56 protein-coding genes (1 of these 56 running past the window's edge) are annotated in these 57671 nt (G+C 36.8%); 21 read left to right on the top strand and 35 right to left on the bottom strand.

What is annotated here, in order from left to right; translation table 11 throughout:
* A protein-coding gene (locus ACTF48_RS00280) for an Ig-like domain-containing protein (protein WP_438961131.1) crosses the window boundary here: on the top strand, positions 1–809 show its end. 877 nt of this gene lie to the left of the window's left edge; only the last 809 of its 1686 coding nucleotides appear in the window; its start codon lies beyond the left edge, outside the window; its stop codon occupies positions 807–809.
* On the opposite strand, the gene ACTF48_RS00275 is transcribed toward ACTF48_RS00280, so the two are convergent.
* The 10 genes from ACTF48_RS00275 to ACTF48_RS00230 form a co-directional block, all read right to left on the bottom strand.
* Positions 793–1575 carry a nitrilase family protein gene (locus tag ACTF48_RS00275; protein WP_438961130.1) on the bottom strand — a complete coding sequence of 261 codons (783 nt, stop codon included), beginning with the start codon at positions 1573–1575 and terminating at the stop codon, positions 793–795. The two genes, ACTF48_RS00280 and ACTF48_RS00275, sit on opposite strands and share 17 nt — an antisense overlap.
* A 216-nt stretch (positions 1576–1791) precedes the next feature.
* A complete protein-coding gene (locus tag ACTF48_RS00270; protein WP_438961129.1) occupies positions 1792–2532 on the bottom strand; it encodes a succinate dehydrogenase/fumarate reductase iron-sulfur subunit in 741 nt (246 codons plus the stop codon).
* 76 nt (positions 2533–2608) lie between these two features.
* Positions 2609–2833 carry a four helix bundle protein gene (locus ACTF48_RS00265; protein ID WP_438961237.1) on the bottom strand — a complete coding sequence of 75 codons (225 nt, stop codon included), beginning with the start codon at positions 2831–2833 and terminating at the stop codon, positions 2609–2611.
* Positions 2834–2865: 32 nt separating this feature from the next.
* Positions 2866–4869, bottom strand: a complete 2004-nt coding sequence (locus tag ACTF48_RS00260; protein WP_438961128.1) for a fumarate reductase/succinate dehydrogenase flavoprotein subunit — start codon at positions 4867–4869, stop codon at positions 2866–2868.
* A 13-nt stretch (positions 4870–4882) separates the two neighbouring features.
* Positions 4883–5545 carry a succinate dehydrogenase cytochrome b subunit gene (locus tag ACTF48_RS00255; RefSeq protein WP_438961127.1) on the bottom strand — a complete coding sequence of 221 codons (663 nt, stop codon included), beginning with the start codon at positions 5543–5545 and terminating at the stop codon, positions 4883–4885.
* Between the two features lie 266 nt (positions 5546–5811).
* Positions 5812–6792, bottom strand: coding sequence for a PKD domain-containing protein (locus ACTF48_RS00250; protein ID WP_438961126.1), 981 nt, complete (start codon positions 6790–6792; stop codon positions 5812–5814).
* A 1-nt stretch (position 6793) separates the two neighbouring features.
* Entirely contained in the window at positions 6794–8350 is a 1557-nt protein-coding gene (locus ACTF48_RS00245) for a hypothetical protein (RefSeq protein ID WP_438961125.1), read from the bottom strand.
* Between the two features lie 12 nt (positions 8351–8362).
* Positions 8363–9820, bottom strand: coding sequence for a RagB/SusD family nutrient uptake outer membrane protein (locus tag ACTF48_RS00240; protein WP_438961124.1), 1458 nt, complete (start codon positions 9818–9820; stop codon positions 8363–8365).
* A 12-nt stretch (positions 9821–9832) separates the two neighbouring features.
* Positions 9833–12865 (bottom strand): SusC/RagA family TonB-linked outer membrane protein, encoded by a 3033-nt coding sequence (locus ACTF48_RS00235; protein ID WP_438961123.1) that lies wholly within the window; start codon positions 12863–12865, stop codon positions 9833–9835.
* Between the two features lie 644 nt (positions 12866–13509).
* Complete coding sequence (locus tag ACTF48_RS00230; protein ID WP_438961122.1) at positions 13510–16386, bottom strand: WD40/YVTN/BNR-like repeat-containing protein; 2877 nt, start codon at positions 16384–16386, stop codon at positions 13510–13512.
* A 353-nt stretch (positions 16387–16739) separates the two neighbouring features.
* Between ACTF48_RS00230 and ACTF48_RS00225 the strand changes: the two genes are divergently transcribed.
* Entirely contained in the window at positions 16740–18032 is a 1293-nt protein-coding gene (locus ACTF48_RS00225) for an aminopeptidase P family protein (protein WP_438961121.1), read from the top strand.
* Positions 18033–18103: 71 nt separating this feature from the next.
* Positions 18104–18460 carry a hypothetical protein gene (locus ACTF48_RS00220; RefSeq protein ID WP_438961120.1) on the top strand — a complete coding sequence of 119 codons (357 nt, stop codon included), beginning with the start codon at positions 18104–18106 and terminating at the stop codon, positions 18458–18460.
* 60 nt (positions 18461–18520) lie between these two features.
* Here ACTF48_RS00220 and ACTF48_RS00215 read toward each other — a convergent pair whose 3' ends face one another.
* The 4 genes from ACTF48_RS00215 to ACTF48_RS00200 are packed head-to-tail and all read right to left on the bottom strand — an operon-like array spanning position 18521 to position 21817.
* Positions 18521–19606 carry a CNNM domain-containing protein gene (locus ACTF48_RS00215; RefSeq protein ID WP_438961119.1) on the bottom strand — a complete coding sequence of 362 codons (1086 nt, stop codon included), beginning with the start codon at positions 19604–19606 and terminating at the stop codon, positions 18521–18523.
* A gap of 32 nt (positions 19607–19638) precedes the next feature.
* A complete protein-coding gene (hemB, locus tag ACTF48_RS00210; protein WP_438961118.1) occupies positions 19639–20613 on the bottom strand; it encodes a porphobilinogen synthase in 975 nt (324 codons plus the stop codon).
* Positions 20614–20617: 4 nt separating this feature from the next.
* The gene (locus ACTF48_RS00205; protein WP_438961117.1) at positions 20618–21004 is read right to left on the bottom strand and encodes a hypothetical protein; all 387 of its coding nucleotides are present in this window, start codon (positions 21002–21004) and stop codon (positions 20618–20620) included.
* A 60-nt stretch (positions 21005–21064) separates the two neighbouring features.
* On the bottom strand, positions 21065–21817 hold the full coding sequence (locus ACTF48_RS00200; RefSeq protein WP_438961116.1) for an SDR family NAD(P)-dependent oxidoreductase: 753 nt from the start codon (positions 21815–21817) through the stop codon (positions 21065–21067).
* Between the two features lie 308 nt (positions 21818–22125).
* On the opposite strand from ACTF48_RS00200, the gene ACTF48_RS00195 reads away from it, so the two are divergent.
* The 9 genes from ACTF48_RS00195 to ACTF48_RS00155 all read left to right on the top strand — a co-directional run bounded on the left by ACTF48_RS00195 (position 22126) and on the right by ACTF48_RS00155 (position 32088).
* A complete protein-coding gene (locus tag ACTF48_RS00195) occupies positions 22126–23130 on the top strand; it encodes an AAA family ATPase (protein ID WP_438961115.1) in 1005 nt (334 codons plus the stop codon).
* A gap of 49 nt (positions 23131–23179) precedes the next feature.
* Positions 23180–23761, top strand: coding sequence for an outer membrane protein (locus ACTF48_RS00190; RefSeq protein WP_438961114.1), 582 nt, complete (start codon positions 23180–23182; stop codon positions 23759–23761).
* Positions 23762–23879: 118 nt separating this feature from the next.
* On the top strand, positions 23880–24743 hold the full coding sequence (locus tag ACTF48_RS00185; RefSeq protein WP_438961113.1) for a DUF58 domain-containing protein: 864 nt from the start codon (positions 23880–23882) through the stop codon (positions 24741–24743).
* Entirely contained in the window at positions 24740–26374 is a 1635-nt protein-coding gene (locus tag ACTF48_RS00180) for a hypothetical protein (RefSeq protein WP_438961112.1), read from the top strand. The genes ACTF48_RS00185 and ACTF48_RS00180 overlap by 4 nt, the downstream gene beginning before the upstream one ends.
* On the top strand, positions 26371–27384 hold the full coding sequence (locus ACTF48_RS00175; protein ID WP_438961111.1) for a vWA domain-containing protein: 1014 nt from the start codon (positions 26371–26373) through the stop codon (positions 27382–27384). Before ACTF48_RS00180 ends, ACTF48_RS00175 begins: the two co-directional genes overlap by 4 nt.
* A gap of 305 nt (positions 27385–27689) precedes the next feature.
* Positions 27690–28721, top strand: a complete 1032-nt coding sequence (locus ACTF48_RS00170) for a VWA domain-containing protein (protein WP_438961110.1) — start codon at positions 27690–27692, stop codon at positions 28719–28721.
* Positions 28714–29556, top strand: coding sequence for a tetratricopeptide repeat protein (locus ACTF48_RS00165; protein ID WP_438961109.1), 843 nt, complete (start codon positions 28714–28716; stop codon positions 29554–29556). The genes ACTF48_RS00170 and ACTF48_RS00165 overlap by 8 nt, the downstream gene beginning before the upstream one ends.
* Position 29557: 1 nt before the next feature.
* Positions 29558–31327, top strand: coding sequence for a BatD family protein (locus tag ACTF48_RS00160; protein WP_438961108.1), 1770 nt, complete (start codon positions 29558–29560; stop codon positions 31325–31327).
* Between the two features lie 2 nt (positions 31328–31329).
* On the top strand, positions 31330–32088 hold the full coding sequence (locus ACTF48_RS00155; RefSeq protein ID WP_438961107.1) for a tetratricopeptide repeat protein: 759 nt from the start codon (positions 31330–31332) through the stop codon (positions 32086–32088).
* A gap of 72 nt (positions 32089–32160) precedes the next feature.
* Here the strand turns inward: ACTF48_RS00155 and ACTF48_RS00150 are convergent, their stop codons facing one another.
* The 3 genes from ACTF48_RS00150 to ACTF48_RS00140 all read right to left on the bottom strand — a co-directional run bounded on the left by ACTF48_RS00150 (position 32161) and on the right by ACTF48_RS00140 (position 34754).
* A complete protein-coding gene (locus ACTF48_RS00150; RefSeq protein ID WP_438961236.1) occupies positions 32161–32673 on the bottom strand; it encodes an acyl-CoA thioesterase in 513 nt (170 codons plus the stop codon).
* A 128-nt stretch (positions 32674–32801) separates the two neighbouring features.
* On the bottom strand, positions 32802–33359 hold the full coding sequence (locus tag ACTF48_RS00145) for a GNAT family N-acetyltransferase (protein WP_438961106.1): 558 nt from the start codon (positions 33357–33359) through the stop codon (positions 32802–32804).
* 414 nt (positions 33360–33773) lie between these two features.
* Positions 33774–34754, bottom strand: a complete 981-nt coding sequence (locus ACTF48_RS00140; RefSeq protein ID WP_438961105.1) for an SPOR domain-containing protein — start codon at positions 34752–34754, stop codon at positions 33774–33776.
* Positions 34755–34970: 216 nt separating this feature from the next.
* On the opposite strand from ACTF48_RS00140, the gene pheS reads away from it, so the two are divergent.
* From pheS to ACTF48_RS00125, 3 genes are read left to right on the top strand one after another with little or no spacing between them, the layout of a single operon-like run.
* Complete coding sequence (pheS, locus tag ACTF48_RS00135) at positions 34971–35990, top strand: phenylalanine--tRNA ligase subunit alpha (protein WP_438961104.1); 1020 nt, start codon at positions 34971–34973, stop codon at positions 35988–35990.
* Entirely contained in the window at positions 35991–36410 is a 420-nt protein-coding gene (locus ACTF48_RS00130; RefSeq protein ID WP_438961103.1) for a GTPase, read from the top strand.
* Positions 36407–36805 (top strand): hypothetical protein, encoded by a 399-nt coding sequence (locus tag ACTF48_RS00125; protein ID WP_438961102.1) that lies wholly within the window; start codon positions 36407–36409, stop codon positions 36803–36805. The genes ACTF48_RS00130 and ACTF48_RS00125 overlap by 4 nt, the downstream gene beginning before the upstream one ends.
* Positions 36806–37152: 347 nt before the next feature.
* Here ACTF48_RS00125 and ACTF48_RS00120 read toward each other — a convergent pair whose 3' ends face one another.
* Positions 37153–37686: a 3-hydroxyanthranilate 3,4-dioxygenase gene (locus ACTF48_RS00120; protein ID WP_438961101.1), complete on the bottom strand. Its 534-nt coding sequence runs from the start codon at positions 37684–37686 to the stop codon at positions 37153–37155.
* Between the two features lie 114 nt (positions 37687–37800).
* Between ACTF48_RS00120 and ACTF48_RS00115 the strand changes: the two genes are divergently transcribed.
* On the top strand, positions 37801–38562 hold the full coding sequence (locus ACTF48_RS00115; protein WP_438961100.1) for an exodeoxyribonuclease III: 762 nt from the start codon (positions 37801–37803) through the stop codon (positions 38560–38562).
* Positions 38563–38623: 61 nt separating this feature from the next.
* Here the strand turns inward: ACTF48_RS00115 and ACTF48_RS00110 are convergent, their stop codons facing one another.
* The 6 genes from ACTF48_RS00110 to panC are packed head-to-tail and all read right to left on the bottom strand — an operon-like array spanning position 38624 to position 43981.
* The gene (locus tag ACTF48_RS00110) at positions 38624–39166 is read right to left on the bottom strand and encodes a TlpA family protein disulfide reductase (protein ID WP_438961099.1); all 543 of its coding nucleotides are present in this window, start codon (positions 39164–39166) and stop codon (positions 38624–38626) included.
* Positions 39167–39182: 16 nt separating this feature from the next.
* Positions 39183–40550: a DNA repair protein RadA gene (gene radA, locus ACTF48_RS00105; RefSeq protein ID WP_438961098.1), complete on the bottom strand. Its 1368-nt coding sequence runs from the start codon at positions 40548–40550 to the stop codon at positions 39183–39185.
* Positions 40551–41717 (bottom strand): alpha/beta hydrolase, encoded by a 1167-nt coding sequence (locus tag ACTF48_RS00100; RefSeq protein WP_438961097.1) that lies wholly within the window; start codon positions 41715–41717, stop codon positions 40551–40553.
* Positions 41718–41755: 38 nt separating this feature from the next.
* On the bottom strand, positions 41756–42730 hold the full coding sequence (locus ACTF48_RS00095) for a lysylphosphatidylglycerol synthase transmembrane domain-containing protein (RefSeq protein WP_438961096.1): 975 nt from the start codon (positions 42728–42730) through the stop codon (positions 41756–41758).
* A 6-nt stretch (positions 42731–42736) separates the two neighbouring features.
* Positions 42737–43087, bottom strand: a complete 351-nt coding sequence (gene panD, locus ACTF48_RS00090; RefSeq protein ID WP_438961095.1) for an aspartate 1-decarboxylase — start codon at positions 43085–43087, stop codon at positions 42737–42739.
* A 39-nt stretch (positions 43088–43126) separates the two neighbouring features.
* Entirely contained in the window at positions 43127–43981 is an 855-nt protein-coding gene (gene panC / locus ACTF48_RS00085; protein ID WP_438961235.1) for a pantoate--beta-alanine ligase, read from the bottom strand.
* 104 nt (positions 43982–44085) lie between these two features.
* Here panC and ACTF48_RS00080 point away from each other — a divergent pair, with 104 nt between their 5' ends.
* The 5 genes from ACTF48_RS00080 to ACTF48_RS00060 all read left to right on the top strand — a co-directional run bounded on the left by ACTF48_RS00080 (position 44086) and on the right by ACTF48_RS00060 (position 50498).
* A complete protein-coding gene (locus ACTF48_RS00080; protein WP_438961094.1) occupies positions 44086–44913 on the top strand; it encodes a glycogen/starch synthase in 828 nt (275 codons plus the stop codon).
* A complete protein-coding gene (locus ACTF48_RS00075; protein WP_438961093.1) occupies positions 44891–46507 on the top strand; it encodes a DUF4270 domain-containing protein in 1617 nt (538 codons plus the stop codon). Before ACTF48_RS00080 ends, ACTF48_RS00075 begins: the two co-directional genes overlap by 23 nt.
* A gap of 11 nt (positions 46508–46518) precedes the next feature.
* A complete protein-coding gene (glmS, locus tag ACTF48_RS00070; protein ID WP_438961092.1) occupies positions 46519–48366 on the top strand; it encodes a glutamine--fructose-6-phosphate transaminase (isomerizing) in 1848 nt (615 codons plus the stop codon).
* A gap of 283 nt (positions 48367–48649) precedes the next feature.
* Positions 48650–50158: a F0F1 ATP synthase subunit beta gene (gene atpD / locus ACTF48_RS00065; RefSeq protein ID WP_438961091.1), complete on the top strand. Its 1509-nt coding sequence runs from the start codon at positions 48650–48652 to the stop codon at positions 50156–50158.
* Between the two features lie 61 nt (positions 50159–50219).
* Positions 50220–50498, top strand: a complete 279-nt coding sequence (locus ACTF48_RS00060; RefSeq protein WP_438961090.1) for a F0F1 ATP synthase subunit epsilon — start codon at positions 50220–50222, stop codon at positions 50496–50498.
* Between the two features lie 55 nt (positions 50499–50553).
* Here the strand turns inward: ACTF48_RS00060 and ACTF48_RS00055 are convergent, their stop codons facing one another.
* From ACTF48_RS00055 to ACTF48_RS00005, 11 genes are all read right to left on the bottom strand, one after another.
* A complete protein-coding gene (locus ACTF48_RS00055; protein WP_438961089.1) occupies positions 50554–52092 on the bottom strand; it encodes a polyamine aminopropyltransferase in 1539 nt (512 codons plus the stop codon).
* A 13-nt stretch (positions 52093–52105) separates the two neighbouring features.
* Positions 52106–52873, bottom strand: coding sequence for a hypothetical protein (locus ACTF48_RS00050; RefSeq protein WP_438961088.1), 768 nt, complete (start codon positions 52871–52873; stop codon positions 52106–52108).
* 9 nt (positions 52874–52882) lie between these two features.
* A complete protein-coding gene (locus ACTF48_RS00045; protein WP_438961087.1) occupies positions 52883–53356 on the bottom strand; it encodes a DUF4178 domain-containing protein in 474 nt (157 codons plus the stop codon).
* A gap of 3 nt (positions 53357–53359) precedes the next feature.
* Positions 53360–54148, bottom strand: a complete 789-nt coding sequence (locus ACTF48_RS00040) for an ion transporter (protein ID WP_438961086.1) — start codon at positions 54146–54148, stop codon at positions 53360–53362.
* Positions 54145–54528 (bottom strand): adenosylmethionine decarboxylase, encoded by a 384-nt coding sequence (speD, locus tag ACTF48_RS00035; RefSeq protein ID WP_438961085.1) that lies wholly within the window; start codon positions 54526–54528, stop codon positions 54145–54147. Before speD ends, ACTF48_RS00040 begins: the two co-directional genes overlap by 4 nt.
* 170 nt (positions 54529–54698) lie before the next feature.
* Positions 54699–55127 carry an ankyrin repeat domain-containing protein gene (locus ACTF48_RS00030; RefSeq protein ID WP_438961084.1) on the bottom strand — a complete coding sequence of 143 codons (429 nt, stop codon included), beginning with the start codon at positions 55125–55127 and terminating at the stop codon, positions 54699–54701.
* A 55-nt stretch (positions 55128–55182) separates the two neighbouring features.
* Positions 55183–55389, bottom strand: coding sequence for a helix-turn-helix domain-containing protein (locus tag ACTF48_RS00025; protein ID WP_438961083.1), 207 nt, complete (start codon positions 55387–55389; stop codon positions 55183–55185).
* 2 nt (positions 55390–55391) lie between these two features.
* Positions 55392–55937 (bottom strand): DUF2975 domain-containing protein, encoded by a 546-nt coding sequence (locus tag ACTF48_RS00020; protein ID WP_438961082.1) that lies wholly within the window; start codon positions 55935–55937, stop codon positions 55392–55394.
* Between the two features lie 3 nt (positions 55938–55940).
* A complete protein-coding gene (locus ACTF48_RS00015) occupies positions 55941–56408 on the bottom strand; it encodes a DUF2975 domain-containing protein (RefSeq protein WP_438961081.1) in 468 nt (155 codons plus the stop codon).
* A gap of 3 nt (positions 56409–56411) precedes the next feature.
* Positions 56412–56933 (bottom strand): DUF2975 domain-containing protein, encoded by a 522-nt coding sequence (locus ACTF48_RS00010; RefSeq protein ID WP_438961080.1) that lies wholly within the window; start codon positions 56931–56933, stop codon positions 56412–56414.
* A 2-nt stretch (positions 56934–56935) separates the two neighbouring features.
* On the bottom strand, positions 56936–57391 hold the full coding sequence (locus tag ACTF48_RS00005; RefSeq protein WP_438961079.1) for a DUF2975 domain-containing protein: 456 nt from the start codon (positions 57389–57391) through the stop codon (positions 56936–56938).
* Between the last annotated feature and the right edge of the window lie 280 nt (positions 57392–57671).

Below are 57671 nucleotides of genomic sequence, written 5' to 3'. Positions count from 1 at the left end.
TTTATGTGGGGTATACGGGTAATTTAGACTCGCTTAATATCACTCCAGTAGAAAATAATCTTTTTACTAAAACCAGAATTACTAAGCTTGAAAAAAAGGACACCTTGCAGTTTTGGTTTCAGCCAGACTTAGATCGGGATTCTATTTTCTTAAAATTAGAATATAAAGATTTTGAAGAAGAGAAAAAGGTACCACTTAAAGAACGTTACCAGGATAGTTTACTGGTTAAACAGCTAGGCGATTTATCACTAGCGACACCATTAGTGTTAACAGCTAGCACACCAATAGAGAGTTATGATGTTTCTAAAATGCAACTGATAGATAAAGATTCACTATCGATAGATTTTAAAGCCAGTTTAGATCAATTTAGAAATGAGCTCACCATAGATTTCCCGAGAGAAGAAAGTCAGCGATATGTGCTGGAGACTTTTCCTGGAGCCATAAGTGACTTTTATGGAAACACTGTTGATTCCTTATCATTTAATGGCTCCACTAGAACTGCTGGAGATTATGGTAATATGGAAATCACATTGAGTGGCGGTAATAAATGGCCTGCTATAATTCAAATTACTAAAGAAGATCTTACCGTAGTAGCTGAGCAAACAGCAACTTCAAATACTTCTTACAACTTTAATTTTTTAAACCCAGGAGACTACCTGATAAGAGTTATTTATGACCGCAATAGAAATGGTCGCTATGATCCTGGTAATTTCTTAAAGTTTATACAACCTGAAGAGGTGGTTTATTTACCTAGAGTAATTGATCTACAGGCTAATTGGGATGTGGTTGAGACTATAAAGTTAAATTAAAGTCATCTCGATCTTCTAGAAAGCGTAGCTTTTTGCGTAAGTCTTGAATGTGTTTTTTCTCCAGAGTTACTGTTTTAATACCTTGATTTTCCCATGGATGGCCTATTAATTCTTCACCAAGAAGATTATAGACCTGAGAGTGTCCATTATACTCCATGTCCTTACCATCCTTACCAGTGCGATTAACTCCTATACTGTAACACATGTTTTCAATAGCACGAGCTTTGAGCAATGCGTCCCATGCATTTATGCGTGGAACAGGCCAGTTTGCTACATATAAAAGGACGTCATAATCTTGTGTATTGCGCGTGAAAACTGGGAACCTTAAATCATAACAAATCTGTAAATTTAGATTCCATCCTTTATAATTTACAATCACTTGTTTTTTACCTTTTTTATAAACTTTTTCTTCTCCTGCTAGAGTAAAGGTGTGTCGTTTATCATAATATTCAAAAGTAAGGTTAGGTTTAATAAAAAAGCCTCTATTTACATAAGAGCCATTATCATTAAACATAGTACTACCATAAATAGCAAAGTTGCCCTTAGTTGCATGATTCATTAAATATTCAATCACGTCTTTATTTGAAGCAAATTTAGCGGCGTTCATAGAGAATCCAGTAGTAAACATTTCTGGAAGTATAACTAGATCTGTATGGTTATAAAGTTGTTCTAGCTTGCGCGAAAACTGCTCCATATTTGCTGTAGGATTCTCCCACATCAGGTCGGATTGTATTAAGCTTACGTTAAGCTGACTGGGATGTTCCATTGTTATTGTGTCATTTTGTGTTTGTTATTTCACTTCCATAAATTGAAAAATAAGTAAAAAATAATTCAATTTATTTTAACGACATTATAAACACAAATTGGTATTTTAAATTCTAATCTTTACGAGTACCTATAGATTGTTGATCAATAGGAGTTTTAATAAAAAATCCCTTTACAGAGTTCTGTAAAGGGATTTAATTTTTTTAAAAGAACACTATTAAATATTAGCCTTTAAATACTCGCTATTCATACGAGCAATGTTTTCAAGTTTAATTCCCTTAGGACACTCTATCATACAAGCTCCAGTGTTTGTACAGTTACCAAAACCTTCTATATCCATTTGTCTAACCATGTTCTGAACACGATCAGATGCCTCTACCTCACCTTGTGGTAATAAAGCATATTGAGAAACTTTTGCGCTGGTAAATAGCATCGCACTAGCGTTTTTACACGCAGCAACACAAGCACCACAACCTATACAGGTCGCTGAGTGAAACGCCTCATCTGCTTTTGCTTTTTCAATAGGAATAGAGTTAGCATCTTGTGTGTTTCCAGAAGTGTTAACAGATACATAAGCACCAGCTTGCTGGATTCTATCAAAAGCGGTACGATCCACAATTAAATCCTTGATCACAGGAAAAGCAGCTGCTCTCCATGGCTCAATGGTAATGGTGTCACCATCATTAAACTTTCTCATGTGTAACTGACATGTTGTAGTCAGTTTTTGTGGACCATGTGGTTGCCCGTTAATCATCATGTTACAAGATCCACAGATACCTTCACGACAGTCATGGTCAAATTCTACAGGCTCTTCACCTTTATTAACCAGTTCCTCGTTTAAAATATCCATCATTTCTAGGAAAGACATGTCACCATCTACACCATCTAGTGGATAAGTAACCATTTTTCCTTTAGCTTCAGGACCAGCCTGTCTCCATATTTTAAGTGTCAACTTCATAACTTCTTAGTTATTTGTTTAGCGGTTGTCAGTTGTCGGTTATCAGTACTCAGATAATCGGAACTTATTCCCTTTACTATTTATTAAACTTGTTCAAGTAATTGATATATCCATTAAGGACTCTCATTACTTCGTTTATTTCGTTATTGTATCGTTGAGCGTCTACTTCTATTATATAATTTTTATCTAGACAAACATCGATTTGATCAATCAGTTCACTTAAGGAACCTCTTGCAATTCTACAAAACTGAATGTTTTCTTGGTTATGATACCTTCCAAAACAATCATCTTCACAGTACAGTCAACTGATAACTGACAACCGTGAACCGATTACTACTTATAACTACGTGTTACCAGCTTCACATTTTCAAACACAAGGTCTTCCTTATGCAACTTAGCATCACGTGGGTTCTCATTATATTCCCATGCGCTTACAAAAGCAAAGTTTTCATCATCACGCATCGCCTCACCTTCTGGAGTTTGATATTCTTCACGGAAGTGACCACCACAACTCTCATTTCTAGTTAAAGCATCTTTTGCAAACAGCTCTCCTAGTTCAAGGAAGTCTGCTACGCGACCTGCTTTTTCTAGCTCTTGATTCTTAGTATCTGCACTTCCAGGAACTTTTACGTTTTTCCAGAAATCTTCACGTAGTTCTTTAATCTCATCCATCGCCGTCTTAAGGTCTGCTTCATTACGAGACATACCACATTTGTTCCACATGATGAGTCCTAACTTCTTGTGATAGTAATCTACAGAGTGTGTTCCTGCACCATTCATCAATTTCTCTATGCGTGCACGAGTATCTTTTTCAGCTTGCTCAAATTCTGGAGTTTCTGTAGAAATAGGGCCAGTTCTAATCTCGTCTGCTAGGTAATCACCTATGGTGTATGGTAATACAAAATAACCATCGGCTAGACCTTGCATTAAAGCACTTGCTCCTAGACGGTTTGCACCGTGATCAGAGAAGTTTGCTTCACCAGCAGCAAAACATCCTGGAACCGTAGTCTGTAGGTTATAATCTACCCATAAACCACCCATAGTATAATGTACCGCTGGGAAAATTTTCATAGGCACTTCATAAGGATTCTCATCGGTTATGTTACGGTACATGTCAAACAAGTTACCGTATTTTTTCTCGATGACTTTTTTACCGAGTGCGATCATTTCTGCCTCGCTAGCATTTTTATGACCGCTAGTTAAAGCTTCTATTTTTCCATATCTTAAGAACGAAGCTGCAAAATCTAGATAAACGGCGTTACCTGTCTTGTTTACTCCATAACCAGCATCACAACGTTCCTTAGCAGCACGAGATGCTACGTCACGTGGCACTAGGTTACCGAAGGCTGGATACCTTCTTTCAAGATAATAATCTCTATCTTCTTCTTTAAGGTCTACACCTCTTAGTTTTCCTTCACGTATGGCTTGAGCATCTTCTAGCTTCTTAGGAACCCAGATACGTCCATCATTACGCAATGATTCTGACATCAATGTCAGTTTAGACTGGTGTTCACCACTTACTGGAATACAAGTAGGGTGAATTTGTGTATAACATGGATTTGCAAAGTGCGCTCCACGACGGTGTGTTCTCCATGCTGCCATCACGTTACTTCCCATTGCATTTGTAGAAAGGAAAAATACATTTCCATAACCACCAGAAGCGATGACTACGGCATGTGCACCATGACGTTCTATTTCACCAGTAACTAAGTTACGAGCGATGATACCGCGAGCTTTACCATCTACGACCACAAGATCTAACATCTCATGACGGTTAAATGGTTGTACTTTACCACGGTTGATTTGTCTATTTAAAGCAGAGTATGCTCCTAGTAATAACTGCTGTCCTGTCTGTCCAGCAGCATAAAATGTTCTTGAAACCAGTACTCCACCAAAAGAACGGTTATCTAATAGTCCACCATATTCACGTGCAAAAGGAACTCCTTGTGCCACACACTGGTCGATAATGTTTGAAGAAACCTCTGCGAGTCTGTGTACGTTTGCTTCACGAGACCTGTAATCTCCACCTTTAATCGTATCATAGAATAAACGGAAGTTTGAATCTCCATCTCCTTGATAGTTTTTGGCAGCGTTAATTCCTCCTTGTGCAGCAATACTGTGCGCACGACGTGGAGAATCATTATAACAGAATGTTTTAACGTTATAGCCTAGTTCAGCTAGAGTAGCAGCAGCACTACCACCAGCAAGTCCAGTTCCTACTACGATAACATCTATGTTACGCTTGTTTGCTGGGTTAACTAGGTTAATGTGATTTTTATGATTAGTCCACTTTTCTGCAAGTGGTCCTTGAGGTACTTTAGAATCTAATACTGACATAATTTATGTGTTATTAGTGAGTAAAATGGTGATACAATGCGATGAAAATAAATCCAGCAGGTATCAATACAGACCATGCATAAGTTGCTTTTCTCAGTCCGTCACCTTTATTGATGGCTTTTGCACCTACAGACTGGAACGAACTATTGAAGCCGTGCCATAAGTGCATAGCAAGTAAAATGAATGAAACAACATAAAAACCTACTCTGATCGGGTCTACAAACTTTTCTCTTAATTCTGGTAGATATCTAGTTGGGTCTTCTGGTGCAACATCTATGTATTTTACCGTCATTTCATGAACCCAAAAGTCATACATGTGCAATCCCAAAAAAGCAAGTACTACCAGACCAGAAAGAATCATGTTTCTAGAAACCCATTGAGAATTTGAGTTCCCAGAGAATTGAGCATATTTTACAGGACGCGCTTTTCTATTTTGAAAATCTAGCACTATACCCATTACAAAGTGAATGATCAGTCCTGCGATAAGAATAGGTTGCGCTACAAATTGCACTAATGGATTGTATCCCATAAAGTGCGACCACTCGTTAAAGGTGTCTGGTGCGATAACTGAGGTAATGTTTATGACAAAATGCTGTGTCAGGAATATAACCAGAAACAGACCCGAAAGTGCCATTATCCACTTTCTAGCAATAGAAGATTTTACTAATGCGCTCATGTATAATTTTTTAGTTTGTCGCAAAGATAACTTTCAAGCGTTGGATTTTCAACGGTCTCTATTTAATATCCTTCTCAATATCCTTATTTGGATTGAATCTTAATAGCTTGTGTCATTGACTTTACATCGTTATAGTAGTGATGGTGTAACTTTCCTTACTGAGGTTTTGTTAAGCTTGTGTTGGTATTTTGTTGCTTTCGCGAAAGCGAGCATAAAAAAAGCCACTCTTTTTAAAGTGGCTTAGTGTATGTAATTTTTGGTTGGAATTAGTTACAATTAGGATTAGGATTCACTGGTGAATCTGTGGTAAGTACGTGATACCAAGCAAGTGCTGGATCGTTGCCTTGAATCGTGCGCAGTACCATGCGATTTGCAGTAATTTCCATAATTTCATACTCACTACTTCCCACATACCAGCTTATGAAACTATCGTTAGCTAGGAGCATAGTTGTTTTTCTAGATTCGGTCTCTGGCACATCAGTATCTAATGTAGGAGTGAAAGTTACTGGACCTGGTGCTGGTGCGGTAAACGGTAGGCACTCATCTGCATTAGTAGTATTTAAGGCAGATGGACCACCAAATTGAGTCAAATAAGTATTGTGAAAATAGGTGCCTCCAAAATTCCTGAGTTCATAAATAACGTCATTACCATCTTTAGTAAACACCATTTCATCTTCATAAAAACATTCTGTGAGTTCATTACAGTATCTTCCAAATGCAGGAACTGGGAAAAACGCTGGTGTGTAATATGCCTCTGGTGATTGTCCAGGAATAAGATTAGTAGGTCCTACGCCCCAATGTGCATTTTCTGCAACAGACCAGTACCAAGTTTTAGAACTACCACCAGTTAGGAAATCTTTTGCTTCGGCATCGTCAAATGTGCTCAATACGTCTATTATAACAGTTTTAGTCGTTGCAGCGCCACCTGTTCCAGTTGCTGTTACTGTAACAGGATAACTTATCACTCCTAATTCTACAAAACGATGTTCAATGGTACCATCAAATGTTGAACCTGTACGACCATCTCCAAAATCGTAAGTATAATTAATAGCATTTTCAGAAGTTGCGTTGAACACAACTATTCCTGTTCCATCACCATTAGGTTCTGTCATACTCTGACCTTGAATATCAAAGGACAATTCTAGATTACTCGGAGCAATTACATCTCCAAATGTAGTGTCATCATCTTGGCAAGAGTTTAATGAAACTGCTAGCATTAAGATTACTACTATTCTGAAATATTTCATTTTAATTTGTTTTAATTAAGTCATCTATATAGATAGTTTCTGATACCGTTGTGGACTGTAATGGGTCAAAAAATATTACTACATTTCTTAAATCATCAGTGGTATTTCCAGAAAAGTTTGTAAATGTCAGTTCTTCCCACCCGTTTGCTACAGTTGTAGTAACACTTGTTACTTCTTGAAATAGTCCACCGTTACCTATGCGTTCTACCTTGAGCCAGACAGGTAGACCTGCGCGTGGAGAATAAACCTTTAAAGTGAAGGAAGTTGTTGCTGTGAAAGCTACTGGCTGATCAAGAACAATAGCTACTAATGAATAGTTGTTAGCTCCCGTAGGTGGTCTGTCAAATTGTAGTACCGTGCTTGAATTATTTACCAGATCTGGTACTGGATTAGTAATAATTGAAAAAGCTCCATTGTTAGTACCGATATTGTAAATTCTGTCGGGATCTTCAAAGTTTAATGGTAGCAATATTGGTGGTCCGTCAGCTAATTCAATGTCGTCAAAATAGTTGATATCTCCAGTAGGTGCGTTTCCTAAATCAAAGAAAACTACAAAACGGCTGAATGGTTGCGTAGTGTCTAATCCAGTGGTATTAAAGAATAATGTTTCCCACTCACCTGTTTTGGTGGTAAAGGCTTCATAATCTGCAGAGGCAATGGAACCATCGGCGTTTTCTAATTTCATGGTTACTTTTGTTCCTACAGGCATAGGGGACCAAGTTTTCATTCTAAAGTTTTGCGAAACTGAAAAATCAATCGGGCCACTTAATGGAACAACAACACCACCATAAGTTTGTGTCCCTACTTTTTCTATACTTACCACTTTTGTACTACTGTTATAGACACTTACATCAGGATTATTAATAATTGAAACTGCAGTTTCAAAATTAATAAGGTTATAGTTTAAGGTAGCTGATTCAAAATCTAAAGGTAATTCTACTGGGTCTTCAATAACCACAGTTTCTGTAGCGGTTGCCGTAGCGAAACCACCGCTTAAAGCAGTTACTGTAATGGTATAAGTTCCTGTACTACTGTAATCATAATTTACTGTATCACCTTCCATAAAAGCAACTGGTGCAAGCGCTGGGTCTTCTCCAAAGGTAACTTCAAATGAAGTTTCAAAATCTGCAGTGGCCATTACGGAAACTCCAAAATTAGAAGAGGCACTTTCTGTAACCGTTATTGCAAGGTTTTCAGGAGCTCTAAAAGAAACATCAAGCGTTTTTACAAATTCTGTAGTTTCACCGCTTAAACTAGTAGCAACCAGTGTAACCGGAAAGGAACCTTCTGGGTAATTACGTTGAGCGTTTTCACCTAAAGATAGTATTACAGACTCGGCAGTTCCATCACCATAGAAAACCTCAAAACTTGATACGTTTTCACCCGTCGGAGAAATAGTTACTAATCCAGTGTTGTCTTGTGTAATCTTAAAGGTGAGGTCAAGATTTAACGGAGCTCCAATGGTATTGCTTAGGTCTTTTTCATCGTCACTTTCACAACTCCATATAGCAGTGCTTAGTGCTAATAAAACAACAAATAAAAATTTAATATTTTTCATTATGATTTTATTTTAATAATTAGGGTTTTGTTCCCAGCGATTTCCTGCAAGTAATATTTCTTCTAGAGGTATAGGAAAAACTTCATGTTTTCCAGCTACAAAGTTATCAATTTCTGAAGCTGCTCTACCTGTTCTTACCAGATCAAAGAAGTGGTGACCTTCTCCTACTAACTCTAATCTACGGTCTAGGAAAATAGCATCTCCCAGTGCCGTTCCAGAAAGTGTTACGTCTGGTAAGCCTACTCGAGTGCGCACTCGATTTAAGTATGTTCTTGCTTGTCCATCTCCTAGATTGCCGCTATTGTATGCCTCGGCAGCCATTAAAAGAACATCGGCAAATCTTATAGCTCTGTAATTGTTAGGGTTTGTTAGGTTAGCATCACCTGTATTTAAATCTCCTTGCCTAGCGATGTATTTTCTATTAAAGTAACCTGTATGTTCAAAACCAGTGCTAAAAGTAGCTCCATTAGCCGATGCAAAAGCGTCAATATCTAGTATTGCTGTATCTAATCTAGGATCTGCCGGATCAAATAAATCTACTACTTCTTGGGTCGGAACATTGAAACTAAAACCAGATTCAAAAAGTGGTCCGTTGTAATTTCTAATTCCGTTAAATCCAACGGCTACATTTCCTTCACTACACTGTAAACAACCAAATCCAGCTCCTTCTAAATCAGAATATTGAATTTCGAATACAGACTCTGAATTATTCTCATTATCGTTTTCAAAAATCGTAGAATAATCGGCAACTAAACTATATTGATTTGAAAGAATTAAATCATCTAAAACGTTTGCAGCCAGGTCATATTTCCCTTGATACAAGTAAACTTTACCCAATAGAGCTTGTGCACTTCCTTTTGAAGCTCTACCTATATCAGGAGTGGTATACTGTAGGTTGTCAATAGCATATATTAAATCCAACTCTATTTGGGTATAAACTTCTGCTTTAGGAGTACGGTCTACATCAAATTGATCACCAAAAAGGAATCTTTGGTCTACTACTAATGGAACATCTCCAAAGAATTTTACCAGTTCAAAATAATAGTAAGCTCTCAAAAAACGTGTCTCACCAAGAACCCTAGGTTTGTCTGGAAAATCTGTTTTATCTTGAAATTCCATGATGTAATTTGCTCTATTAACACCAGCATACATCCATCTCCATAAATCAGATAATTGTTGATTTACAGGAGTGTGAATCATATCATCAATTTGTTGAATTCCTATAACGTCTGATGCACTTTCTCCACCTGCAAGCGTATTATCTGATGCAATTTCACCTAGCATGACATTAATATAGCTCGATTGCAACATATCATAGGCACCGATTAAAGCACTTTCATAATCTTCCTGTGAATTAAAGAAGTTTTCTGAATTAGGATCTTCACTTTCTACATCTAAATAATCCTCGCTACACGAGTTAATACCTAAAGCAACAAAGAATAGTAATATATATATTTTATAAAGTTTCATCTTGAGTATTTTTTAGAATTTAGCATTTATTCCGATTAAAAATGTTCTAGCCACTGGGTAGAAACCGTTATCTATACCACTAGCAAGAGGATCTCCAGAACTTGCACTTGGGTCAAACCCTTGATATCTGGTTAGTGTAAAAGCATTTCTAACAGCACCATATATTCTCAACTTACTTAGTTTAACGTTTTTTAAAGCACTATCATTTAAAGTATAACCTAATTGAATATTTTGTGCTCTAAGGAATGAAGCGTCTTCAACATAGAAGTCTGAAAACACTTGGTTTGCTGTAGCTCCAGTGGTAACTCTAGGGAAGGAGTTTGTTGATCCTTCACCAGTCCATCTATTTAAAATATTTGTAGTTGTGTTAGTTAGTGGTTGATTACGTTCATAGTTCCTAACCATTTCATTACCTAAAGATGCAAAAAAGTAACTTTGGAAGTCCCAGTTTTTATAGTTGAAACTCAAATTCATTCCCATAGTAACATCTGGTAACGGGTCACCTAACTCTGTTCTATCTTCAAGATTAATTACTCCATCGTTATTTAAATCTCTATATCTAAAATCTCCTGGTTGAGCGTTTGCACCCAAGGCTATTTGAGATGGATGAGCAGCTACCTCGGCAGCATTTTGAAAGATCCCGTCGGTTTGATAACCATAAAAATAACCTATCGTAAAACCTTCTTCGAATCTAGTTATAGGTGGCTGACCAACGCCAAAACCTCCTGCTTCTATAAAACCGTTGTCATTATTTACAGCAAGGACTTCGTTATCTAGCGTCGCTATATTATAACTCACATTAAAGCTAAGATCATCAGTTATTTGATCTCCATACCCTATGGAAAGTTCAAGACCTCTATTTCTTATATCTCCTCCGTTTATAAATGGAGCACTTGAACCAGGAGCACCTGATCCTAATATACCAGAAACGTTTGGTGCTATTAATAAATCTTGAGTTTCTCTATTAAAATAGTCTACGGTTACATTTAATTTGTTAGATAAAAATTGCATGTCAACACCTACGTTTGTGGTAAACTGCTCTTCCCACTTAATTTCTGGATTACTTAAAGCTCCACCTGCTGTACCATTAAAAATCTGATCATTAAAGACATACTGACCTTCACCTGTTAATAAGGAAACATAACCGAAAGCTGGTATCCTATCATTACCTATAATTCCTGCTGATGCACGTACTTTAAGGAAGTCGATAACTTTGCTGTCCTTTAAAAAACTCTCGTCTGAGGCTACCCAACCTAAACTTGCTGATGGGAAAATACCAAATCTATTTTCTGGACCAAAAATAGTACTACCATCTCTACGTATAACCCCAGAAAATAAATACTTCCCTTGGTAATCATACTGTACTCTTAAAAAATGAGAAAGTAATCGTTGATCAAAACGTCTTGCGCTACCTACAATTTCATCTCCAGAGGTTCGTCGATCTGCTCCAGCGAGGCTTACCTCATTATAATCATTACTTCCATTTCCAAAACCAGTGAAATCGTTAAAATCGCCTCTAGTTCTAAAGGCACTCATCCCTAACATTGCTTCAATATTATGGCTGTCATTAAAAGAATTATTGTATTTAATAAAAGCATCATAGGTATAATCACTAAAAAAGTTCTCATATTCGCTGTATACATTTTCATCTAGGTTAAATACCTTACCAGCTCCATAAAATGCTCGTGGATTAAAGTTGTTTCCATAGGCTTCAGAATAATTTGCTTGAATACGAGCAGTAGCCTCAAAATGATCCAAGAAAGAATAAGTTAACCCAAAGTTCCCACTTATTTTACCTACCTTATTTTTATTAAAAGTATTTGCAAGTTGCGCTTCGGGATTGATAACTTCATTTCCCAAACCTTCTGCGAGTGAAAATTCACCAGCGGCATCTCTTACTGGTATGGTTGGAGCCATATTCACTGCATTGAATAATACAGATCCTAAACCACCATCATTTATACTTCTATTGCTGGTGTAAGAATAGATGAAGCCTGTCTTCATTTCTAGATTCTTAGTCCATTTATGGTCAAAGTTTCCACTCATGGTAAAGCGGTCAAAGTCTGATTTTTTCCCTCCTACAATACCATCTTGATTAAAAACAGAAACTCCTAATTTGTACAAAGACTTCTCTGTACCACCGCGCATCGATATATCGTTATTAAGAACTAAAGCATTTTGAAATACTTTATCTTGATAATTGGTATTAGTTAAATTTGAGATATTAGTAAAAGGAAGCGCTTCACCATTGTTAGCAAATGCTTCGTTTTTAATTAGCGCATATTGCTGAGAATTTAAGGTAGGTAACCTTCTAGAGGTCTCTTGAGCACCACCCCAGGAATTGTATTCTACAACAAGAGGCAGGTTTCTACGTCCGCTTTTTGTGGTCACGATAATCACACCATTTGCAGCTCTTACACCATAAATACCAGCCGTAGCATCTTTTAAGACGGAGATACTTTCTATATCGCCAGGATTAATAACGCTTAAATCTTCTATAATGTTACCATCTACAAGAATTAATGGTCTATTGTCTCCGTTAGTAGAAACACCTCTTATTCTAATGTTCAAACCAGCACCTGGAGAACCAGAAGAAGAAGTAACGTTAACACCAGGTACTTGTCCTTGTAAGGCCTCTTCAACACGTGCAGGTTTTAGGTTTTCAATAGCCTCGCTATTTACTATGGACACTGCACCGGTCACTTCTCTTACGGCTTGGGTTCCATAACCTACCACCACTATCTCTTCAAGGGTAGCGACGTCTTCTTCTAACATTACAGTGATTGAAGTTTCATCACCTAAGGCAAACTCCTTTGTAACTGTACCTATATATGAAAACCTGAGAACATCTCCTTTTGTAGCGGCAATGGTAAATAAACCATCAATATCGGTGGTAGTGGCTGTTTGGCTAGTGATGTTTTGAACAGTTACACCTAGTAAGGTTTCTCCTGTGGCCTGATCAAGGACTTTTCCTGAAACTAAACTTTGTTGAGCAAAACCTAAAGCTGCAACAAGATAAAAGAGTAAAAGAGTAAATTTATTCATGAAAATGGTATTATTTCCGTTTACTTTAATTGAACTTCTACGACGTTATAGTATGGCTATATAAGCGCGTTGTTCCAAAATTAAAATAAAAGATTAAATTTTTAAAGGTTTAACCCTTACAATTATTGCTACAATATATGTTTTGATTATTTTATTGGTTATCAATTACTTATATTTTAAGGCTCTTATTTTTTATCATGAAATCATCCTTTTGTTGAGGTGTTGTAAGGGTGTTTAACAGATGTTTTAATCCAAACCAACTACATCGTTTTCGTATTTGCATTCAGTTTTTAAGGCAGAATAATTTAATTTTAACGTTTAAAAGTGTTTTTTGGAACTCTCTATTTGAGTAAAACACTCTAATATCTATTTCCTACCGACAAATCATTTAAAAAACTACTCGCTTTTGATAAGGCGTGGACAGATAATACTACGCTTGGCGAATTAGTATAAGGAGCGGTTAATCATACAGATGACACCTGTCATAATTATTAGTTTGAGAAAATAATTGTGTTTTTCAACCTTTCTGACCAAATTTCCAACACCTCTAATTTGTCTGCCTTTACTTAGACGAGAAAAGGAGCTTTTTATAGTGTATTTAAATTACCCAATCGTTGCTCTCCTCGCTATGAGGTTATGAAAATTTACTCGACCACTAATTCCTGTTCTGCACTTCCAGAATTACTTATCATCTTTACTGTATAAGTTCCTACCGGTAAATAGGTCTTACCATTATCAGCAGTTTTTGGGGTTTCTTTAAATCGTTTTAATCCGCTTTTTGAAATAGAGCCGTCATACTCGTAGAAATTCAAACCTGGGTCTGCTGTGATGTTCATTTCTTGAATGGTTTTCCCTTTTTTGTTCTTAACTTCTATGGTCACCTTTTCAGTATTAGGACTGTAAAAAGCTAGTTCTATAGAAGGTTCTGGCCCTTCTGACCACATAAAACCTTTGTTTCCATATCGAGAAGAAAATTTAGTATTTTCTATAGGTGCTAATTTTAATGATTTGCCAGTCCTACCATACATAAACTCTTCTGCGCTGGACGTATTTAAAAGCTCTAATGAGCTCAAATCTCCTTTATAAATAGAACGACCATGCGTTCCTACCAGAAGATGATTTTCTTCGGGTTGAATTTTTAAATCGTGAACCGCTACCGGTGGCATGCCGCCAGTGAGTAATTCCCATGATTTACCAGTATCTGTACTGATGTACGTAGCATTATCAGTTCCTGTGAACAATACGTTTTCTTTTTTAGGATGTTCTATAATGACATTTACTGCGCTAGTAGGTATAGTGTGACTTATATTTTCCCAGGTTTTTCCATAATCATTACTTTTATAGATGTAAGGCGTAAAATCATCAAAACGATAACCGTTTAACGTGACATAAACACGTCCTTTTTTGTGCTGCGATGCCACTACTCGACTTACCCATAAATTTGCTGGCCAGCCGCCGTTGAGTTGTTCCCATTCCGTGCCACCATCTTTTGTCACTTGAACAAGTCCGTCATCTGAGCCGGTGTAAATTAACCCAAACTTAAATGGTGATTCACTGATGCTTGTTAATGTCCCATAGGCTACATTTCCTTGTTTACCACCTTGTGTAAGATCTGGGGAAATAGCGGTCCAGTCATCTCCTTGATTCATGGAACGGTGCAATTTGTTTCCTCCTAAATACAGAATGTCCTGATTGTGCGAACTCAATAAAATAGGCGTTTGCCAGTTAAAACGGTATGGTGATTCTCCAAGCTCATGTTTAGGTTGAATATAAGTTCTATCTCCAGTTGCTCGATTGAGTCTAAAGTAATTTCCAAATTGAAAACCCGTGTAAACGATGTCACTATTACGAGCATCTATTTGAATTTGCATGCCGTCGCCGCCCATAATAGATTTCCATGGATACTGACCTTGTTGATGCCACGAGCGGTTTTCTGGAGCGTTATGAGCACCTACCCAAACGCCATTATCTTGTAAACCTCCATAAACATTATAGGGTTTTTCAAGGTCATAATTAATCGCATAAAATTGACCTACACTAGGTGTGTTATTTTTAATCCACGTGGCGCCATCATCATAAGAAATGTTGAGGCCGCCATCATTACCATTAATGAGATGACCGCGTTTGTTAGGATTGATCCATAGGGCATGATGGTCTGCATGTACATTTTCTCTAGAAATACTTTTCCAGGTTGCACCACCATCATCTGATTTTATAATAGGAACGCCCAGTACATAAACATGGTTAACATCGCTAGGATCTATGCGTACTTGAGCAAAATAGTAACCATAGCTGTAGAACACATTGTCTAGTTGACCTTTGTGAGTTTTGTCCCAGGATTTTCCACCGTCGTTACTGCGGTATAATTCAGCACCTTTTACGGGTGTGTCAAAGAGTTGGGCATTGGCATTTTCCAGATATTTTGCCACATCCAGTGGTGTTGCGTCACCACTACGTACCATGTTTTTAACATTATCTGCCCTGTATTTTTCTTGAAAACCATTTTGTTTTAAGAATTTGTTGAGCTTGTCATTATCGAGCCTGAGGAACGCCTCTTTAGACATCGATTTAAAGTCGTTTTTAGATAGCTTATCGGATTTCGCTTTCGCGAAAGCGGAATCATCAACATCCTTATCCCTACGGAATTGTGAGTCGTGGATGGCATAAACTGTATTTTCATCATAAACGGCCAGTCCTATACGACCTACTCCAGAACCTACTGGAAAACCGCTGGCTGGTGTCGTTATTTTATTCCAAGTCTGTCCAGCATCCATACTTTTATAGATAGCACTCGCTGTTCCATCACCATCAAAATTCCAGGCTTTACGGTCTTTTTCCCAACTTGCCGTGTACATGATATTAAAATCATCGGGTGCATGGGCTAGGTCTATGAAACCTGCCATGTTTGTGGCAAAAAGTGTTTTTTCCCAAGTAATACCGCCATCTTTAGTCACATAAATTCCACGAGAATCACTAGCCGAATATAATGGGCCAGTCACCGCAATCACGACATGATCACTATTTGCTGGATTGATCAAAATACGTCCTATGTGATGGGAATCTTTTAACATAGGATCACTCCATGTTTTCCCCCAATCGGTAGACTTAATAATTCCTATACCAGCATAACTGCTGCGGCTAGAATTATTTTCTCCAGTTCCTGCCCAGATCGTTTTACTGTTCCAGTCTACGGCGATATCTCCTAGATTAATAGCTCCAGCACCGTCCATTATAGGTGTAAAGCTAGTGCCGTTATTATGAGAATGCCATAATCCACCACTGGCATAAGCGACGAGCATTTCAGTAGGTTCTGCCGGGTTCACATCTACATCTACTACACGACCCGACATGATACTCGGACCTATATTTTTAAAAGCTAAGTTTTTAAAAAGAGAGTTTTGCGCCATTTCTTCACGCTGTTCTAGACCTTTATGTACCACAGCGCTAGGAGTTGCTGGTGGATATTGTGCAAATAAGAAACTACTGGTGAATAGAAAAACAATTGAAAAAACTCTTTTCATGGATAGAAATTTTAGAAGTTTAAAGATAAGTCATAGAATTTGAAATCAAACTTGAACTTGAAACAGAGTGGTTAGTTAATCGTTAATCGCAGTTCTCTTAAAAATATTCCATTCCTAATAACTTAAATTCAATTTAGTATAAGTATTCTGCTTAGTATGGAATAGTTTGAGCAGCAATATTATTGCTGGTTGTAAGGTGTTTTTTAGTTAAAAGAATTGCTAATAAAGCTTTAAACCTTTGTCATATCTTTTTACCATAGTATCTTGCTGGCAGTTGTGGATATGGTTGTTTTATCCGGCTTTCGCCAAAGCGTAATAACCCCACCACATCATTTTAAAACACTACCAGAATTATGAAATACCATCCTGTAGACCCCAAATTATTTATCAAAAACCGCAAGAATTTCATGGCCAAAATGAAGCCGTCTAGCCTTGCTGTTTTTAATTCTAACGATGTTTTTACCACTGGTGCAGACAGTACGATGCCTTTTAAACAACATCGTGATATCTTTTATTTAAGTGGTGCAGATCAAGAAAACACTATACTTGTTTTGTTTCCAGATAGCCCAGATCCTGCTCACAGAGAAGTACTTTTTGTCACAGAGACTAATGCACATATTGCGGTATGGGAAGGAGAGAAGTTGACCAAAGAAAAGGCTACTGAAGTTACTGGTATTAAAACAGTGTACTGGTTGAGCGATTTTGATAAGAAGTTTTTTGAAATGATGACGCAGTGCGACACGATTTACTTTAATACTAACGAGCACTACCGCCAGGCTGTAGAGTTAGAGTCTAGAGAAGATCGATTCATTAAAAAGACCAAAGCACAATTCCCAGCACATAATTATGCAAAGTCGGCACCTATCATGCAGCGATTGCGTGCGGTAAAGGACCAGATAGAAATTAACCTATTACAAGAGGCTTGTAATATTACAAATGCTGGTTTCCGTCGAGTGCTTGAATTTACTAAGCCTGGTGTGATGGAATATGAAATAGAAGCTGAGTTTTTACACGAGTTTATAAGAAGTCGTAGTGATGGATTTGCTTACACACCTATTATCGCTAGTGGTAATAATGCAAATGTGTTACATTATATAGAGAATAATCAAGAATGTAAAGACGGCGAATTAATCCTAATCGATGCTGGAGCAGTATATGCAAATTATGCCAGCGATATGTCTAGAACTATTCCTGTAAATGGTCGTTTTACTGACCGACAGAAAGAAGTTTATAATGCGGTCCTGAGAGTTAAGAATCAAGCGACAAAAATGCTAGTTCCAGGAACACTCTGGAAAGAATATCATGTTGAGGTGGGAAAATTAATGACTAGTGAATTACTAGGTTTAGGACTACTCGATAAAGCCGATGTTCAAAATGAAAATCCAGACTGGCCGGCTTATAAAAAATATTTCATGCATGGAACGTCACACCACATAGGACTGGATACGCACGATTACGGTATCTTATGGGAACCTATGCAGGCTGGAAATGTCTTTACGGTAGAGCCTGGGATTTATTTACCAGAGGAAGGTTTTGGAATACGATTAGAAGATGACGTGGTAGTAAATGCAAATGGTGCACCATTTAATTTAATGCGTGACATTCCTATAGAAATAGAAGAGATTGAAGAGTTGATGAATAAATAGAAAGTTAATTATCTCATTGAAAACGCTGTTCCACTCAAGTGCAACGGCGTTTTTTGTTTTACTTTTACCCCATGAGCAGAGATGAACAATTAAAACAGCGCTGGGCGCAGACTACGGCTTTTTTTCAAGAGCGATTCAGTGATGGTGAAGAAATGGACCTCGATGCTATTCTATTTATAATAGGTGTGCAAGAGTTAGGTCAGCTGCATCGCAAGTTTAAAAAGGATGAAAAATACCAACTCATGCACATAGCAATATGTCGTGTGCTGGAGCCTTATGGATATTATGAGTTCTCACATTTTGACGATGATAAATGGCCGCACTATACGGTTAAAGAGAATTTACCACCACTAAAGGCTGGTGAGCAATCGTTACTTATGAAAGAAGCGATTGTACAATATATGATGGAAGCTGAGGTGATTGAATAGATTTATGTAAAAGAGTTATTAAAAGAAAGAGTTTCTTAGTGACTTTTATAAACCTTCACCTTAATCTGGCGTTTCGAGACCTAAAGACTTAGACCTTTTTTCCCAGTTTTTACGAGCAAGTTGTTGCATGTCCTCGACGTTATCACTTTCGTCCATGATTTCTAGTCCTAACATGGTTTCTATAACATCTTCCATGGTGGCAACTCCTTGAACACTACCAAAGTCATCTACCACTAGCGCCATGTGTTCTTTAGTAGCAATCATTTTTTCAAATAATTGCGGTATAGGCATACTGGAAGGTACCATAGCAATCTCACGGCGCAAATCTTCTAAAGTCTCTGCTGGTTTATCATGGATAATATCTGCTAGAATGTGATCTTTAAGTACGTAACCTTTTATATCATCGCGATTAATTCCATAAATAGGAATACGAGAAAATCGCAGGTCTTGATTCTCCTTAAAAAAGTCCTTAATCTTCATAGATTGCGGTGCCATAAACATAACAGAACGTGGTGTCATGACGTCTTTTACCTCAATTTTATTAAAGTTCATCAGGCTCTTAATGTATTGACCTTCAGTAGGTTCAAATACACCTTCTTTCTCGGCAGTGTCTGTAATGGCTATAAAGTCTTCACGAGTCATGGTATTCATGTGAGCACTTTTCCCTATGGCTTTAGTGGTGAGTTGTAATATCCATAATATACCAGTCCATTTAAGTGGAAAAATCATAATATTTAAAGCTCGAGTAGTAAAGCCAGCTAGACCTTGCCAGTAAGTCGCTCCGATTGTTTTAGGAATAATCTCAGAAACTACTAGTATAAGCACCGTCATGATTCCAGAAATAATCCCTACAAACGGTATTCCAAAATAGCTGCTGTTATAATCACTTGCACTTACCATATTTTCTGCCTGAACACCTACGAGAATAGCACCTACAGTATGTGCCAGTGTATTTAAGGTTAGAATGGCGATGAGTGGTTTATCCACATCAGCTTTTAGTTCTTGTAATGAAGTAATATAAGAGGCACCTTCTTGATTTTTTACTTTCATAAAAGTATCTGTAATACTTAGCAATACTGCTTCTAAAATAGAACACAGAAAGGAAAAGAAAATCGATACGGTTGCGTAAATAAGGAGTAATCCCATGAATAGTTTTTTGTAAAGTTAAATAAGAAAAATCAACCTAATAATTTCACCACATCTTTAGCAAAGTAACTAGCTATTAAATCAGCGCCAGCTCTTTTAATTGCGGTAATTTGTTCCATCATCACAGCATCGTGGTCTAGCCAGCCTTTCTCAGCCGCAGCTTTGAGCATGGCATATTCACCACTTACTTGATAAACGCTGATAGGAACTTCAACTTCGTTTTTTAAATCACGGACTATGTCTAGGTAACACAATCCTGGTTTTACCATGACAATATCAGCTCCTTCATCAATATCCATTAAAGTTTCTCTAATCGCTTCACTACGATTTGCTGGGTCCATTTGATAGGTTTTCTTATCGCCAAATCCTGGTGCACTATCCAGCGCATCTCTAAAAGGCCCATAAAAAGCACTCGCATACTTAGCACTATAACTCATGATTCCAGTATTCTTAAATCCTTCTTCTTCCAGCGCTTCACGTATGTATAAAATACGACCATCCATCATGTCGCTAGGTGCGACCATATCGGCACCAGCTTGTGCGTGTGAAATAGACATTTGGGCCAGTACTTCAGCAGTTTCATCATTTAGAATGATACCGTTTTCTACAATACCATCGTGACCGTAACTAGAAAATGGGTCCAGCGCCACATCAGTCATCACATACATGTCTGGAGCGACATCTTTTACCGTTTTAATAGCACGTTGCATGAGGCCATTTGGGTTCAGTGCTTCAGTTCCTTTATTATCTTTAAGGTTATCTGGAACTTTTACAAAAAGCAATACACTTTTCAATCCCATAGACCACAAGGTCTTTACCTCTTCTTTAAGTAAATCTAAACTGAATCTATAATAATCTGGCATAGAAGGTATTTCTTCCTTGATGTTATTTCCTTCTACTATAAAAAGTGGTACGATAAAATCATTTGGAGAAATAAAGGTTTCTTGAACCATAGATCTTATAGCACTCGTGGTTCTTAATCTTCTATTACGTCTTAGTGGATACATATTGTTATAAAGGTAAATCGTTCAGCAAAAATCGGAATTTTGAGGCGTATTGCGGCACTTTTAAGGTAACCTTTTGAGTATCTGTAAAAATGGTAATGCTAGGAATGGCTTCTCGAGCATCATCGTGCAATGGATATTGCTCTGATATAAATCTATTAATTTTAAGCACATCTTCATTAGTGAGCTCTACAGACTGCGTGCCTTGATCAGACTTATAAGTCATATAACCTTCCCTAAAACTTATGCTACTTCCTTTTTCTTTGCTCATGCGAAAACTAATACTAAAATCTTGAGTCGCAAAAATCTCGTTGATGTTCTCTGCAGTAACATCGGCAGTTTGCTGGCAGGATATGATTACAAATAGGAGTAGGATTGAGATAAAGTTTTTCATGGTTATTTTATCAATGTAAAAACCTTACCCTTTTATGGTTAGGGAAAAGGTTTCGACACATTACAATTCCTTCTTTAAAACAGTACTACTGGCTTGTGCGGTACACATCACCGTTAAATCAGCAATATTAACGTGTGCTGGTCGGGTAAGAGCAAATAGAATCACGTCTGCCACATCTTGGGCTTGTAAGGCTTGATATCCTTGATAGACCTTTTGAGCTCTTTCAGTATCTCCTTTAAAACGTACTTTACTAAAATTAGTTGCTACCAGTCCTGGATTCACCGCGCTTACACGTATTCCATACGGGTTTAAATCCAGTCGCATTCCAGTAGTAATCGCATCTACCGCGTGTTTAGATCCACAATATACGTTACCATTAGGATAGACTTCTTTTCCAGCAGTGGAACCTATGTTAATGATCTGACCTCGTTTACGATCGCGCATTTGTGGAATTATGGCATGACTTACATAAAGCAATCCTTTTACATTAATATCCATCATCGCGTCCCAGTCTTCTAGACTACCTTTATCTATAGGGTCTAGTCCGTGAGCATTTCCTGCGTTATTAATGAGAATATCTATCTCGTTAAATGGCTCGCTTAAACTCGCTATTTGAGTAGCAACTTTTTCTTTATCGCGCACATCAAATTCAAGAGTTTCTATAGGAATGATAGCGCTTAACTCTTCTTTAAGTGCTGCTAGTTTCACTTTATTTCTACCACATAACACGAGTGAAAACCCGTTTTCAGCTAGTGTGATGGCTGTGGCTAGACCTATACCGCTGGTTGCTCCAGTGATTAATGCTGTTTTCATGGCAAGTGCTTTGTACAAAAGTAAGGAATAGTTCTCATGCTATATGACTTATAAATCCTGTTAGAATTTGCCTTATACCATTTTGTGTTTTTAAACAAAGGGATTAATGAGTTCGCTTTCGCGAAAGCGAGATCTGAACAATTTTAATGTTTTTGCGTTCAATAGATGAATTAATCGCTAAAAGTCTCTGGAAAGTGGTATTCTTACCTTTTTACGAATTTTTATACATTTTTAACGCACGATTAACAGCAAACATGATAAGAAAACTACATTTTGCGTGTTAGAATTAATGTAATAGTAAATCACTTATGGAGCAACAAAATTCTGCTATCGATATAGCTAGTATTAATGAGAAAGTAGCTCAGGAAAGTCAATTTGTGGACTTACTGGTAAATGAAATGAATAAAGTAATCGTAGGCCAGCAATATATGGTGGAGCGATTACTGATAGGATTACTAGGTAGAGGACATATACTTCTAGAAGGAGTTCCAGGACTGGCAAAAACACTTGCCATTACCACACTTTCTAAAGCTGTAAGTGGATCTTTTTCTAGAGTGCAATTCACACCAGATTTATTACCGGCCGATGTAGTGGGAACCTTGATTTATAATATGAAAGAGAATGATTTCTCGATTAAGAAAGGTCCTGTTTTTGCAAATTTTGTACTAGCCGATGAGATCAACCGTGCGCCAGCAAAGGTTCAAAGTGCATTACTTGAAGCCATGCAAGAAAAACAAGTAACTATAGGTGATACTACCTTCACGCTAGAAAAACCATTTCTAGTAATGGCTACCCAAAACCCGGTAGATCAAGAAGGAACCTATCCATTACCGGAGGCGCAAATGGACCGTTTCATGTTAAAAACAGTGATCGATTACCCTACTATTGCAGACGAGCAGTTTATCATGCGTGCAAATCTTAAGAAAGATTTCCCAGAGCCTAATCCTGTTGTGAGTATAGAACAAATTTTACGCGCCCAGCAAGCGGTAGAAATGGTGTATATGGATGAGAAGATTGAGAAATATATCTTAGATATCATTTTTGCAACGCGTTATCCAGAAAATTATGGACTGCATGATTTGAAACCGTTAATTAGTTTTGGAGCATCTCCACGTGGATCTATTAATCTTGCTAAGGCTGCAAAATGCTACGCATTTATTAAACGTCGTGGTTATGTGGTTCCAGAAGATGTGCGTGCGGTAGTACTAGATGTATTGCGCCACCGTATAGGAATTACCTATGAGGCCGAGGCTGAAAGTTTTACTACTGAAGATATCGTAAACAAAATCGTGAATACGATTGAAGTGCCGTAAAACAGTTTAGAGTAACAGTCCTCAGTTTACAGTAAAATAAGCTTATCATATGATGTTGAAGCGTTTAGTTTTTCTTTTAATTATTGCGACAGCTTTACATTCCCATGCACAAGACAGCAACTGGAGTGTTGAGGCGAGTTATCCATACACCTTTGGAGATAATTTTGTAGATGAAGGCTATAACGGCGCAGCAGATTTAGGTGTGAAGTATAAAATAACATCTTATGACGCGATGGATATAGGAGCTTCATTTAACGTTGGCGCTTTTATAAGAGATGATAGCAGGTTTGATAATAATATTGACGCTAGTGGAAGTGCAGTGCTATTCCAACCCAGAATATTTGCGTCTTTTAAGTTGAATCAGTTCCCGCAAATTCATCCTATGGTAGGATTGGGTTATTCCATATTTGCTTTTAGTCAGGATGAACAGAATTTTGCCGGAGCAAATTTTCAAGAAAACAACTCTGATGATGGAGTGAATATTAATGCTGCGATCGCTTATGATGTTACTGATCATTTGTTTGTTCAAGTACAATATGATTATGTAAGATTGAGCGCTAGAGATTTTCTGGATGTATCTTATAATAGAAATGTAAATATCATAAAACTAGGAATAGGGTACCGATTGTGAAGAAGTTAAAAACAAAAGCAAAACAAAAAATAAAAATAAGTTGAGTTCTAATGATCACACGTAAATTCAACTAATAACTAATAACTAATAACTAATAACTGCGAGCAACGCGAGCACTATGGATACTAAAGAACTCCTTAAAAAAGTACGTAAAATCGAGATCAAAACGCGTCGTTTGAGCGATGCTGTTTTTGGTGGTGAGTACCATAGTGCTTTTAAGGGACGTGGAATGACTTTTAGTGAAGTGCGCGGTTATCAATATGGTGATGATGTACGTAACATAGACTGGAACGTTACTGCAAAGTATAATGAACCCTTTATAAAAGTATTTGAAGAAGAACGTGAATTAACACTCATGCTTGTTGCAGATGTGAGTGGTTCAACACTTTTTGGGACCCAAGAACAAATTAAGAAAGAGATTATTACAGAGCTTTGTGCCACACTCGCTTTTAGCGCATTGCAAAATAATGATAAAGTAGGATTGTTACTTTTCTCAGATCAAGTGGAACTTTTTGTGCCGCCTAAAAAAGGGAAATCCCACATTCTTAGAATCATTAGAGAGTTACTAGAGTTCCAGCCACAACACAAAACCACTAATATAGGTGGCGCACTAGAATACATGGCTGGAGTTTTGAAGAAAAAAGCCATCGTCTTTGTACTATCAGACTTCATGGCGACAGATTATGATAAAACACTTAAAATCATAGGTCGCAAACACGACGTAACAGGAGTGCGCATTTATGATGAACGCGAGGCAAACATGCCTAATATAGGGTTAGTTCAATTTAAAGATCAAGAATCTGGAAAAAGTGAGATGATTAATACCAGCTCAAAGTCAGTAAGACGCAAGTATGCTGCTTACCATCTAGAATGTGCTGATTATTTTAAAAACGCATTTACTAAGTCTGACAGCGGTGCGATAGATTTAGAGACTAAAGAAAGTTATACTAAAAAACTACTAGGATATTTTAAAGCACGATGAAGCACTTAATTCACATATTCCTTTTAGGATTTATAGCTATTACACAAGGACAGGCACAGCAACCTGTTCAAACTACTGTAGATCGTAACGAGATTTTAATGGGTGAAGAGATAAAGCTAGGAATTACCGTGGAGGCTGCACCTACAGATTTAATCATTTTCCCAGAACAACAAAAACTGGGTGCTTTAGAAGTTATAGAGTCATATCCTATAGACACCATACGTGATAACAATAGGTTACGATTATTTAAAGAATATGGAGTGACACAATGGGACTCTGGAGATTACTATGTGCCGCGATTAAAGATTCTTAAAAACGATTTAAGCATCTTATCAGACTCCATGCTCATAAAAGTGCGCGAGGTACAAGTTGATACTGCAAAACAAAAAATGTTTGACATAAAAGCCGCTATCGATATTCCAGATACTAGGCCTACAGACTGGAGCTGGTTATGGTGGTTATTGCTATTAATTCCATTAGGGATTGTGGTATACCTGCTTACGCGAAAGCGTGAAAAGAAAACCTATGAGGAAACCTTACAGCCTTATGAGTGGACCAGATATCGTTTAACTAAACTGGATGAAAAGCAGCTCATAGAAAATAAACGATCCAAAGAATATTATACTGAGCTTACCTATATCATTAGAAAATATATAGATTCTAAAGTATATGGTCATGCTCTAGAAAGTACAACAGGACAGCTTCTAGGTGAGCTTAAAACTGTAATGGCTGAGCGTGGTATGAACATTACTTCTACCACTGAAAACAGATTAAAAGAAATCCTAGAAAGAGCAGATTTAGTGAAATTTGCCGGTGTAGCACCAGACGCTATTACTGCCAAAGAAGACCGACTGCACACTACAGATATTATTTATAACATCCACCAAGTACTGCCTCCACCTACTGAGGAAGAATTAATGATGGATGCAAAATACCGCAGGAAACAAGAGCTTAAAGCGCGCAGTAAAAAAATTGCTATAGTCGCTGGAACAGCACTTGTAGCACTGCTCATCGGTTTAGGTACTTGGGTATATTTTGAAGGAAAAAATAATGTAAAAGATGTTCTTTTAGGTAATGAGTTGAGAGAGTATTATGAGCAAGACTGGTTGCGATCTGGTTACGGTATTCCTGAAATAGCTATAACCACACCTGATATTATGGTTCGTGGAGAAGAGAATAACTTACCAGCAGATCTTGCTAGCTACATAGGAGCATTTGATAACTTTAAACTAGGTGATCGTGGCGATAAACTCACCGTAAACGTTGCTACATTCTTATTTAAAGAAGGTGCTGAGGTAGATAAACTCACAGCTCAAAATTTGATAGGTCCTATAACAAGCGGTTTAGAAAAAGATGGTGCTACTAATATCATTATGCTCGATAAAAAACTGGAACATAATGGAATGAAAGGAATTGAGTTTACCGGTAACTTTGAATATGACGGTAATAAATATGAATATGATTACTGGATTTTTAATGAAAATGGAGGTATGCAACAAATTTTTGTGACCTACTTAGAAGATGATGAAGAAGATAAAACGAGAGAATACGGTAGGTTGATTAAAGAGCGTATTTTAAATTCTGTTGAGATTGCAAAAGAGGAAAAACCTAAAAAACAATCTGGCAAATGATGAACTGGTTCAATAGTATAGAGTTTTTGCATCCTAAAATGTTTTGGTTGCTACTGGTTGTGCCACTTGCTTTAGCATGGTATTTCTGGACGCATAGAAGACAGCAAGCTCAGGTTAGCATCTCAAGTTTAAAAGGTTTTCAAGCAGAAACTTCATGGCTGGCAAAAATGCGACCACTGTTGTTTATGTTAAGATTACTAGCCTTAACCTTGATCATAATGGCTTTGGCGCGACCTCAAACCACTGATGTCACTACCAAAACTAAAAAGACCGAAGGAATAGACATCGTACTAGCAGTAGATGTAAGTGCCAGTATGCTGGCTGAGGACTTAAAACCTAACCGCCTTGAAGCGACTAAAAAAGTAGCATCAGACTTCATCATCGGTAGGCCTAATGACCGTATAGGAGTCGTAGTTTATGCTGGTGAGAGTTATACTAAAACGCCTATTACTACAGATGAGACGATCTCGCTACGTGCTATAAAAGAAATCGAGTTTGATGGTGTACTGGAAAATGGTACTGCTATAGGAATGGGACTTGCTACCGCAGTAAACCGTTTAAAAGATAGTGAGGCACTAAGTAAAGTTATTATTTTAATGACTGATGGTGTAAATAACAGTGGTTTTATAGATCCTAAAATAGCGAGTGAGCTAGCCCTAGAATACGACATAAAAGTGTACACTATAGGAATAGGAACTAATGGAAACGCTCCATCTCCAGTGGCTCAAATAGGTAAAAACAGATTCCGCATGGCGATGATGCCTGTGGAGATTGATGAGGAATTAATGAAGCAAATCGCGACTGATACGGGCGGGAAATACTTTAGAGCTACAAACAATAAAAAACTAGCCGAAATCTATGGAGAAATAGACAAGCTAGAAAAAACAGAAATTGAAGAATTTAAATTTATTAATACTGAGGAAAAGTATCGATTACTCGTACTGCTGGCTCTAGGTTTTATCACCTTTGAGATGTTGTTGAGGTATACCGTTTTTAGGACGGTGGCGTAGTAAATTGAACTCAAACTCAAACTCGAACTCAGAATTGAATAAAAAAATGATGAATAATGAAATTAAAAACCAACATCAAAAGTTCCTTCCCTTGAGGGAAGGCTAGGATGGGTGTTGCGCATTTAATTAAAAAATAAAAGTAAAAACGAAAAATAAAATCAAGTGAAACTTTCTCTCCGTTGGAGAGGACTGAGGAGAGGCAAAAGAAGAAATATGGAATTAAAGGTAACTTATGTAAAATTAAAACCGTTTTCGACTATCGCTCAAACTCACATTTCGTTTATTACAGATAACAGATAACAAAAATGTACTTATTAGAAGAGAAAATATACTTTTGGCTACTATGCATCATTCCGGTGCTGGTACTGCTATTTGTGCTGCTATCCTACTGGCGTTATAGAGCACAACGCAAGTATGCTGATAAGCAAATGCTTTCTCATTTAATACCTGACCGCTCCTGGTTCAAGCCTATTTTAAAATTAGTTACCATAAGTGTCGGGATATTATTTTTAGTACTTGCACTAGTAAACCTTAAAGCAGGAACTAAAATAGAAACCATAAAACGAGAAGGTGTAGACATAGTCTTTGCGGTAGATATTTCTAAATCCATGCTTGCCGAAGATATCGCACCTAGCCGTTTAGAAAAATCACAACAGTTAGTGACTCAAATCATTAATAACCTAGCCAGTGACCGTATAGGGTTGATTGCTTATGCAGGATCTGCCGTGCCACAATTACCCATTACGACTGACTATAGCAGTGCCAAGATGTTCCTCCAATCCATGAATACAGACTTAGTCTCTAGTCAAGGAACTGCTATTGCTGAGGCTATTCAACTGGCCGAAAGTTATTATGCTGAAGATAGTGAAGCCTCTAAAGTTATGGTTATTATCTCAGATGGTGAGGATCATGAAGGAGAAGCGCTTGATTATGCTGAGGCCGCTGCAGAGAAAGGAATACGTATCATTACCATAGGCGTAGGAACCGCAAAAGGCGGTACTATTCCTATAAAACGCAATGGTATCGTGCGTGAGTTTAAGAAAGATAATGAAGGTAAAACCGTTATTACTAAGCTCAACTCAGAAACCCTAGAAGAAATTGCCAGCACAGGTAACGGGATTTATATAGATGGAACCATCACGGCCCATGTAATAGATCAGCTCAAAGATGAACTAGCGGGAATAGATAAAGTAGAATTTGAATCACAACAATATGCTGATTTTGAGTCACAATTTCAGTGGTTTTTAGGTTTTGGTTTGTTCTTTTTACTTTTGGATCTATTCTATTTAGAGAAAAAAACAGCGTGGCTTAAAAAATTAAACCTATTCAATGAGTAAGAGTCATACACATATTATTTGTCTGTTTGCAGTGAGTTTTTTAGGTCTCGCTTTCGCGAAAGCGCAACAAAATACATCACTCGATAAAGAATATTATAACGCTGTTGCTCAGGCTCAAGAGCAAACTGCCGAAGGAGATTTTAATCAAGCAGAAGCATCATATCGCAAAGCAGCAGCGCTCAAACCAGATGCCGCTGAGGCCACTTATAATCTAGGAAACTTGTATTATAATAACGATAAGAAATATAACGCCGTTGAGAATTATAAAAAAGCTGCTGAGGCAGCAACTACTAAGGCAGAGAAGCACAAAATATTTCATAATCTAGGAAATTCATTTTTGGAAAATAAGCAGTATGATGAGGCTGTAGAGGCTTATAAAAATGCCCTACGCAACGACCCTACAGATGATGAAACTCGTTATAATCTAGCACTAGCAAAACAAGAAAAAGAAAAAAACGGCGGCGGTGGCGGCGGTGATGATGATCAAGACCAGGACCAGGACAATGATCAAGACAGCAAGGAAGGTGATAAGGATGAGAATAGCGATGGTAAAGATAAAGGCGACCAAAAAGAAAAGGAAGGCGAGGATCAAGAAGGCGATAAAGGTGATGAAAAAGAAAGTGATAAGGGAGAAAACAGCGAAGGAGAGAACGGTGACGGAAAGCCTAAAGAGCAAGATCAAGGCAAGCAGCCACAACGCGTAGAAGGAAAATTAACACCGCAGCAAGCAAGACAGTTGCTCGAAGCGATGACTAATGAAGAACAAAAGATTCAAGAAAAAGTAAACGCAAAAAAAGCCAAAGGCAAGAGCGTTAAAACAGAGAAAGACTGGTAATATGAAACAATTAATCATTTTCTCTTTATTAATCATAACCAGCTGGAGCAGTTTAGCTCAAGTGGAATTTACGGCTACGCCTTCTCGCAATAAAATTGCTGTTAATGAACGGGTACGTGTAGAGTTTAAAATGAACGTATCTGGAGATAATTTTACACCACCTAATTTTGAAGGTTTTCAAGTGGTAAGTGGTCCTATACAATCGTTTTCTCAACAATGGATAAACGGAAAAGGAAGCGTTAGTAAATCATATACATACATATTAAAGCCTAATAAAACTGGTAGGTTAAAGATTAAACAGGCCATCATGGAACATGAAGGCGCTGAGTATAAAACCATACCTTTTGACATAGCAGTTTCTAGTGCTGTAGATGATCCTAAAGACGCAAATAGTCAAGAAATTACTGCCAGTACAGATATACATTTAGTCGCTGAGGTTTCTAAATCAAATCCATATTTAAACGAACCTATTAAAGTGGTTTATAAATTATATGTGGCAAATAATACAGGCGTGAGCGGCTGGAATGAAATAGATACCCCTAAGTATCCAGATTTCTGGTCACTGAATGTAGATAACCGTAATGCACAGGTTAAAAATGGTACGTATTTAGGCCAGCCTTATCGTTACCTTCAGTTACGAGAAGTAGTCCTGTATCCTCAAAAGACGGGTGAACTTGTTATAGAACCACTTACTTTAGACATTAATGTAGAAGTACCTACTAATAGAAGAGATTTTTTTGGTAGAACTATATTTACTACTAAGTCTAAAACTGTAAGTGCAGGAAGTAGAAAAATAAATGTAAAACCTATACCTACCGCAGGTCGTCCTGCAAGTTATACTGGTGCAGTAGGGAATTTCAAGTTTAAAGTAGAGCTGGATAAAGCACAAATAGAAGCTGGAGAAAGTCTCAATGCGGTCGTTAAAGTAGGTGGTACAGGAAACTTAAAGTTAATGGAGCTACCTCAACTTAAAGTGCCACAAAGTCTTGAAGTTTATGAGCCAGAACGCAAGAATGCGGTAAAAACCAGCATTTCTGGTATGAAAGGAACTATAAGCGATACTTATGTGATTGTACCGCAGTATGGTGGTAAATATGTGTTGCCTCCAGTAGAGTTCTCTTATTTTGACCCTAAAAAAGAGCAATTCATAACTGTAGATAGCGGCGAGACCTTAATAGAGGTAAATGGTCCTGCGCCAGCACCAGGAAGCAATACGGCTACAACAACTGCTACAGGACCTGGGAAGAACTATATAGGTAATGATGCTCAGTTTGCTTTTATAAAAACGACTACTAATTTAGTGAATAAGGAACAGACTTATTTCTTTAATTCTACGGGATACTGGTCCGTTTTAGGCGGTTCATTATTATTTATACCTATTGCTTTAATGGTGCGCCGCAAGCAAGAGTCTATGGCTAGTGATGTGGTAGGTAATCGTATTAGAACGGCAAATAAATTGAGTAAAAAATACCTTAGTGCCGCAAAGAAGAATCTAGGAAATCACGAGCAATTTTATATTTCTTTAGAAAAGTCGCTTCACAATTATTTAAAATCTAAACTCCATATTCAAACTGCTGAAATGTCTAAGGATAGAGTCAGTGAATTATTGCTAGAAAGAGGCGCTACTAAAGAGACTAAAAAAGAGTTTATCGAGCTGCTCGCAAGCTGTGAATTTGCGCGCTATACACCATCTTCTGATAGTGGAATGCAACAAGATTTTGATAAGGCAGGTAAAGTGATTAATGAAATTGATAAACAATTAAAACGCTAATTATGAAGTGGATAACAAGCCTTTTATTTTTATTAATTGTTTTACAAGTTCAGGCTCAAGAAGAAACAGCTCAAGTTGCTTTTGACAAAGCAAATCAAGCCTACACCTCTGAGAACTATCAACTTGCTATAAAAAGCTACGAGCAAGTTCTTAAAACAGATTTTCATAGTGTTGAATCTTATTTCAATTTAGGGAATGCTCATTATAAACTGAACCAAGTAGGTCCTGCTATTTATAATTATGAAAAAGCTTTAATGCTTGATCCAGAAAATGAAGATGTATTGAATAATTTACAGTTTGCAAAACAAATGCGTATAGATGCTGTTGAGGCTATGCCAGAAAATGAACTGGAATCTCAGGCTAGTTCTATAGCTAGTGTGCTTACCATTGATGAATGGGCTTATGCGAGCATCATGTTTTTAATTGTTACTGTGTTATTATTTATTCTATACCATTATTCTCAAACCGCAGGGAAAAAGAGATTGTTTTTTATTTTAATGTTGCTCTTTGCTTTAAGTACGGTAATAACTATCATGATAGGCTTTTATGCTCAGAATAACCTTAATAATGAGCAATATGCCATTGTTTATGCCGCAGAGTTTACGGCTCGTGATGAACCTAAATTAAAGGGTAATGCGAGTTTTGTAATTCATGAAGGAACTAAAGTAGAAGTCCTCGAAGAATTCAACGACTGGGCTCGTATAGCATTAGAAAACGGTAGTAAAGCTTGGGTGACTTTAGATACCCTTAAGAAGCTATAGATCGTACTGTATAAGGCTTATATATGCGCTTGCACTTAATCATCACAGCATGATTGTGGTATTAAAGATGATTTAATCCTCAAAAAGAGCCTTCAATTCAGTAGCATCTTTTGCCTTCATTTTACCAGCAAGAACGAGGCTTAACTGTTTACGTCGCAAAGCGGCATCATATTTTAATTTTTCGTCTTCAGTCTCTGGTAGGATCACAGGAATTTGAACAGGACGTCCAGTTTCATCTACAGCTACAAATGTGTAAATAGCTTCATTAGCTTTTGTTTTTTCACCACTTTCTCGATCTTCAATCCACACATCCATAAAAACCTCCATGGAAGATGTAAAGGCGCGTGTTACTTTTGCTTCTATAGTAACCACACTACCTAGTGGCACCATTCTATTAAACGCTACATGATTTACAGATGCAGTCACTACTATACGTCTAGAATGTCTACGAGCAGCAATACTTGCCGCGCGATCCATACGTGCTAGTAGCTCACCACCAAAAAGATTATTCAGCGGATTTGTCTCACTAGGTAAGACCATATCTGTAACAGTAGTAAATGATTGTGAAGGCGTTTTAGCATCCATAGCTTTAATTTTTTGCAAAGGTACGTCGTAGCTTTTCTTTTCAGTCTAAATGTTACAAATGCTAAGGATTATTTAACGTGAAAAACTCTTTCAAATCATGAGATTATTTTAAATTTAGGGAACATAACTCACTTCATCTTCTCCTTTTCCCATTCCTCACGAGTCTGCCTGTAAATAATAAAATCTTTCTCTGCAGGATAAGGTTTATAAGCAGTCATTTGGTTATTCAGTGCTACTTTTTGTGAGCCTATATTATCTTTATGGATGACTGAAATTAAAGCATTACCAAATTCTCGATCAAACCCATTTTTAAACCCAGTATTTTTAATAAAACGTGCGGCCTCGCTAGCATAGCCTTGTTGCCAGTATTCAGGTAAAATAGAATAACCTACTTCTAGTTGTTTAGTATCTCCTATATCTTGAACAAGTAACCCAGCTTGACCTATCATCTTGCCTGTTTCTTTATGGATTAATACATTCATGCCACCAGTCTGTTCTTTATAACGAGTAAGCGCTTTATCAAACCATTTCTCGCAACGCTGCTGCTGATTGAAATTCTTATCCATAGAAAGAAATGTCCCTACTTCTGGGTAAGCAAAAAGTGGTAACCATTCTTCAAAGTCAGTTTCTTTGAGGAGTCTGAAGGTTAAGCGCTCGGTTTCAAGGTTGGGTAAGAGGTATATCATAAAATGAATTTAGTAAAAATTAGAATGAATTGCTCTTATGAGTAGAGGTTTATAATCTAAGGATTCTGATCTCAACAGAAAACAGCAAAAATTATTACCAATTCACATTCCTAATGTCGCATATAATTCGTTTCTTTTTTGCCTATATTTTAAAATAAAATGAAACCGTAGCTTAGGCTATGCTTTAATTTTCTTTATCATCTAATCAAAGAATAATTCAAATTAAGAATGTGGCATTAGAAACATAAATTGGTATAAATACATATTTTTAAAAAATAAATATGTCTGGATAAGCTTGTCTAAGTCTACTTGTTGTAAAGATGAAAGTTAATTTTAATACCTTTTGAAACAACGGTAAGTATTAGCGAGATAATGACCCCAAAATAGTGAAGCTTAAAAATGTAAAATAGAAAACTACTTTGAAAGAGAACCTGTAAGTAGCCAAGCACTAGTAAAGCCTAATTTTCTCAAACGGTACAACTCATTAATCGCGTCATTGCGGTCTGAATGGCTGGAGAAGGCTACATTATGTAACCCATGTTTATTAACACCTATACGTTCTGCTTTATAGCCTTTGCTTTTAAGTTGGGATACTTTTTTATCAGCATTTGCTGGATCTCTAAAGGCGCCGGCAACGATATGGTGATTCTTGACCACTGGAGCAACCTCAAGTTCAATACTCGGCAGCGGATTACTTACCATAAAAGTAGCTTCTTGAATTTGGCGAGTCACTTGCTCGTCAGCCATTTCTTGAACAGCGATCTCGTTTTGAGATTCTTGAACCTTATAAGTGTTAACACCTACATAGCTTAATCCTATCAGTACAGCACCTATGGCAGCATAGCGCAACCAGGGCGTTTTAGCTGTTTGAGCAGCTGGAACGTGTAAAGGAACTACAGGAGTTTCTTCTTCTTTCTCTACAACTGGCTCTGTGGTTACTGTTGCTGGAGCGATAGCAGTTTCTACGGGAGTTCTATCTACTGCATAAGTCTCGTGAGTAGCAAGTCCAAAAGCCTCAGGCAAATAATTTACCACATACATCGGTAAGAATTGCAATGATTGCTCTTCATTACGAGTAAAACGCCCTATTTTATGAAGTGTAATAACGCCCTTAGTATCTAGTTCATGATCCAGAAAGCGCACATAATTGCGCACTTCTTGAACTGCCTGCTGGTAAGGAATAGACTCCACTGTTGCTACATAATTTACCAGTAACCCATCATTTTGCTGGATTTGAGCATTAAAACTTAATCCTTTTTTAGGCGGATATAAAGTATGTGTACTTGCAAAGTGCTGAGCAGGCACACGACGTGATATAAACGCACCAAAACCAGGTAGCACCACACATTCATGGCGATATAGTAAGTCAGATATGTAAGTAGCAATTTGCATCATACAAATTTATAAAAATTATAGTTTACTGAACTCTAGCGAGTCGAGTAGTTATTAAAAATATAAATTTCTTCAGAAGGAATTGGTTTTTAGTGAATACGCTTTCGCGAAAGCGTGGTTAACAAGAATTACAGTACAGTTATTAACAGGTTGTTCACAATTATCTTTCTGCGGTTCTCATTTTAAAAATAACTAAATTTGCATTCATAATTATATACCATGCTGGACCGAGTAAAGGAACATATTGAGAAAGTAAAAAACTTTAAGGCTGATTCTAAGGATGCTATTGAGGCGTTCAGAATAGAATATCTAGGAAGTAAAGGACTGTTGAAGGAGTTTTTTGCAGCTTTTAGAGAAGTGCCTAATGAGCAAAAGAAAGATTTTGGTCAGGCCATTAATGAGCTTAAACAAAAGGCAACTGATAAAGTAAATGCCCTTAAAGAATCTATAGAGTCTAAGCAAGAAGAAGCTGGCATGTATGGTGATTTAACACGTACTGGCTATCCTATGGAAATAGGTGCGCGTCACCCTATATCACTGGTTAAAAACCAAATTATAGAGGTCTTTTCTCGTATAGGTTTTAACGTGAGTGAAGGACCTGAAATTGAAGATGACTGGCACAACTTTACCGCACTCAACCTGCCAGAGCACCATCCAGCTCGTGACATGCAGGATACGTTTTTTATACAAACTGATCCAGATGTTCTGTTAAGAACTCACACTTCAAGTGTTCAGGTACGTTATATGGAAGAGCATAAACCACCTATAAGAACCATTTCTCCAGGTCGTGTGTTCCGTAATGAAGCGATAAGTGCTCGTGCACACTGTATTTTTCACCAAGTAGAAGGATTATATATAGATAAAGACGTGAGTTTTGCAGATATGAAGCAAACGCTCTTGCACTTTACTCAAGAGATGTTTGGTAAGTCTAAAATCAGACTGCGCCCATCATATTTCCCATTTACAGAACCTAGTGCAGAGATAGACATCTACTGGGGACTTGAAAATGAAACCGATTATAGAATCACAAAAGGTACTGGCTGGCTAGAAATAGGTGGTTGTGGTATGGTAGATCCTGCAGTACTTACTAATTGTGGAATCGATCCAGAGGAATATAGTGGTTTTGCTTTTGGTATGGGCGTAGAACGTATCGCTATGTTGTTATACGGAATAGGTGATATACGCCTGTTTTTTGAGAACGATGTACGTTTCTTAAAACAGTTTTCTAGCGCTATTTAAGTGATTACTCAACTCATTTTTGTTTATAATGCAAACTCAGGAATGGTGAGCTCGTTGCTAGATAGTGCGCATAAAATCATCAGTCCGGCGACTTATGATTGTAGGTTGTGTGAGCTTACCTATGGCGTTTTTAAAGAAAATGAGGAATGGATACGCTTTCGCGAAAGCGTATCTCAAAACTATCCCTACTTACAATTAGAATTTCTCCATAAAGACGAATTTGCTAAAAAATACTGGTCTAAGTGGTTGCCTAAATATGATTTCCCGATTATTTTAAGTGCTAACCAGCAGGATATGTATAATGATGGTCTGGGCAGTAATGGTGGATTAGATGTTTTCATTAATGCAACTGAGGTGAAAGCAATGGAAAGTTTAGAAGAGTTGATAGAATTGATTGAAAAAAGATTAAAAGAGTCATGAAAAAAGATATTCTCATCCCAGAAGTAAAAGATGTACACATTGCGGTAGTTAAAGAGTGGAATGAAGACTTCTCCTCAAACGACTGGAATATTTATTTGATTAATAACCGTCGTGAGCCACTAGAGTCTGTTATGGTTATGAGTCGTGGTAAACATCGTGATGGGCGCAAAACGTCTACTTTTAGACACGCGTTTCCCGTTGTCGCCGCAAAAACAGCCGTAAAGGTAGAGTTGATTATGGAGCAGGTATTTCCATTTCTTAATGAGTTTATACTTACTTATTTTATAGGCCAGACCTTATATGATAAAACGTTTATGGCAGCACCTAATACTATAAACGAGAAGAACTTTAGTGATTTACCTGTAATGGATAAAGAAGGTGTGTTGTTGAAATAGACAGCAGCGCTACTTCTCAAATCGAATTAACTTGAAATAAGCATTACGTATTAAAAGATAGATTACCACGCTACTATCGTAGCTCGCAGTGACTGTTAAAGACGTCCTTACGAGGAGTGCGCGACGAAGTAATCTGCTGTTATAGCTGTGAACTTTTTTAAATCTAAATCCCTAAAGGTTTGCCAAACCTTTAGGGATTATTGTTTTATTATACTCCGTATACTTTTTTTGATACCAAACCTCACAGATTTTGGTTTCACCGATTTATAATTATTTTAAAATCTTTCCTTTTTCTAGAATTGATATAGATTTTACTGGCGAAACCTGTGAGGTTTTAGCTTGATCATCTACCCCACAAACCGCTCATCCATAGCCATAGTCTCGCCGCAATTGTCACAAGTACGCAGCGCCTCACTGGCATAATATTCTTTAAATCGTGGCAGGAAATCCTTCTCGATATTATCTAATTTAAAATAAGTCTCGTGCAACTTATGGTTGCAGTGATCACAAAACCAAAGCAATCCATCTACATCATCCTTACTGGTGCGTTTACGTTCTATGACAAGTCCTATAGAGTTTTCATGGCGCACTGGTGAGTGCGGTACTTTTCCAGGATGCAAGTACATATCTCCAGGACCTAGTTTCATGGTTTTTTTCTCGCCATCTTCCTGGATATGAACCTCTATGTTTCCTTCGAGCTGGTAAAATAACTCTTCAGTCTCGTTATAGTGGTAGTCTTTACGAGCATTAGGGCCAGCCACAATCATGACGATGTAATCACCGGCATCTTTATATAAATTTTTATTTCCTACAGGTGGTTTTAAAGAATCACGATTTTCTTCAATCCACTGGTTGAGGTTAAAAGGTTTTGCTATGGCCATATCATTAAATTTAATGCCTTAAAGTTATGGATAATTCTGTTGTAATTTGGGTTTCGCTTTCGCGAAAGCGAAACAAAATTCACATATTTTTACACATTAATTACAATCCATACAATGAAAATCATATCCTATAACGTAAACGGCATACGTGCTGCGATGAAAAAAGATTTTATCACCTGGCTCAAAGCAGCAAATCCAGATGTATTATGCTTACAAGAAATAAAAGCAACTGAAGATCAAGTAGATACTGATGCTTTTAAAGAGGCTGGATATGAGTATCAATACTACTACAGCGCTCAGAAAAAAGGATATAGTGGCGTTGCGATTCTATGTAAATCAAAACCAGACCATGTAGAATATGGAACTGGTATAGAGGCTATGGATTTTGAAGGAAGAAACTTGAGAGCAGATTTTGGTGATGTGTCCATCATGAGTATGTATTTACCTAGTGGTACTAATGATGAAAGGCTCAGTTTTAAGTTTAAGTATATGGAAGACTTTCTGGAATATGCTAAAGAGTTACGCGAGCAACGACCTAACCTGATCGTTTGTGGTGATTATAATATATGTCATAAAGCCATCGATATTCATAATCCAAAGGGTTTAAAAAACACATCAGGTTTCTTACCCGAAGAACGCGAGTGGATGGATCGTTTTATCGCTAGCGGTTTCATAGATACTTTTAGAATGTTTAATGACGAGCCCGATCAGTACAGCTGGTGGAGTTATCGCGGTGGATCTAGAGCACGCAATAAAGGATGGCGTTTAGATTACCACATGGCTAGTGAACCATTAAAAGACCGTATTAAAAGAGCTGTGATTTTACAAAGTGCGGTGCATAGTGATCACTGTCCTGTGGTTGTAGAATTGGATTAGTCGCTAAACATGCATATATTTTCAACTTTCCATAAGGTTACTTTAGAGTTAGTAAAAGACTCTATTTAGCCAGCAGTCCGTCTATAACATTAACAAGTTGAGGTTGTACAGGTCGCAAAGCGTTATCATTTACCATATTGCCTTTTTTATCATAAAGCATGTATCTAGGGATACTATTTACATTGCGCAACTGGAATAATTTTGCCTTAGGGTAATTTGTAGCGATATAACTGTGCTCTGTAAAACCTTCTTCTTTATTTGCTCTTTCCCAGCTAGGTCGTTTAGTGTCTATAGAAATGTATAAGAACACCACGTCTTCACCTTTGTACTTTTCTTTGAGCTTTCTAGAAGCTGGCATCATAGCGCGGCATGGTCTGCACCAGCTGGCCCAGTAATCTATGTACACTACCTTGCCTTTGTGTTCATCTAGCAGCGCATCTAGGTCTGTATAACTACCGTCAGGCGTTTCTAGGTAAACTGTTTTCTTATCAGTAGTTCTGTCTACGGCGATAGCATCGGGCTTTAAGCTTTCTTCTTTTTTAGTTTTACAAGATGTTATACTTATTAAAGCGATTAAAAGAACTACTATAAATCTCAATTTCATGATGGTGTTTTTAATGTTAAGAGAACAAATATCTTACTAAATCTTCAATTTTTGAAAAGGCCTGAACATCAGTGCCTAGTTCTTTAAATTTTTGTTTTGCCGGAGCTATAAAGACTTTTTCAAAACCTAGTTTTGCTACCTCATTCACTCGTTGTTCCATGCGAGGAACCGGTCTTATCTCGCCACCTAGGCCTACCTCAGCACTAAAGCAATGCTGTGAAGATAGCTCTATGTCAAAGTTAGAGGATAAAATCGCTGCTACTACGGCTAGATCTATCGCTGGATCATCAACGGTGATTCCACCAGTGATGTTTAAGAAAACGTCTTTTTGACCTAGTTTAAAACCAGCTCGTTTCTCTAGCACGGCTAGAATCATATTCAGGCGTTTGAGATTATATCCAGTCGCACTGCGTTGAGGTGTCCCATAAACAGCTGTGCTTACTAGCGCTTGAACCTCTATCATGAGTGGTCGCATACCTTCCATAGTGGCAGCAATAGCGGTACCACTTAAACTATTACTGCGTTGGGATATCAACAGTTCGCTAGGGTTTTTTACTTCGCGTAATCCATGGCCTAACATTTCATAAATCCCTATTTCATGTGTGCTACCAAAACGGTTTTTCAACGCTCGCAAAATCCTGTAGGTATGATTGCGATCGCCTTCAAACTGTAATACCGTATCTACCATGTGCTCTAGAATCTTAGGCCCAGCGATGTTTCCATCTTTAGTAATATGACCTATGAGTAGTACTGGTGTGTTCGTTTCTTTAGCAAACTTAATAAGCTCACTGGTACATTCTCTAATTTGAGAAACACTACCAGCGGTGCTTTCTATAATCTCCGTTTGTAACGTCTGGATCGAGTCTATAATTAAGACCTCAGGTTCCATCTCTGTAATCTGGCGGAAGATGTTCTGGGTTTTAGTCTCTGTAAGTATATAACAATTAGTAGCGTTTTGCTTAATACGATCTGCGCGCATTTTAATTTGTTGCGCACTTTCTTCACCACTTACATAGAGCGTTTTAAATGGTAAATTAAGACAAACTTGAAGTAATAAGGTTGATTTCCCTATTCCAGGTTCACCACCTAATAAAGTTACTGATCCAGGAACTAATCCACCACCTAGAACTCTATTAAACTCTACATTTGTAGTGTCTAAACGAGGTGTTTCAGTGACATCTATTTGAGAGATGAGTTGAGGTTGTGGAGCACGCTTACGCGAAAGCGAATCACTACTTGCCGTATCCCAAGAAGGTTTCTTTTCTTTTTGAACGACCTCTTCTACGAGTGTATTCCATTCTTTACATGTGGTACATTGCCCTTGCCAGCGAGCATGCTGAGCGCCACAATTCTGGCAGAACCATGTGGTTTTAATCTTAGCCATCTATTTTTTATCTTGAAGCATTTCAACTTTATCAAGAACATCATCTGTAGTGATTCCTGCGGCTGGCTCTAGGGCATAAGCAGCGTTATAAGCTCTAAGGGCTCTAGACGGTCTGCCTATTCCTTCATAGCCTATTCCTTCTATAAAAGCACCATAAAGTTTTTCAGGATATGCTCTTGCTGCAAGTCCTGCAACGTCTATGAGCTCGTCATATTTCTTGTTATCTATAAGATGCTCTGCTACAGTAACGATGTCTATTAATCGCACTTGCATGTCTATACCGTAGACCTCTTTAATGAATTTGTATTTTTCTAGTAAGGTTTCAAGAGCTGTTGCAGCATCTTTTATTTCTTTACCATCTGCCGCCATGTTTGCTGCTACGGCTGTGTTTACTAGCGCATCTTCATCTATGAGCTTATATTCTTCAAAGATATAATTGAGTCCACGTGGTATAGCGTGTGCGCCTAGTCCATATTTATCTACACCTTTTATTTTTTCATAGTTGAGGTGAATGTTTTTGCGATTTTCTAATAAAGAATCTACAGATGCGGTAAACATATCATCGGTAAGGCTTGCTTTTTCTGGAGTAGCGACGTAGTAATACTGGTTGCTTTCCATTTGTGATATTTTAGTTACTAAATTTTCAGTAATAAGAGTAGAGTATTCTGGATCTATATTTATGTATGCATCAAAAGGGATTTTTTTACGCATGAGGTAAAAAGTAGCCAGGTTTGCAGTAATATCTTTACCTATAATGACGGTAAAAGGAGCAATGCGATATTCATCTCTCATAGTTTGAACCAGCTCCATGATAAAGTCCATGAACTTTGCACTTTGAGGTTCGGGAAAACCACTTTCTCTATTAATAGCTGTTTCATCATAACGGCTTCTACTCTGGTTAATTCCTAGCACAAAACTTTCAGGCATTTGATCCCAGTAAGATAGGTAATCCACATTACCAGCTACAGGTTCAAAGAGATGGTCCCCATCAAGCACTACTATTAATGGATAGGTTTTTTCAGGGTTTTCACTATAATTACGAGGTTTGAGTACTTTTATATTACGCTCAGTATCTAACACGTCACTGGGATATGCTCTGTAAAGTGCTTGAGAAAATAGGTGCTGACTGGTAAGTAGTAATACGATGAAAGTTAAAAGGTGTTTCATTTCATTTTTTTTGGGAACGAAATTTACAATTAATTAGACTAACGACTATTTTTTACAGACAGCATTATAAATGATACTAGACCATAAACTAAAACTAAGGCTGTTTGGGATAACCATAGTATCCATCCAAAAGAGGTGCCTAAAGTTCCAGAAACATTAAAAAGGAGTAAAACTTGTGCTATTAAATAAGGATAAGCGCCAAAACCACCATTAGTAAACGCCACAGCAAAACTACCTGCTACAAATGCGCTTAGAATTGCGCTCACAGGCATAAGAGCGGTTCCTGGAATGGCAAAAATACAGACATAAAACATGAGTAGATACATGAGCCATATAAAAACGGTGTGGAGTAGATAGAGCCATTTTTGTTGCATGGTCCATATCGTTTTAAAACCATCTTTAAGGCCAGCGATAAAGCTTTTTATTTTTTGAAATGGTTTTAAGTATCTTAATAAAAGGACCAGTAGAGCTATTGAAACACCTGCTATGATACCGTAAATAATAAGTTTTGAGGAGTCCGCTTTCGCGAAAGCGGAATTCAAACGCTCCATAAAGAAATCAATGATTACGTTTCCAGATAGGATTAATGCGGTAGCGGTAATAAGTAATAAAATGAAGAAATCCAGAACACGCTCTGCTATGATCGTACCGATGGCTTTATCTACAGGGACCTGATCTATTCTATTTACAACCACTGCTCGCGCCACTTCACCACTACGTGGTATGATTAAATTCATGGCATATCCAGTTCCTATAGCCGTTACATTTGTTAAAAATGATGGTTTGTGACCTATGGCCTTGAGCATATAATTCCAGCGCCATGCTCTCGATAAGTGACTTAAAAAAGCCAGTGCTAGCCCTAGTAAGATCCAGTTGTAATCTGCGTCAGCAAGATTAGATTTAATTTCATCTATCTGATCACGCGTGAATTGTGAGTATGATATATATATTAAAAAAACACCTAGCGCTAATGGTAGGGTGATTTTTAATGCTTTAAGAGATGCTTTTTTCAAGCTGGATTATGATAAGGTATTATCTGCCTCGTTAGGGAAAAGTAGTGTAGGTTTAAAAGCACGTGCCTCTTCCATAGTCATTTGTGCATAACAAATCAGAATCAATACGTCTCCAGGAGAGACCTTTCTTGCCGCTGCGCCATTAAGGGTGATCTCGCCACTGCCACGTGGACCTGGAATAGCATAAGTTTCTAAACGGTTACCGTTATTATTATTAACGATTTGAACTTTTTCACCTTCTACTATGTTTGCACCATCCATGAGATCTTCATCTATGGTGATACTGCCTATATAATTAAGATCTGCTCCTGTGACCTTAACGCGGTGGATTTTTGATTTTACTACGGTAATTAACATGTGGCAAAGATACGATTTGATATTATTTAAACCTTAAAATTAAGATAATCGCAAGTTATCAATCAAGCGCACATCTTCTATATGTGCAACGATAAACGCTCTATAAGTATGTTTGTGGTATTTGCGTTTTACGGGAACCAGTGTTTCTTCACTGGTGATGGTGAAGTATTCTAGTTTTAATCGTGATTGATTGTGATAAAGCGATTCTACCATCGCTATGGTGTCTGGAATACTGTGGTTTTTAAAATGAGCTCTAGCTTTTACAAGACTTTTATGAATGAAAGCTGCATATTCTCTGGAATCACTGGATAATCGCTCATTTCTAGAACTCATGGCTAGACCATGTGGTTCTCTTTTTATGGCGCATCCTATAATAGCTATGGGTAATTCTAATTTTTCAACCAGCTTTTTTACAATTTGTAATTGTTGAAAATCTTTTTCGCCAAAATAAGCAGCGTCGGGTTGTACTTTATGAAATAAAAACTCGAGAATAGTTCCTACACCATCAAAATGGCCAGGTCTATTAGCACCTTCCATGACATGTTCTAAACCATCATAATTATATTTTTTAGACACAGGACTATGGCCGTAGATATCTTTTACTGTAGGCGTGTAAATGATTACCTTTTCCTTACCAAAGGCTTCATATATAAGAGAAACGTCTTGCTCAACAGTTCTGGGATATTTTTCTAAATCACCAGTATTGTCAAATTGCGTAGGGTTTACAAATATAGATACTGCAAGGATATCATTAGATTCTAGGGCTTGCTCCATTAAAGAAAGATGACCTTTGTGTAAGGCGCCCATAGTAGGGACAAAGCCAGTGCTGAGACCTTTAGTTTTAAATTCTTTAACCTTAGAGGTAAGTGTTTTATGGGTTTTAAATACCATCAGTGCTAGAGTTAATAAGCTGTACAAACATAAGGTTAAACCATTAAATTGCAAGAAATTTTGTATTTTTGCAACTTGCTAAAAGTTAGGCAACAATAAAACAATTTATGAAGGAAAAAAGAGTATTATACGTATCCTCAGAAGTTATCCCTTATTTACCAGAAACCGAAGCGTCATCGATGTCCTATTTTAGTCCTAAAATGGTGAATGATCGCGGTGGTCAGATTAGAATATTTACACCTCGTTTTGGAAATATTAATGAGCGTAGACACCAGTTACATGAAGTGATTCGTTTGAGTGGTATGAATTTGATTATCAATGACTTAGATATGCCTCTAATCATTAAGGTAGCTTCTATCCCAAAGGAAAGAATGCAGGTTTATTTTATAGATAATGAAGATTATTTTAAACGTAAAGCAACGCTTACTGATGAAGATGGAAACATGTTTGATGATAATGATGAGCGTGCGATCTTTTTTGCAAAAGGAGTTATAGAAACGGTTAAAAAATTAAACTGGGCACCAGACATTATTCATGTTCATGGATGGCTTGCCGGGTTGTTGCCTTTATATATTAAAAACTATTATGGTAATGATCCTTTATTTGAGGATAGTAAAATAGTTACCTCAGTGTATAATCAATCCTTTGAAGGAACGTTAGATACTGAAATGATAGATAAACTTAAGTTTGACGCGCTAGATGACGAGTCAGTTGCAGAGTTTGAAGACCCAACCTATCTCAACTTAATGATGAATGCTGTGAAGTTTAGTGATGGTGTTATAAAAGCGAGTGAGGAGTTAAATCCAGATTTAAACGCTTACATAGACTCGCTAGAGAAGCCCACATTAGAGTATCATTCTCACGAGGAGTTTGCAGATGCTTATGAGGAATTCTATCTTAACGATATTTTAGATGAAAAAGATAATGAAGAGTAAAGTGAAGCGCGTTATTCTTAACGCTTCAATTATTGCAGGACTTGTTATAGGATTAGCAGCTTGTGATAATGAATTGAATACTATAGGAAGTGATATCCTGGGTGCAGATCAGTTAGAGGATCGTATTCAAATGCAGGAGTTTGATGTAGTTGCGTGGAGTGAATTGCTTGGGCCTGTGCAAACTAATAACTTTAGCTCGATGCCTTTAGGGTCTTATAATGATCCCGTTTATGGAAGAACAGATTATAGTTTTGTAACTCAGTTGAGTTTACCATCATCTACACCTAGCTTTGGAGATAGTCCAGTTTTAGATAGTGTAGTGCTTAGTATTCCTTATTATTCTAGAGTTATTGAAATAGATGGCGATAGTCGAGTCTACGAGATTGACTCACTCTATGGAGGAGATCGATATCATTTGCAAATTTTTCAAAATAATTATTTTTTAAATAACTTTAATCCTGATGCTATTGAAGACCCGGCAGTGTATTTTTCTGACTTGGGCGCGACCATAGACGCTCAAAAAGGACCTCTCGTTTATGAAACATTTAGCTATTTACCTAGCCCTGAGGAGGTAATATTGACTGAAACAGATGAGAATGGTTTTGTTAATGAATCAGAACGCTTAACACCTAGATTAAGAGTGCAGCTAGATAAACCTTTTTGGGAAAATACAATTATTAATCAACAGGGAACTGGTAACTTAGAAAGTAATCCTAACTTTCAAAACTATTTTAGGGGGCTATATTTTAAGATTAATAGTATTATAGATAATGGAAATTTAGTGCATCTTAATATTAACGAAGCCGAAATTGTTTTTTACTTAACAATTAGTTTTGTAGATGTAGGTGACATAGATAATGATGGGGATACACTGGAATTAATAGAAGTAGATAGTCAGTTCAGCTTGTCTTTTGATGGTAATAGAGTAAGTCTTATCGATAATAGTATAAACAACCCTTCAATTATCTCAGATATACAAGCCGCTAATGATGATGTTGCTGGTGAAGAACGCCTTTATCTAAAAGGCGGTCCTGGATCTATGGCTCTTTTAGATTTATTTGGTCCTGATTTAGATATGAATGGTGAAGCAGATGAGCTTACTCAAATAATTGAAAATAACTGGATTATAAATGAGGCATCACTTACTTTTTTTGTGGACCAAGCTGCTGTTGATGCGGGATCTACAGAGCCTGAGCGTATCATCATATACAACTTTGAGGATGATTCGATTTTAGCTGATTTCTCATTGAACCCCAGTAATAATGCTTTAAACTCAAACATCAACCATCTAGGAAGATTAGAGAGAGTAGATAATGAGGATGAGAGCTCACAAGGTGTGAAGTACAAATTAAGGTTAACGCAACATATTAATAGTATCATTAACGGAGACATCGAAAATGTAAGACTGGCCCTGGCTGTGACTCAAAACGTTAACTTAATTTCTAATGGAGAAGTGAAAACCCCTAACGTAGCTGAGAAGGTCCTAACAGGCGCTGCAATTTCACATGAGGGAACTATTTTACATGGTAATTTATCTAGTGATCCCGAGAAGCGATTAAGGTTTGAAATTTATTATACAGATCCTAACAATTAAAAGAGAGAAGTATGTGTGGAATTGTGGGTTATATAGGGCATCGTGATGCTTATCCTATCGTTTTAAACGGTCTTAAGAGGCTTGAATACAGAGGTTATGATAGTGCGGGAATTGCTATTTATGACGGTACTGACCTTAAGTTTTCAAAAACAAAGGGTAAAGTTGCTGATCTTGAAAAAAAGCTAGAAGCTGATATTTCAATAAATGGTTCTATTGCAATAGGGCATACCCGATGGGCTACCCATGGAGTGCCTAATGATGTAAACTCGCATCCTCATTTTTCTAACAGTGGTGATTTAGTCATTATCCATAACGGTATCATAGAGAATTATGAGCCATTAAAGCAAGAGCTTAGGAATAGAGGTTTTACATTTCAATCAGACACAGATACTGAGGTTTTAGTAAACCTTATAGAAGATGTAAAAAATAAGCAAAAAGTAAAGCTAGGTAAAGCAGTACAAATAGCGTTGAATCAAACTATAGGTGCTTATGCAATTGCGGTTTTTGACCGTAAAAAACCTGATGAAATAGTGGTGGCTAGATTAGGATCTCCTCTTGCTATAGGTGTAGGAGATAATGAATTCTTTATTGCGAGTGACGCGTCTCCTTTTATAGAGTTTACTAAAGAAGCTATTTATCTAGAAGATGGTGAAATGGCCGTAGTACGTACTCATAAAGACATGAAGATACGTAAAATCCATGATGATTCATTAGTAGCTCCTTATATTCAAGAATTGCAAATGAACCTTGAGCAAATAGAAAAAGGCGGTTACGAGCACTTCATGTTGAAAGAGATTTATGAGCAACCGCAAGCTATTAGAGACACCTTTAGAGGCAGAATGTTAGTAGATCAAGGCCTTATTAAAATGGCTGGTATTGATGATCATATTGATAAGTTTTTAAACGCGCGACGCATTTTAATCGTTGCTTGTGGAACTTCATGGCACGCAGGTCTTGTAGCTGAGTATATATTTGAAGATCTAGCAAGAATTCCAGTAGAAGTAGAATATGCCTCAGAGTTCAGATATAGAAATCCTGTAATCGATAAAGATGATGTTCTTATTGCTATTTCTCAAAGTGGAGAAACAGCAGATACTATGGCGGCTATTAAAATGGCTAAAGAGAAAGGAGCCTTTGTATTTGGGGTTTGTAACGTGGTAGGTAGTTCTATCTCTCGAGAAACACACGCAGGAGCTTATACACATGCAGGTCCAGAAATAGGAGTCGCCTCTACTAAAGCCTTTACTACTCAAATAACAGTGCTTACCCTTATAGCGCTGCAATTAGCAAAGAAAAAAGGTAAGATATCTACTAGTGACTTCCATGCTTGCTTACAGGAATTAAATAATATACCAGAGAAAGTAGCACAAGCTCTAAAATCTAATGAGCACATTGAAAAAATAGCAGCTATTTATAAGGACGCACCTAATTGTCTTTATTTAGGCCGTGGATTTAATTTCCCAGTAGCTCTAGAAGGAGCTTTAAAGCTTAAAGAAATAAGTTATATCCATGCTGAAGGTTATCCTGCGGCAGAGATGAAACATGGACCTATAGCTCTAATTGATGAGCAAATGCCAGTAGTGGTTATCGCAACTCGTAAAGGTCATTATGAAAAGGTGGTTAGTAATATCCAAGAAATTAAATCTCGTAGTGGTAAGATTATAGGTATCGTTACAGAAGGTGATTTAGATGTGCGCAACCTTGCAGATCACGTTATAGAGGTGCCAGACACTATTGAATTTATGACGCCACTTTTAACTACTATCCCTTTACAATTATTATCCTACCATATCGCTGTAATGTTAGGTAAGAACGTAGATCAACCGCGCAATTTGGCTAAGTCGGTTACGGTGGAGTAAACCTAAGTAATTATCTTAAATACATAGAACCACTTGAGAAATTAAGTGGTTTTTTTACGCTTTCGCGAAAGCGTTTTATATAAAATTTCAAGTTTACCAAAAGGAATAATTAAAAATATTTAGACTATTTAATTGTTTTTTTTTGGTATTGTTTAGCACATTATTCTACAAGGCAAAAAAAATTGAAAATTCTAGTTATTATATAAAGTGGAAAGCAGTATCTTTGCGCCACTCAAAAAAGGCTTTTTAAGCCGTATCTTTTTAAGTTTAAAAACATTACATAATGTCTCAAATTACAGGTAGCGTTTCACAAATCATCGGTCCGGTGGTAGACGTAACATTTGATAGTGCACAAGGCGCACTCCCTAAAATTTATGATTCTCTAGAGGTAGAACTTAATGGCAACCTTCTAGTATTAGAGGTGCAGTCTCACATAGGTGAGAATACTGTAAGAACGATCTCTATGGATTCAACAGATGGTCTTTCTCGCGGTACAGCAGTTAATGCTACAGGAAACCCTATTAAAATGCCTATAGGAGATGATGTTTATGGTCGTCTTTTTAACGTTATCGGTGATGCGATTGATGGTTTAGGTAACCTTACAAAAACAGGTGATAAAGGTCTGTCTATTCACAGATCAGCACCAGCATTTGAGGACCTTTCTACATCTACTGAAGTACTTTTTACAGGTATTAAAGTTATCGATCTTATTGAACCTTATGCAAAAGGTGGTAAGATTGGACTATTCGGTGGTGCTGGAGTAGGGAAAACAGTATTGATTCAAGAATTGATTAATAACATCGCAAAAGGTCACGGTGGACTTTCAGTATTTGCTGGAGTAGGTGAGCGCACGCGTGAAGGAAATGACCTTTTACGTGAGATGTTAGAATCAGGAATTATAAAATATGGAGATGCATTTATGCACTCTATGGAAGAAGGTGGATGGGATCTACAAAAGGTAGATAAAGAAGTAATGAAAGAATCAAAAGCGACTTTCGTTTTTGGTCAGATGAATGAGCCACCAGGAGCTCGTGCACGTGTGGCATTATCTGGTCTTACTATTGCTGAGTATTTCCGTGATGGAGCTGGAGATGGACAAGGGAAAGATGTACTTTTCTTTGTTGATAACATTTTCCGTTTTACACAAGCAGGTTCTGAGGTATCAGCACTTTTAGGTCGTATGCCATCGGCAGTAGGTTACCAGCCTACACTAGCTACCGAGATGGGAGCGATGCAAGAGCGTATTACTTCTACTAAAAAAGGATCTATTACATCTGTACAAGCGGTTTACGTTCCTGCAGATGACCTTACCGATCCAGCACCAGCAACTACATTTGCTCACCTAGATGCAACAACCGTACTTTCTCGTAAAATTGCTGAGTTAGGTATTTATCCAGCGGTAGATCCTCTAGATTCTACTTCTCGTATTCTTACAGCTGAGATTCTAGGTAAAGATCACTATGAGTGTGCTCAAAATGTAAAAGAATTGTTACAGCGTTATAAAGAGCTTCAGGATATTATTGCCATTTTAGGTATGGAAGAATTATCTGAAGAGGATAAGCTTGCGGTAAGTCGTGCACGTCGTGTACAGCGTTTCTTATCTCAGCCGTTCCATGTAGCAGAGCAGTTTACAGGTCTTAAAGGTGTGCTAGTAGATATTAAGGATACTATTAAAGGATTTAACATGATTATGAATGGTGAGTTAGATCACCTTCCAGAAAGTGCTTTTAACCTTAAAGGAACTATCGAAGAAGCAATCGAGGCAGGAGAAAAAATGCTTGCTGAGGCATAAATTTTTGAGTGTTGTAGTTATAAGTGAAAACTCATAACTCTATAATTCATAACCAAAAGATATGATTTTAGAAATAGTTACACCAGAGCAAGTGGTTTATAGTGGTTCAGTAGAATCATTATCTGTACCAGGTATTAATGGACAATTTCAGATGCTCGATAATCACGCGCCAGTGGTCTCTTTACTTGTAAAAGGAGCTGTAAAGATCTTTGGTAAAGTAGAGATTGATGAGACTGTAGCTAGTTTATTTGCAAAAGGTGAAGGCGGCACTACAGACTTTTTAATTACTGGTGGCGTTATAGAAATGAAAGATAATAAAGCAATCGTCTTAGCAGACTAATATGTTTTATTAGAATATTAAAAAGCCTCGATTCTTATGAATCGAGGCTTTTTAGTTAGTATAAATCCCAGTTTCCTTGTTGATAATAGCGATAGAGTGTAGGAGAAAAAATAGTGTTTACTTCAATTCCAGTTGTATCTATTAAGGGCTTTCCAAACGCAGTAAGACCAGGAAGAGCTTCTTTGTTAAGCCATTTTAGGTTTTTGCTTTCAAAACTCATCTTATTGAAATCGTCAAGTGAAATAGGGTCTTTACTACCTATTATCCAACTCCATTCTCCTAAGGTAAGAATCTGGTTGCGTAAGGGTAAAGTGTGAAATGATGCTGTTTCTAGGGTTTTATTGATGCAATAAAATGCTTTAGTGGCATAATATGGGCTACCAGATTGGGTGATAAAAACCCCTTTATCTGATAATCTTAAATAACATAGTTTATAAAACTCCTTAGTATAAAGTTTATTTAAATCCACGTTATTAGGATCTGGTAAATCAACAATGATGACATCATATGTAACATCACTATTTTCAAGAAAAGTGAACGCATCTTTTGAGATTAATTGGACTTTTTCATTTTGAAAAGCGTTCTCATTGATGGCGTTAAAAATGGCATTAGATTTCCCTAATTCAATCATCTCTGGATCTAGATCTACTAAGGTGATTTTCTTTACGTCGTCATATTTTAAGATTTCACGAACAGCACATCCATCTCCACCGCCTAAAACTAGAATGTTATTTCTGGCATCGCTTAAATTCATCACACTATGAACCATAGGTTCGTGGTATAAATATTCATCAAAGGTAGATAACTGTTGATTACCATTGATATATAAGGAGTACCACTCATTCCATGAAGTGATGACGATTTTTTGATACTTAGTTTGTTTACTATAAATGATTTTATCCTTATACTTTGATTGCTCGCCAAATAAAACAAGAGGCTTTGCAAAATAAAGCCCTGATAGTATGGCTATAGCAGTAATAGCATATAGAATGTGAAGTGTTTTTTGAACACCTTGTGTGAGCTTATACTTGAGTTCATAAAATAGCCAAAAGGAGATCCCAAAATTTATAATTCCTAACACAAAAGGTGTGTAAGTAAGGCCTAAGTATGGTAAGCCTACAAAGGCAAAAAATAGTCCTCCTAAAAGGCTACCGTAGTAATCTTTTTCTAGAATATTAGAAATGTTTACTCTTAGTTCTTCAAATTCATTATTGATACGTGTTGCAAAAGGAATCTCAAGCCCTATTAATAAACCTATGGCTATGGAGAGCAGGTAAATTACGATCCAAGAGTTGTTAGTTACCCCAAAAATGATATAAGCAATGATAGCACTGAAAGACACTAACAAGGATAGAGTAAGCTCTGATAAGATAAAGTACAACACTATATGAGTAGAGAATGCTTTACTGATCCTACTACCTAGTCCCATAGAAAATAGCATTATGGATACTATCAAGGTGAATTGAAGGATAGCATTTCCTATGAAGTAACTAGCTAAGGTGGACAGAATATACTCTGCTACTATACCACTAAAACCAGTGGCTAAAAGAGCAATTTTTAAAACGCTAGATTTCTGTTTTGAGCTAGATTTCAATGTCCTGTTCTATTTATTTTCCTATACCACCAGACCTAGATCTAGTTGAGGAAGCGCTCTTGTATCTCGAGCTACTGCGTTTAGCTTTATTACTCTTAAAACTATTCCAGGTGCTGCTGGATCTTTTTCTTGTAAAGAATGATGGTCTTTTACTTTTTTGATAGTTACTGCGTGTACCATATTGGGTGCTTCCATTTGACATGTTACCATAATATGAAGCACCTCTTGAGGCTGCAGACCTATAACCATTGTAGTTGTTTTGATAAGCTGGTCTTCTCATCATCCAGTACCAAAAAAGAAATCCGGTACCATTAGATCTCCATCTTCTAGTTCTTGTAGAACTTGTAGTAGAGGTGGAGTCTTTAGTCGCTTCTTCCCAAGAACCGTATTTTTCATTGCCTATTGCCCAACCAAAGCCTACAGGTTGAGCTTCTCTTGATAATTTACCGTTGTGATGAGAAACGATTTCCATGCCTAGATCGTTTTCATGCTTTTCAAAATAAGCACGATTAACCGTTTTCCAGTCTAGTGAGTCCACAAGCAATGTGTCATTTTCCACTTTAAGCACATTATATTTGTGTTGGAATCTCTTGACACCTGATTGATCTCTAATATCCATATCGTTGAGAACGATCGAGTAATCTTTATTACCTAGTTGGGCGATTAGTTTATCTGTAGGTTCTCTGTCTACGGTAATACTTTGATCTGTTTCATTACAAGCAACTATCGTTAGGGTTAATAGGATTATAGCTACTGTTTTTATGTGTTTTATTATTTGCATAGGTAGTTATTATAACTGAATATCACTTTCTTTCATTTCAATGCCGTAAAAAGCACTATAACTTTTTTGTTCTGTAATTTCTATGGTAATCATTACTTCTTCATTATTGTAAAATAAATAACTTTCTACAGGTGTCCATGAACTCATAGTGGTTTCATTTTTAAATGCTCCTGTATAGCTTTCTTCAAGGTCATAGACTTCACCATTGAAGGTGATAAAACCATCCTGAATAGCAGTTTTCATGTCCTGATCATCTAGTAAAATAGCCTCACTAAAATACAATTCATAAGCACCTTCGTGTCTTTCGACTTCTAAAAACCGTTCCTCTCCATCCTTGTTTTTAATAAGGTACTCTATACTTTTACCATCTACATTCCAGTCATAATTACATATTTCTGTAATGATCCATTTTTGCTTTCTTATGGTTATTTCTATTCCTTCCTTGAAAAGGTTGAAATCTACCTTTTTTTTGTTCCAAAACATAGTTTAAAGTTCTTTATGGCAATGGGGACAGCATTTTTCAGCTTTTTTATTCTGTATCTCATCTATGTAAGCAGAACTTATAATTCCAGTAGGAAGAGCAACTATTCCTATTCCCAGGAGCGCAATAACTCCACTTAAAAACTTTCCTAAGCCGGTAACTGGATAGATATCGCCATAACCTACAGTAGTTAAAGTTGCTACAGACCACCATAAGGCCTGACCTATGTTTTCAAAAGCGTCTGGTTGTGCCTCATTTTCTATATCATACATGAGAGTGGCTGCAATTATGAGTAAAATACAAACTACAAATACAGTTACTATAATATCATTTTTACTTTTCTTAAATACATTACTAATGATCTTTAAAGCTTCTGAATGTCTGTTTAGTTTTAATATCCTAAGAAGACGTAACAGCCTTAAGGACCTTATCACACGTAAGTCAATTTTAAAGATAAATGGTAAATAGAAGGGTAGAATAGATAATAAATCTATCAGTCCCATAAAGGAGAACATGTATTTTAAACGTGCTTTAAGGAAACCTTGATCACTGTAAATCAGATCTGCTATCCATATTCTAGCTAGATATTCAATTGTAAACACTACAACAGAGAAAACTTCAATAAAATTTAAAACACCTCCATATTCAGAGGATATATTTTGGTATGATTCTAAAAAAAGAGTGATGATGTTTACTACTATTAAACCAGAAATAAAGTAATGTACGAGGTTGTCACCTTTTTGATTTCCGCGTTCATCATCTAATAAACCGCATATTTTATTTTTAAAATTCATCGATTAGAGTTTAAACGTTCAACAATAGATAAATTTCCTCTTACCGCATCCTCTTGAATTAATTCTCGGGCATCAAATTTCTTTTTTAAGAATTCTATACCAGCTGTGAGATCATAATCAGAATTACAAGTAAAAATATCAATAGCTACATAATCATGTTCAGGCCAGGAATGAAAGGTGAGATGACTTTCTTCTATTACGATAACTCCACTTATACCTATAGGCGAAAATTCATGAAACGTAAAGTTTACTATGGTGAGATTCATTAGCGCACTAGCCTCTAGTAGAGTCTCTTCAATAAAAGCTCTTGAGTTTATAGTGGCTGTATTACAACCGTATAGATCTATTGTTTTTTGATACCCTAAATGAGTTGAACGCATCTCATATGATTATAGAAAAAGGCTATCTTTAAATACCGTTTAATAGTTCAATGATCACATGGAACCTGTCTCAGAACTATTAAAAAATAGTTTAGAATTCTACAGGGTCAATCTGAAAATGAGAAAACGAATTTAAAGATAGCCTTTTTTAAAATTTTTATAAAAGTAGATTAATCTAACAGCTTTTTAATTTTAGCTGCACGATCACCTTCTGTAATATAGTCTGCGGCAGTTTTACCATCTACTTTAATCGTAGTGTCTGCACCAGCTTTTACTAGAATAGCTACTAAATTAGGTTGACTATACTTTACAGCTTGCATTAATGGAGTTAATCCACCACAAGTATTGTTAAGATCTACTTTCTTTTCTTGAATTAAGAATTCAAGAACGTCTGCACTTCCCATTTGAACTGCTAGGTGAGCTACAGATGAGCTTGTTCTACCTACCTCATAACAAGTGTTTTTGTTATCATCAGTGACTAGAGTGCTTATCGCGTTAGTATCATCATTTTTTAGAGCTTTGGTTAAGTCCATACTCAATTGTTGTGCACTCGCTATAGTTCCTATACATAGTGCTACTAGAAATATTACTTTTTTCATCGTGTAGTTTATTAAAGTGTCGCTAATATATGATTATCTTTTCAATTCCCATAGATCAATCTTTTCGATACTCTAAAATATCACCAGGCTGACACTCCAGCGCCTCACAAATAGCCTCTAGAGTGGAAAACCGCACTGCTTTAGCTTTTCCTGTTTTAAGAATGGAAAGATTTGCTGTAGTGATTCCTATGTGCTCTGCCAGCTCATTACTTTTCATGCCTTTTTGTGCTAGGACTACGTCTAGATTAATATATATAGGCATGGTTAAATGGTTAGGTCGTTTTCATTTTTAAGGTTTCTTGCCTGGGCTAAAACCTGCGAAAGAATCAATAGAAATAGCCCGAAAATCATTGCTATAACGATAGATTCTAAACCAAAACTAAGATCTATCTTGTTTATTACAGGAAACACGTCGTCAATTATTTCTGGGTTGAAATGATCATAAATTAAAACAGGTATTTTTTTGAGGGCGATACTAGATAAAGTTAGAAGCCCGGCAATCTTTAAGTATCTAGAAACATCAGAATTAAAAAAATCTTTTTTGTACCATATAATAATGCTTTTGCGGCAGTAATGTAGAATACCAAAGATCATTAGGATTGCTATAACCCCTAAAAGATATACTGTTCCAGACGAAACGTCTGTCACAGCAATTAATCTAGAATCTGATTCCATGGCTAAATCCTGAAATCCATTACCGATAAAAAGAACCTTTATCGATAAATAGATCATGTAACTTAAAACTAGCAGAAAGTACATATAAATAATATCTATTAAACATCTCAACAATTGAAGTGCGTTTATGTTCATAATCTATATCGTTAAATCGTTTTCTTGTTGAAGTTTGGCACTGTCTTTAAATATTTTACTGAAGGAATATGAAACAGAACTAAGCAAACCACCTATAGGAATTAAGCCTGCATATTTAAAATCAAGAATACATAATAAAGCAGCTATACCACCTATGATAATGTAAACGGTACTTATTTGTTTCCATAATTTGTAGGATTCACTAGAGAAAAGTTTACCATTATTAGAACCTTTCATAAATCTATAAAAACAGAAAACCGAATAAATGATTAACATAAAAATCACAATACCTGCAGTGTTTTGTGTAATTTCAATGACACTTAATGGAGTCTCTAAAGATGTTGAGGTAATTAAGTTATTTCGTTTTAATATTTCTTTAGAAAATTTACCTAGTAAAACCAGAACAGCAATGACTATAAAAAACATGGTATAGCCTATCGTGAATTTATCAAAGTATCTTTTTTGTTTCATAATCTATATCGTTAAATCGTTTTCTTTTTGTAATTCTCTAGCGTTTTGTGTAATCTTTCCCATAATAAGTAAAAACAGTCCAAAAGCTGTAATCACAAAAAACGAGTCATAACTTAATCCAGGACTCAAACCATTTCTAGTCACTACGGTATCAGGGTGATTTATTTGAACACTGTAGAAGTATATTACCACCGGAATTTTAGTAATGATAATTCCAATGATACAACTCCAGCCTGCCTTTCTAAAATACGGAGCTAGGTCATCCTGAAATAATTTTTTAGGCTTTATACTCCACGCTACTTTGCGTAAATAATAGATCATCGCAACAAAGAAAAAATACCCAATCACCACAGCACCAGCTACCAGGTAAAAACTCCAGTGAATATTATATACCGTATAGCCACTCAATTGTATACCACGATGTATCACAGGATCTATAAACAAGATAGGTGATCCTATGGCTGCCATCCATCCAAAAAAATATACAAATCCCAAAACAGCACGCAATACTTGTAAGCTCTTCATAATTAAATCGTTAAATCGTTTTGTGTTTTATAATAATCTGCTTTTTTGATGATTTGGGATATGGCTAAGAAGAAAAAACCTGAAATACTCAATACTAAGGTGGTATCAAACATGTTTATAAAAAACTCTTCATCTTGTGCATCGCTTAAATAGGTGTACAAAATGGAATGAACTAATAGAGCAATTAATAAACAAAGCCCAATCCATTTAAAAGAGTTACTCATTACCTCAAATGAAAAACTATTCTCTTCAAAAGATTTTAAAACCCTAGCTCCGTTAAAGCAAATTATAGTTCCGGCTACTCCTGTTAAGCTCCCATAACTTATTAAGTTAGCATATGCTTGTGACCCAAAACCACCTAACGGACCATACATCGCAATTGGATTAATTATAGTCATAAGTAAATACAAACTCATAAAGGCATAAAGGGTATACTTTAATATTTTAACCAATTTCATAACAAAGCATTTATCATTTAACAACCACAAAACTATATTAATATTATTGATAAACAATAATTAATTATCGCAAAAGAATAATTTTTTTAATTGAGCCATTGATGTTCAAGTGGTTGTAAAATTATTTTTAAAGTGATTTTGTTACACATATGCAGATTCCACATCAAGTGCGGAATGACATCAAAATAACTACTGGATAATTTTTTACAAAAGCGCTTATCTAGTATTACCAGATTTTATAATTTTTACTCAAAGACTCAAAGACTCAAAGACTCAAAGA

Origin of the sequence: Nonlabens sp. (genome assembly GCF_965660805.1) — a bacterium.
GTDB lineage: Bacteria > Bacteroidota > Bacteroidia > Flavobacteriales > Flavobacteriaceae > Nonlabens.
The sequence above is the reverse complement of the archived record's forward strand: the minus strand, read 5'-3'. Positions and strand labels throughout refer to the sequence as shown.

Excerpts from the sequence above, each read along its gene's own strand:
- ACTF48_RS00275 (WP_438961130.1), bottom strand. The coding sequence starts at position 1,575 with ATGGAACATCCCAGTCAGCTTAACGTAAGCTTAATACAATCCGACCTG.
- ACTF48_RS00270 (WP_438961129.1), bottom strand. The coding sequence starts at position 2,532 with ATGAAGTTGACACTTAAAATATGGAGACAGGCTGGTCCTGAAGCTAAA.
- ACTF48_RS00260 (WP_438961128.1), bottom strand. The coding sequence starts at position 4,869 with ATGTCAGTATTAGATTCTAAAGTACCTCAAGGACCACTTGCAGAAAAG.
- ACTF48_RS00255 (WP_438961127.1), bottom strand. The coding sequence starts at position 5,545 with ATGAGCGCATTAGTAAAATCTTCTATTGCTAGAAAGTGGATAATGGCA.
- ACTF48_RS00250 (WP_438961126.1), bottom strand. The coding sequence starts at position 6,792 with ATGAAATATTTCAGAATAGTAGTAATCTTAATGCTAGCAGTTTCATTA.
- ACTF48_RS00245 (WP_438961125.1), bottom strand. The coding sequence starts at position 8,350 with ATGAAAAATATTAAATTTTTATTTGTTGTTTTATTAGCACTAAGCACT.
- ACTF48_RS00240 (WP_438961124.1), bottom strand. The coding sequence starts at position 9,820 with ATGAAACTTTATAAAATATATATATTACTATTCTTTGTTGCTTTAGGT.
- ACTF48_RS00235 (WP_438961123.1), bottom strand. The coding sequence starts at position 12,865 with ATGAATAAATTTACTCTTTTACTCTTTTATCTTGTTGCAGCTTTAGGT.
- ACTF48_RS00230 (WP_438961122.1), bottom strand. The coding sequence starts at position 16,386 with ATGAAAAGAGTTTTTTCAATTGTTTTTCTATTCACCAGTAGTTTCTTA.
- ACTF48_RS00225 (WP_438961121.1), top strand. The coding sequence starts at position 16,740 with ATGAAATACCATCCTGTAGACCCCAAATTATTTATCAAAAACCGCAAG.
- ACTF48_RS00220 (WP_438961120.1), top strand. The coding sequence starts at position 18,104 with ATGAGCAGAGATGAACAATTAAAACAGCGCTGGGCGCAGACTACGGCT.
- ACTF48_RS00215 (WP_438961119.1), bottom strand. The coding sequence starts at position 19,606 with ATGGGATTACTCCTTATTTACGCAACCGTATCGATTTTCTTTTCCTTT.
- hemB (WP_438961118.1), bottom strand. The coding sequence starts at position 20,613 with ATGTATCCACTAAGACGTAATAGAAGATTAAGAACCACGAGTGCTATA.
- ACTF48_RS00205 (WP_438961117.1), bottom strand. The coding sequence starts at position 21,004 with ATGAAAAACTTTATCTCAATCCTACTCCTATTTGTAATCATATCCTGC.
- ACTF48_RS00200 (WP_438961116.1), bottom strand. The coding sequence starts at position 21,817 with ATGAAAACAGCATTAATCACTGGAGCAACCAGCGGTATAGGTCTAGCC.
- ACTF48_RS00195 (WP_438961115.1), top strand. The coding sequence starts at position 22,126 with ATGGAGCAACAAAATTCTGCTATCGATATAGCTAGTATTAATGAGAAA.
- ACTF48_RS00190 (WP_438961114.1), top strand. The coding sequence starts at position 23,180 with ATGATGTTGAAGCGTTTAGTTTTTCTTTTAATTATTGCGACAGCTTTA.
- ACTF48_RS00185 (WP_438961113.1), top strand. The coding sequence starts at position 23,880 with ATGGATACTAAAGAACTCCTTAAAAAAGTACGTAAAATCGAGATCAAA.
- ACTF48_RS00180 (WP_438961112.1), top strand. The coding sequence starts at position 24,740 with ATGAAGCACTTAATTCACATATTCCTTTTAGGATTTATAGCTATTACA.
- ACTF48_RS00175 (WP_438961111.1), top strand. The coding sequence starts at position 26,371 with ATGATGAACTGGTTCAATAGTATAGAGTTTTTGCATCCTAAAATGTTT.
- ACTF48_RS00170 (WP_438961110.1), top strand. The coding sequence starts at position 27,690 with ATGTACTTATTAGAAGAGAAAATATACTTTTGGCTACTATGCATCATT.
- ACTF48_RS00165 (WP_438961109.1), top strand. The coding sequence starts at position 28,714 with ATGAGTAAGAGTCATACACATATTATTTGTCTGTTTGCAGTGAGTTTT.
- ACTF48_RS00160 (WP_438961108.1), top strand. The coding sequence starts at position 29,558 with ATGAAACAATTAATCATTTTCTCTTTATTAATCATAACCAGCTGGAGC.
- ACTF48_RS00155 (WP_438961107.1), top strand. The coding sequence starts at position 31,330 with ATGAAGTGGATAACAAGCCTTTTATTTTTATTAATTGTTTTACAAGTT.
- ACTF48_RS00150 (WP_438961236.1), bottom strand. The coding sequence starts at position 32,673 with ATGGATGCTAAAACGCCTTCACAATCATTTACTACTGTTACAGATATG.
- ACTF48_RS00145 (WP_438961106.1), bottom strand. The coding sequence starts at position 33,359 with ATGATATACCTCTTACCCAACCTTGAAACCGAGCGCTTAACCTTCAGA.
- ACTF48_RS00140 (WP_438961105.1), bottom strand. The coding sequence starts at position 34,754 with ATGATGCAAATTGCTACTTACATATCTGACTTACTATATCGCCATGAA.
- pheS (WP_438961104.1), top strand. The coding sequence starts at position 34,971 with ATGCTGGACCGAGTAAAGGAACATATTGAGAAAGTAAAAAACTTTAAG.
- ACTF48_RS00125 (WP_438961102.1), top strand. The coding sequence starts at position 36,407 with ATGAAAAAAGATATTCTCATCCCAGAAGTAAAAGATGTACACATTGCG.
- ACTF48_RS00120 (WP_438961101.1), bottom strand. The coding sequence starts at position 37,686 with ATGGCCATAGCAAAACCTTTTAACCTCAACCAGTGGATTGAAGAAAAT.
- ACTF48_RS00115 (WP_438961100.1), top strand. The coding sequence starts at position 37,801 with ATGAAAATCATATCCTATAACGTAAACGGCATACGTGCTGCGATGAAA.
- ACTF48_RS00110 (WP_438961099.1), bottom strand. The coding sequence starts at position 39,166 with ATGAAATTGAGATTTATAGTAGTTCTTTTAATCGCTTTAATAAGTATA.
- radA (WP_438961098.1), bottom strand. The coding sequence starts at position 40,550 with ATGGCTAAGATTAAAACCACATGGTTCTGCCAGAATTGTGGCGCTCAG.
- ACTF48_RS00100 (WP_438961097.1), bottom strand. The coding sequence starts at position 41,717 with ATGAAACACCTTTTAACTTTCATCGTATTACTACTTACCAGTCAGCAC.
- panD (WP_438961095.1), bottom strand. The coding sequence starts at position 43,087 with ATGTTAATTACCGTAGTAAAATCAAAAATCCACCGCGTTAAGGTCACA.
- ACTF48_RS00080 (WP_438961094.1), top strand. The coding sequence starts at position 44,086 with ATGAAGGAAAAAAGAGTATTATACGTATCCTCAGAAGTTATCCCTTAT.
- ACTF48_RS00075 (WP_438961093.1), top strand. The coding sequence starts at position 44,891 with ATGAAAAAGATAATGAAGAGTAAAGTGAAGCGCGTTATTCTTAACGCT.
- glmS (WP_438961092.1), top strand. The coding sequence starts at position 46,519 with ATGTGTGGAATTGTGGGTTATATAGGGCATCGTGATGCTTATCCTATC.
- atpD (WP_438961091.1), top strand. The coding sequence starts at position 48,650 with ATGTCTCAAATTACAGGTAGCGTTTCACAAATCATCGGTCCGGTGGTA.
- ACTF48_RS00060 (WP_438961090.1), top strand. The coding sequence starts at position 50,220 with ATGATTTTAGAAATAGTTACACCAGAGCAAGTGGTTTATAGTGGTTCA.
- ACTF48_RS00050 (WP_438961088.1), bottom strand. The coding sequence starts at position 52,873 with ATGCAAATAATAAAACACATAAAAACAGTAGCTATAATCCTATTAACC.
- ACTF48_RS00045 (WP_438961087.1), bottom strand. The coding sequence starts at position 53,356 with ATGTTTTGGAACAAAAAAAAGGTAGATTTCAACCTTTTCAAGGAAGGA.
- ACTF48_RS00040 (WP_438961086.1), bottom strand. The coding sequence starts at position 54,148 with ATGAATTTTAAAAATAAAATATGCGGTTTATTAGATGATGAACGCGGA.
- speD (WP_438961085.1), bottom strand. The coding sequence starts at position 54,528 with ATGCGTTCAACTCATTTAGGGTATCAAAAAACAATAGATCTATACGGT.
- ACTF48_RS00030 (WP_438961084.1), bottom strand. The coding sequence starts at position 55,127 with ATGAAAAAAGTAATATTTCTAGTAGCACTATGTATAGGAACTATAGCG.
- ACTF48_RS00025 (WP_438961083.1), bottom strand. The coding sequence starts at position 55,389 with ATGCCTATATATATTAATCTAGACGTAGTCCTAGCACAAAAAGGCATG.
- ACTF48_RS00020 (WP_438961082.1), bottom strand. The coding sequence starts at position 55,937 with ATGAACATAAACGCACTTCAATTGTTGAGATGTTTAATAGATATTATT.
- ACTF48_RS00015 (WP_438961081.1), bottom strand. The coding sequence starts at position 56,408 with ATGAAACAAAAAAGATACTTTGATAAATTCACGATAGGCTATACCATG.
- ACTF48_RS00010 (WP_438961080.1), bottom strand. The coding sequence starts at position 56,933 with ATGAAGAGCTTACAAGTATTGCGTGCTGTTTTGGGATTTGTATATTTT.
- ACTF48_RS00005 (WP_438961079.1), bottom strand. The coding sequence starts at position 57,391 with ATGAAATTGGTTAAAATATTAAAGTATACCCTTTATGCCTTTATGAGT.